This window comes from Bradyrhizobium sp. BRP19 (genome assembly GCF_020194195.1).
GTDB classification, from domain to species: Bacteria; Pseudomonadota; Alphaproteobacteria; order Rhizobiales; family Xanthobacteraceae; genus Bradyrhizobium; species Bradyrhizobium yuanmingense.
In genome coordinates this window covers 792835-847816 of the sequence record NZ_JADYVZ010000001.1, presented here as the reverse complement: position 1 = coordinate 847816, position 54982 = coordinate 792835, and the positions used below count along the sequence as shown (strand labels likewise).

Sequence of the window (54982 nt, the reverse complement as noted above, 5' to 3'; positions counted from 1 at the left end):
CGCGGTTGACGTAGGCAAGATAATCATCGGCGACCTTGCGCAGGCGGCGGCTGAGCTCGGCCGAGACGCTGATCCTGTCCAGCCTGGTGTTCTCGTGCACGATGGCGAGAATGGCGTTGATGTGGTGCGTGAACAGCTCGGCCGGCACCTTTTCCAGGTCAGGCGCGTGCTCGATGACGCGGCACAGGCTTTCGGCGATGCCTGCGGCTGAAGGAAAGCCGAATGTCGCCGCATCCCCCTTGATGTCATGCGCGGCGTGAAACAGCTCGTCGCGCAGTTTCTTCGTGAAGCCGTCGTTCTGCACGGCCGTCCAGGCGGCGGACAGTCGCTGGGCCTCGATCGCCATCCAGTCCTTGAACTCGCCGGAGAGGCTCGCGAGCGCCTGCTCGGCGCGGGCGACCGGGTCGTCGAGGTCTTTTTCTTCGACGCGGCGCAGGACCTTGCGCAGCGGATTGGGCTGCGTGATGACCTGGTGCGTGGCGAAGGCCTTGACCTCGACGTCCTTTGCGCTGTTCTTCGCCATGATGCCTGCCTCGTCTGAAGCGGTTGCGCTAGATGGTGGAGCGGGCCTTGTCGAGCAGCGAGGGCTGCTGCAGCACCTCGTGCTTTTCGCCGACGCGGCGCTCCGGGCCCATATAGGCGGAGTTGGTGTTGCGGCGCCGGTCGGGGCCGAAATAGGTCTTGGTCTTGATGAAGGGGCGGGGATTGGCGACGACGTTGAGGATACGCTGATAGAGCCCCTTGGCCGAGATCGGCTTTGCCAGAAATTCGGTGACGCCGGCATCGCGCGCGACCGTGACGCGACGTTTCTCCGAATGTCCGGTCAGCATGATGATCGGTGCGTAGGGATTGCCCTTGGATTCCGGCTGCCGGATCATCTGCGCGAGCTCGAGCCCGTCGAAGATCGGCATGGCCCAGTCGGTGATGACGATGTCGGGCACGTAATGGCTGTACATTTCGAGCGCCGTGGCGCCGTCCTCGGCCTCATAGACCTCGCGCGCGCCGAACGAATGCAGCAGCGTCCGCAGGATGCGGCGCATGTGCGGATTGTCGTCGCAGACGAGGAAGCGCAGCTTGTTGAAGTCGATACGGAACATGACGCCCGGGCCAAAAGCGGGTCAACCTTCGTTAACCATATCGTGCCGGGAGTTAACGAAGGGTTGCGGCCAGGGTTGGGGCGGCAGGACACTCAGTAGCCGAACTGCTCCCGCAGGATGCGCTCTTCCAGGCTGTGGCCAGGGTCGAACAGCATCCGCATCGAGATGCTCTTGTCCGAAAGCACTTCGACGCGCCGGACCCTGCGCACCTCCTCGTGGTCGGCGACCGCTGCGACGGGGCGCTTGTCGTCTTCCAGCACCTCGATCACGACATAGGCGGTATTGGGCAGGAGGGCGCCGCGCCAGCGCCGCGGCCGGAAGGCGCTGATTGGCGTCAGCGCCAGCAGGGCGGCGTTGATTGGGAGGATGGGTCCTTGGGCGGAGAGGTTATAGGCCGTCGAGCCTGCTGGCGTCGCGACGATAATGCCATCGGCGATCAGCTCCGGCATGCGTTCGCGCTCGTCGATAAGTATCCGCAAGCGCGCCGCCTGGGAGGTCTGGCGGAACAGGTAGACCTCGTTGATGGCGTGGTGCAGGTGAACGCGGTCGTTGACGTCGGTCGCGCGCATCAAGAGCGGATTGATCTCGGATTCATGCGCCGTCTCGAGCCGTTGGCGCAGATCGTGCGTCGAGTACTCGTTCATCAGGAAGCCGACCGTGCCGCGGTGCATGCCGTAGATCGGCTTTCCCGTACGCATATGGTGGTGCAGCGTCTGCAGCATCAGCCCATCGCCGCCGAGTGCGACGACCACGTCGGCCTCATCGGGATCGCAATTGCCATAGTCCCTGGTCAACTGGCCAAAGGCGGCTTGCGCCTCGTTGCTCGGGCTGGCGACGAAGGCGATCCGGTCGTATCGCGCAGGCTTGGTCATGGCTTCTCGGCAGGGCCGCTGGGTCGAGGAAGGTTCCGCGGGCTCGTCTATACGAGGTAGGCCCGTATTGTCGAGGATGACCGCCCACCAAAGCTAATGGGGACGGTCCAACCGGACTTAAGCACAGAACCGGGCAATTTGAACCCGGCCGGCCGCTTCAGGGCCCGCACCGCCAATGATTCCCCAAACCGTCGTAATTTGGCGCTACCTTTCTGACTCCCCGGCGGTCACGGCCGGACACGGAGGATGATCATGGTCACGACTTTGCCGGCGCTCCGCCGCGCGGGCCTGGTGTTGGCGGTGTCGGCTTTCGCGTTCGTCGGCCTTGCACACGCAGATGATGCGCCGCAGCCGCGCTCCGAGGCGGCCGCGCCGGCCGGACAGAAGGGGGGCCGCGGCGGTGGCGCACAAGGCGCGCCGCAGACGTCGTCGTCCGCGGCCGAGCCGCACCGTCTGCCGCCGGATTCGACCACGAAGCAGACGCTCGATCTGCCCGGCCGGACCCTCAACTTCACGGCCACCGCCGGGTCGATCCGCGTGTTCGATGGCAAAGGCGAGCCGTTGGCCGACATCGCCTATACGTCCTACCAGCTCGACGGTGCCGAGCGCGCCACGCGTCCGGTGACGTTCCTGTTCAACGGCGGGCCCGGTGCGTCCTCGGCCTGGCTTCAGTTCGGCGCGGCCGGGCCGTGGCGGTTGCCGCTCGATGGCGAGGCCCTGTCGCCGTCGGCCTCGCCCGAGGTGAAGCCGAACGCGGAGACCTGGCTCGACTTCACCGATCTCGTCTTCATCGACCCCGTCAGCACCGGCTACAGCCGCTTCGTGGCGAGCGGCGAGGATGCCCGCAAATCGTTCTACTCCGTCGATGGCGACGCCAACTCGATCGCGCTCGTGATCCGCCGCTGGCTCGAAAAGCACGAGCGGCTGACTTCGCCGAAATACGTCGCCGGCGAAAGCTATGGCGGCATTCGCGGCCCCAAGGTCTTGCGCCAGTTGCAGCTCCAGCAGGGCGTCGGCGTCAGGGGCTTGATCCTGGTCTCGCCGCTCTTGGATTTCCGCGAGTTCACCGGCACGAGCCTCCTGCAATATGTCGCGACGCTGCCGAGCTACGTGGCAGTGGCGCGCGAAGCCAAACGTCCGGTCAAGCGCGCCGACCTCGCCGACGTCGAGGCTTACGCGCGCGGCGAATTCCTGACCGATCTCGTCAGGGGCGAGGCGGACAAGGAGGCAACGACGCGTCTGGCCGACAAGGTCGCCGAACTCACCGGCATCGACCAGGCGGTGAGCCGCCGCCTCGCCGGCCGCTTCGACGTCGGTGAATTCCGCCGCGAATTCGACCGCAAGAACGGCAAGGTGACCGGACGCTACGATGCCTCGGTGCGCGGCTTCGATCCCTATCCGGATTCGAGCAGCTCGCGCTTCGGCGATCCCTCCGGCGATCCGCTCCAGGCACCGCTGACGAGCGCCGCGGTCGACGTGCTCTCGCGCAAGCTCAACTGGCGGCCCGGCGGCTCATATGAAGTCCTGAACGGCGCCGTCGAAGGTCAATGGGATTTCGGCCGCGGCATCAACCCGCCGCAATCGGTTTCCGAGCTGCGCCAGATCCTCTCCACCGATGCGAAGCTGAACGTGCTGGTCACGCACGGCCTGTTCGATCTCGCCACGCCCTATTTCGCAACGAGGCGGGTGCTCGACCAGCTGCCGGCCTTCGTGACGCAGCGCGTGAAGTTCGTGGTCTATCCCGGCGGCCACATGTTCTATTCGCGCGACGGATCGCGGCAGGCGTTCCGAAGCGAGGTCGAGGCGCTCATTCGGGAGTAGGCCGGCGCTTGCGCGGCGGATACCGGCGCGCGATCTCGCGTGCGACGACTTTTTTTGGCTTCACGTTCGCGCCGGCAATCCAGATGTCGCTGACCTTGCCGCGCTTGTCACGGACCCGGCGCACCGGCTCGCCGTGGCTGGAATAGCCGGCAGCCCAGGCGAGCTTGCCGGTGTCGCGGCCGGTCACTTCGATTTCGGCGGCATCCATGAACGGGTTGTTGAACTGCGGGTTGGCGACGAGCACGCGGTTGCCGGCGGGGACGAGATCGGTCGCGCCCCAGATCGTCCACCAGCGCCCGGTCCAGTCGCGCACGCGCCGGTCGGGGGCGCCGCGGGTCTGGAAGACGCGCAGGATCTGCATCGCGCCGTCCATCCAGAACGGCGCCGCGCCGTCGATCGAGTTGCTGAGGATGCTGATTGCAAGCTCGCAAGCGGGAATGGAGCAGGTCCGCGAGATATAGCCCTGGAAGCCGCCGCCATGGCCGAACCAGTCCCAGCCATCGGTCTTGCCGGCATTGACGCCCAAGCCGTAATAGGCCTCGAAGCTCTGCGGGATGCGCCAATGGTTTCGCGTCATCTCGCGGCGGCTGGCGACCGACAGCACGCTCTTCTTCGCGTTGGGCGCCAGCTGCGCGAAGAAGCGGGCGGTGTCGGCGGCGGTGGCGACGAAGCCTGCGGCAGATGCCATTGCATGGGCGGGATTGTCGCCCGGGATCACGCAACGCTCGCCAAAGGGCACCCTGCGCGTGTGGCCGCGCGCGAACGCTGCGCCCTTGGGAAACGGTGCGTCAGGCTCCGTCTCGCGCAGGCCGGCGGGCGCAATGATCTCGCGCTTGATCCAGACGGAGTAGGGCTCCTTCGCAACAGCTTCGATCACGAGGCCGAGCAGGCCAAAGCCGTGATTGGAATATTTGAAGCGTGTGCCGGGGTCGATCGCGGTCGGCAGCTTCAATTCTGCAAGCAGCTCCTTGGCATCGAGATAGGGGCGGCTGTCGATGAACTGGCCGGAATCGGCGCCGTCGCGCGTCAGCCCCGCGCTGTGCGATAGCACTTGCGCGATCGTGGTCTCGGCGACGCGCGGATCGAGGCCGCCGACATATCGGCCGACATGGTCGTCGAGCCGGAGCTTGCCCCGCTCGCGCAGCTTCATGATGCCGGCCGAGGTGAAGCTCTTGGAGTGCGAGGCGATGCGGAAGCGATGGCGCGGGGTGAGCTTCTCGCCGGTGTCGAGATTGGCGAGGCCGAACGCATGCTCGGCGACGACCTCGCCGCGATGGGCGAAAGCCACGATGACGCCCGGCTGCTGGATCGTCGTCAGCTGGTATTCGATCCAGGAGCCGATGTAGTCGATCGCGGATCGCAGCCACGTGTCCATTGCGCTACCGGTTTGCGAGGGAGGTCGGTGCGAAAGGCTAGCCGAGAAAGCAGAACGGGCACAACCTGAAAGGTTGTGCCCGTTTGCGTCGTTCGGAGATGCGATGTCTCCAGTCTATGCCTTCAGTAGACGAGCGTCGCGCCGGTCGGCTTGTCGAGCGCTTCGGCCAGCGAGCGATATTCCGAGCTGCCGGTGCCGGCGAGCGAGGCGATCTTGTCGAGGTGGTATTGCGCCTGCTCGCGGTTGCCCTGCTCGAGCTGCCAGAGGCCGTAATATTGCCAGGTGCGGACGTGGTTCGGATCGTCCTTCAGCGCCAGCTCATAATAGGCCTTCGACGACTGGTAGTCGCCGAGCTTGCGATAGGAGTAGCCGATCAGGTTGGCGACGTCCGCGACGTCGTTGCGCTTGAGCGACTTCAGCTGGTCGATCGCGCCCCTGTAATCGTGCTTGTCGTAGATCGCGGCGTAGGCGGTGCGGTAGGCCGCGAGGAATTTGGGGTCGCTGACGGAAGAGCTCTTCTTCTTGCCCTTCTTGGTCGAGGTGTCTGATTTCGGCGGCGACGAAGGGTCGTCGCCGGCGGCGGCATACGCGCTGGACAGCACCGGCGCGGCCGCCAGTGTCATAGCGACGAGTCCCGGCACAACGAGCATTGAGAGTTTGCGCATCTAAGTTCTCCGGTATGGAACGTGGCGATCCTACACGATTGCCCGAAGACCGGAACACCTCTCGGGCAAAAACATTCCCGCGTCGCACGATCTATTCGCCCCGGCCGTGGATGACAAACGTGTCATCGAGATGAACGGAAGCCTGCAAGGGGCTTCAGATTGGGTTCAGTGCACCCCGCTTATGTTCCTTCCCACGATCGATGGGGCGAGAGGGCGCCGCCTGATGATCCTTCCAAGAGGAGACCGCCATGTTGAAGACCATTTCTGCAGCCTTGCTCGCAACCTCCGTGATCGCAGCCCCGGCGTTCGCCGCCGAGGCCGGCAAGACCACCACAGCCGCGCCGGTGATCAAGGCCGACCAGAGCCAGACCAAGGCGGCGACCACTGCCGCAAAACCGGAAGCCGGCGTCAAGGCCGACGCCAAGACCGACGCCAAGACGGACGTGAAGACGACGGACGCGAAGGCTTCCGATGTCAAGACGGACGCCAAGGTGGATGGCAAGTCGAAGGCAATGGACGCCAATGCCGCGGTCACCACCGACCAGCACAAGAGCGTGAGCAAGCATCGCCATCACGACAAGCAGGTCACGGCCAAGGAGTCGCAGAAGGCGCAGCCGGATGTGACCAAGCCCGCGACGTCTGATAAGCGCAACTGACGACTGATCGCGCGCGGCGGCATCCCTGGCATTGCCCGCCGCCGCGCGCGGACGTCAGGCCTGGCCCGTTGCCACGCCTCGGGCGGAAGCCCGAGATTTCGGCGGCTGGCCGGTGCGCTGTTTGCGCGCTGCAAGCGAATTCCCTTCATCCCGGCTTGGGGCTAGAACGTCTCCTGATCTGTTCGAGCGGAGAGCGGGGCCTGTGGGGCGATTGGCGAGATGTGCGGTGATCCTGGCGTTGCCGCTGGCGCTTGCGGCATGTTTCGGCAGCGACAGTGACCGTCCGACTTTCATGGGCGGGACCCAGGCCGGCGGGCCGCAGCCGTTTCCCGACAATTTCCGGAACGACACGGTGGCGTTGATGCGGGCCTATCTCAACAATCCGGTCGGCGTGCGCAATGCCGCCATGGCCGAGCCGGTACAGCGCGAGGTCGGCGGCCGGCAGTTCTATGTGAGCTGCCTGCACTTCACCCCGCGCGAGACGGATGGGAGCTACAAGGGCATGCGCGAGCGGGCCGTGATCTTCGTCAACGGCCGGGCGGACCGCGTGGTCGACCAGACCAGCGATCTCTGCGCCGGTGCGGTTTACGCACCGTTTCCGGAACTGGAAAAGATGACGCGGTAGCGCAAAGGCAGCCTTCATCGCCCGGTGTTAGACAGAAGGAGCCGGAGCCGCGGGATCACATTTCGGCGAGCTTTGAACGAGGTGGTTTCGACTTGCGACAAATCGTGGCGGCGGCCTTGCGCAGCCGAGTTGACGGAACAAATTCGTGTTGTTGCCAGGCCGTCACAGTCACGAACGATCAACGTTCCGGCATTGCCGCGAAGCAACCCAATTCACGCCACGTTGTTTCCCGAGTGTCGTAATGAAAGAACGGGGATGATCATGAAGTCGATCTTGCTGGGTGCAGCAGCTCTGCTGGCGCTGGTTGCGCCGGCCGCAGCGGCCGACATGCAGCCGCGCGCCTACACCAAGGCTCCGGCCACGCCGCCGCAGGTTATCTATAACTGGACCGGTTTCTATATCGGCGGCCATCTCGGCGGCGCGTTTGCCGGCGACAACAGCTTCCAGTCGAGCGATGCGCGTTTTCTGGGCGGCGTGCAGGGCGGCTTCGACTACCAGTTCGCGCCCAACTGGGTGGTGGGTATCGAGGCCCAGTATTCCTGGCTGCCGACCAACAACAATGGCGCCATCTTCCCGCTGGGCACGCAGGTGACATCCAACACCGACCAGATCGGGTCGGTGACTGGTCGCATCGGTTACACCTGGGGACCGACGCTGCTTTACGCCAAGGGCGGTTATGCCTGGCGGAATAACGGCCTTGGCGTGAACATCGCCGGGGTGCCGCAGGCCTTCACCACCACCGGCAACAACAAGGACGGCTATACGGTTGGCGCCGGCCTCGAATACATGTTCGCGCCGAACTGGTCGGCCAAGGCCGAGTATCAATATTACAATTTCGGCAGCACCACCTTCACCTCCGGCCCGGCTGACATCGTTGGCGTTCGTGGCCGGGAGGACGAGCATACCGTCAAGGCCGGGGTGAACTATCGCTTCGGCTGGGGCGGCCCGGCCGCCTCGCGATACTGACGGTCAGCGCCGATCCAAGATCTGAAGATCCAAGACCTGAAGATCCAAACCACCTTCACCTCCGGCCCGGCTGACATCGTTGGCGTTCGTGGCCGGGAGGACGAGCATACCGTCAAGGCCGGGGTGAACTATCGCTTCGGCTGCGGCGGCCCGGCCGCCTCGCGATACTGACGGTCAGCGCCGATCCAAGATCTGAAGATCCAAGACCTGAAGATCCAACACCTGAACATCCAAGTCCTGACAAAGGCCGGCTCCGCCGGCCTTTCGTCTGCCGGCCTCCCGCCTCCGGCGCCTGTTTCTTTGCATTCCGTGAACCATTTGGCGCGTCATTTGCTTGCAAACGATGCTGGCGCGCCTTCTCACGCGCGTCATGGGGCTGGCGTAAAGCAAAAATAATTTTTGCGGTTTACGGAACTCGCGCTCCGGGACGCGTTATATGACAATTACCGGGCAGGTGGGACGACGGACATGCGTATCTTGGTGTCGGCAGTGGTGCTCTCGTTCTTCGGCTGCCTGCCGTGCTCTGCACAGACAATCCTCAGATCCGAGCCTCTGATGTTGGCACCTTACGAGGTCGCCTTCGTGAAGGACGCTTCATGTCCGTCGGGCAAGGTCATGAAGGTCACCGGCGCCATCCGCGGGCTGCACCGCCGCAAGGCCTGCGTAACGATGCCGGGCGAGCAGGCCTCGCTTGTGGCGGCCACCCCCTGAGCTTTCGCTCCGGCTCCGTGCCGGAGCTCAGGAATTCAGCTCAAGCTCCATTCTGGACTGCCGATCGGCCTCCGCCTTGTTCTTGGCGGGGTCCTCGCCTTGAGCCGCCTGGCACGGTTCGATCTTGTAATCATTGTCGAGCACCCGGCGCGGTCCCGGCCGCTCGTCGTCCGCCGTCACGTCCACGACGAGACCACTCCGCTCGGCGAGCTTCCAGACGTCGGCCTCGCTCGGATAGGACTTGCTGATTTGGGCGTCATTGCAGAAGAGGGCGTAGGGCATGCATCCCGACTCCAGGAATGCCCGTTAACGAGCTTACGGGGGGAGGGTTCCGGCCACCCGCCCGATCACGCGCCCGTGATCGTTGTGGACGGCCCTTGAGTCCTTAACGAGTCCTGAATCCCGGAAAAAAGAATCCCTGGGACTCTTCGGCCGGAATCAGCGGATGTTTTCGGCCATGACGAGCGACCTGAACACATCCTGCGGGCACATGCTCCTGCCGCTCACGCTGGCGCTGTTCGGCGCCTGCGCGGCCAATCTCTGGCTGGTCTGGTCGTGGTTGTAGGGTCCTGGCTGTAGGTCCCTGGCCGGGCCTTATTTTTCGGCCGGCGGACCTGAGGCGTCGCGGATGGCTGCACGCAATTTGGTCAGGGTCGCCGCACAATATTCCTCACGTTCGCGCTCGAAGCGCTCCTGGTGCTTGCGGAAATTGGCGATGCGGGCCTGCATCTCGGCACGGAATTCGCCGCTCGTCCGCGTCGGCAGAGGCGCGGGCCGCGGCGGAAGGGGGGCTTGCGGCGGTTCGATCTCGACGGTGACCGCCTCCACGGTGACGATCTCCATCGCGACGGCCGGGCCAGATGCGGGCGCCTCCGGCTGAAGGACATCATCCTTCCTGCCGGTCACCGATTGGACGAAAGCCAGCGTCTGCGCGATCAGTGCGTCGCGCTCCCTGATCCATTTCATGATCCACCTCAGCCGCGCGTATTCCAGCAAAGCGGCTGCTTCGAATCAAGGCTGTTTGCAAGGGTTGCATATTTTTCCCGGTAGCCCGACACTGGGCAGATGGATGCATCGAAAGAAAGACCGAACGAGGCGGAGGGCCTGAGGCTCATCCGCGCGTTCCTGACGCTGCCGCCCGACAAGCGGGCGGAGGTGATCGCGTTTGTCGAGGAATTGGCGCGTGTCCACGGCCGGCCCGAGGAGGGCGCCAAGGCCTCGCCGAGGTGAGCAAGGCCTCGCCGGGGTAAGCAAGGCCTGGCCGAGGTGAGCGCTACCGCTCGCGCGGATTGACGTTGGGCTCGAACGGCGCGCCGACCACCCGAACCGGGATCTGAGCTGGCGTGCGCGGAGTGGGGTCGATCACGGCTCTATCGGCGACCAGCTTATCGGGCGTCCGTACAGGCGCCGGCTCGAACAGCGCCAACGTCCCGGCCACGGCGCTACAGCACAGCGTCACCGTCGCCAGCAGAATCATGTTTCGGTTTTCTTCCCGGATCCGCATGCGCTGACAACGGCTGGCGCCGGAGCCGGTTCCGGGCCGGCGATTTTCGATGCGAAAACGGGGGGCTTTAGATCGCGCCTAGTGCGACAGCACCAAGCCGAGCGCGAGCACGAACAGCATGGCCGTCGCGACGACGGCCGTAAGCGCGCCGGCGACGATCTTGGCCTTCTCTTTGGGAGTGGTGGAGCGCATGGTCTCGACGAGACGAATGACGTGCGTAGGTTCGCTGCCAGGGAATTTCGAACAGTTCGGCCGGATTGTATAGTGTACCCGCGCCGCAAAAGGCTCGCCCAATGACCGTCGGTCGTCCTCCCGTGCTTGCGCACGAACGCTTCGTTGCCGACCGTGACAATTTCTCAGGGCTGGATCTCGCCGCGCGGTTCGCGCGGATCGAGCGGACCAACCTCTGGGGCGCGGCCACTTCGGTGTCCGGCCTCGGCTCGGAGGATGTCGCCACAGCCGCAATCCAGGAGGCGCTGCCTGCATTGCTGCAACGGCTCGGCGCGCGCTCGCTGCTCGATGCGCCCTGCGGCGATGCAGGTTGGATCGGCCGGCTCGAGCTCGATATCGATTACACCGGCATCGACATCGTACCGGCGCTGATCGAGGCAAACCGCTGACGTGTCGCAGCCGACGGTTCGTCCGGTCGGTTTTTCGTCGCTGACATCACGCGCGATGCGCTGCCGCAGGCCGACGTCATTCTCTGCCGGGATTGCCTGGTGCATCTGAGCTTTGCGAACATCTATCGCGCGCTCGCGCAATTTCGGATGAGCGGCGCGCGCTTCCTGCTCGTCACGACCTTTCCGGAGTGGGACGACAATCACGATTGCGAGGATGGCGACTGGCGCGCGCTCAACATGGAGAAAGCGCCGTTCGGCTGGCCGGCACCGCAGGCACTGATCGACGAGCGTTGCGAGGAGGGCGGTGGCGGCTGGCGCGACAAGAGCCTCGGGCTCTGGCGGCTGGATGAGCTGCCGGAGAATAGCTTCGCGTCAGAAGCTGGTGCCGGCTGAGGGGATTGAACCCCCGACCTTCGGTTTACAAAACCGCTGCTCTACCGCTGAGCTAAGCCGGCGATGCCTCAAGAGGCAGGGCAGAGCTCGGCTCGCGCCGGGCCCCGTCTACCCGTGCGCGCCGCAATACCAGACTTGATCGGAAAGTGCCAGAACCGGGAGGTCGTCGTCGCAGGACGTGAATCGGGCGGCCGCGCGGGCCGCCCGATGTGTCGCGTTCGGCTCAAGCCGGCTTACTGGCAGAGCTGCCGGCGGCCGTCTGCGCCCTTGAAGTAAGTGCCGGGCGTACAGACGAAACCGTTGCGCTGGGCATAGGTGCGCCTGTCCCAGCTACGATTGTCCCAGCCACGGTCCCACGAATTGTCGTAGGCGTAGGAATTGTCCCAACCTCGGAATGGGGCGGTGGCAATCGCACCGGCGGTGCCGATCGCGGCGCCGGCGACGCCGGCCGCCGTCCCGACAGCGCCCGCCGCAACGTCGGTCGGCCAGAAGCCGGTGGGGCTCCTGTTCCAGTCGTTATTCCAGTCGCGGTTGGCCTGACGATAGGCCGCGCGGCGGTGGCGGTAGCCGCTCTCGGTGGTGGCCTGTCCCGGTCCGAAGGTCTGGCAATTGGCGTTCGGGAATTGCGCCGAGCAGCGGCCCTGATTGGTGACGACGGTCTGCGCCATGGCAGAGCCTGCCAGCATGGTCGCTGCGATCGCCGTGGCCCCGAGAAGCTTGATGGTCATGGTTGTTCGCTCCCATTTTATGGACAGGAGCTAAACGCTGACGGCGCAGGACGTTCCGATGCAACCTTGGGATTTTTCGGATGCGAGCCGTCAAACCGATGTGAGCAGTACGCTGTTCCAGCCGCGCGGTTCCGCGCCGTTAACGCTTCACTAGCTCGCCGTGCAATATTTGAGCGGCGCGCAATCCTTGCACGTTAGGCTTACCGGAATTTGGTGAGCAGGCCTTAACTCTCTCTGCGTCGCGATCGGATAGGTTGCGCCCGGATAACCGGGGTCTCCTCATGCGTGCCGTGGCGCTCGCCGCCTTTCTGATCGGACTGCCTGCAACCGCGTTTGCAGCCGGCTTCGAGATCGTCGTTCCCGGCCGTCCCGGCGTGCCTGTCATCATCAACAACATCGATGCGTCCTATGCCGTCGTCGAGGGCACCTGGGGCCTCGGCAAGGGCCAGCAGGTGCAGCCCACGATCTATGGCGGACGCTATATCGCCGAGCGGCAGCCCGACAACGTCGGCCATTATTACCCGACGCTGGGCCTGCGGCCAGGCTACGGCCGGCTCGAGGTCGAGCCGCCGGCGAACCGCAAATTGCCCAAGCCCGCCGAGAGCTACCACCAGAGCTGGGGTGCCTCGTCCGCGCCGCTGCCGGCGCAGATGGATCCGCCCGTCGATCCGCCGCCGGTGATCTACGCGCCCGAGATCAACGACCGTCCTCGGCCCCCGCGGCCGCGGCCGCGCACAGAGATACCCGGCAGGCCGCCGGGGTGAGAAACGTGAAAACCAAAAACGGAAATCAACAGGAGAGAGTAATGCGTCAAATGATTTCGGGACTGGTCGCGGCAACTGCCGTGATGTTCGCCGCCACCGTGCCGGCCGCGGCCTGCGGCTTCAGCACATGCGCGCCGGTGGCGCCGGTCTATGCCGGCTGCAACACCGGATGCGGCGGATATGGTTATGGCTACGGCTACGGCTACGGCGCCTATGAGCGTCTCGCCGAGCCGACCACGCAGTATTATTACGTCAACCAGGGTCCGACCTATACCGGTCCGGGCGCCTTCGCGCCGTACCCGACCTATCGCGAGGACGCGGTCGTCGCGCCCGCCAATTACGGCTATGGCTATGGCTATCGTGCCGCTGCGGTCGCGCCGCCGGCCGCTTATCCCTATCGCCGCCCGTACTTCCGTCCCTATCGCTACGGCTACGGCCCGCGCTACGGCTATCTGCCGCGCGTTCAGTACGGCCATGCTCACCGCCACGGCCACGCCCACCGCCACGCGCCGCATTATTATGGCGGTCACCGCGTGCTGCGCCGCTACTACTGATCTCTGATCGGTTGAGATTTGCGAAGCGCCCGTTCGCGTGATGCGGACGGGCGTTTTGCTTTCTCTTCAAAACAACCCCATGCACAGTAGCCGGGAACAGTGAAATCAAGGACTTGAAGCGCAATGTGCCCGAGATGAGCGAGCATCGCTCATTAGCTCATTGTTCGAACCCAAAATTTCGGAAAAACAGAGACTTCGATTGATCCGTCGGGCAAAACAGGCGTAGTCTAGCATCGTCCGGATATGCGCGGCGCCTAAAGCGCTAGCGCTTCATCAGCCCCAGCCGGCTCGCGCCGACATAGAGCGAGAGTACGGCCGCATTCGAGACGTTGAGGCTCTTGATCTCGCCGGGCATGTCGAGCCGCGCCACGACGCTGCAGGTCTCGCGCGTCAATTGCCGCAAGCCTTTGCCTTCGGCGCCGAGCACCAGCGCGAGCGGCTCGCGCAGTGTGACGTTCGAGAGGTCCTCGGTACCTTCGCTGTCGAGACCGACGGTCTGGAAGCCGCGCTCGTTCAACGCCGTTAAGGCGCGGGCGAGATTTTGCACCGTGACGACAGGCACAAGCTCCAGCGCGCCGGAGGCGGCCTTGGCGAGCACGCCCGTCGCCTCGGGGCTGTGACGCGCGGTGGTCACGATCGCCTTCACCGCGAAGGCCGCTGCAGAGCGCAGAATGGCGCCGACATTGTGCGGATCGGTGATCTGGTCGAGCACCAGCACCATGCCTTCCTGCTTGAGCGTCTCGATGTCCGGCGAGGGCAGGGGATCGGCCTCGGCGAGCAGGCCCTGATGCACGGCGTCGGGCGAGAGCAGGCGGTCGATCTCCTGGGGACGGACGATCTCGGGCGCGATGCGGGTCGCGATGTTTTCGTCCGCCAGCCGCCGCGCGGCGTTCTCGGTTAGCGTCAGCTTGCGGATCCGCCGCTGCGGGTTGGCGAGGGCCATGGTGACGGTGTGCCAGCCATAGAGAATGACGGGCCCGTCGGGGTGCGAATCGCGTTCGCGCCAAGCCGGCCGGCCGGTCGATTTCCCTGGTTTGTTGAAGGGCTTAGCCCCCCTGCGGGGGCCCCTCGGGGCGAATTTTTTGTCCTTCATGGGCTCGCTTGTGTCACGGGGACCCCAATATGGCAATTTGAGTGGCTTCGAGGGCGATTTTAGCTGCTTGCCTCGGTTGACTTTGCCCCACCGCTTCGCCCATAAACGCGCCCGGTCGCGCCCCGATACGGGTTGCCGCGGCCTTCACGTTCCATGGCCGTCTTCGGTCCGCCGGCAAGGTCCGGCCCGATTGTGCTGCCGTCGAGCGGGGGAGTGTCCCGAGTGGCAAAGGGAGCTGACTGTAAATCAGCCGCCTCATGGCTTCGCAGGTTCGAGTCCTGCCTCCCCCACCAGCCTTCGCTCGCTTCGCGAGCTACGGCTAGGCGAGCCAGCATAAGTGTTCGTGGCGCGAAGTGAGCGAAGGCTGTCGCGCCGTAGCCGCAGGGCGTAGGCGGACCGAGACGGTCTCGAAAGCACGCTTACCCCATCATCTCCCGCACCATCGGCACCACCTTCCGCCCGTAGAGCTCGATGCTCCGCATCAGCTTCTCGTGCGGCAAGGGCCCCGCCGAGTACTTCAACTGAAACCGCGAAATGCCGAGCGCCTTTGCGGTCTTCGCGATCTTGCGCGCCACCGTTTCCGGCGCGCCGACATAGAGCGAGCCGTGCTCGGCCTCATGGACGAACTCGTCGCGTCCCATCGGGGGCCAGCCGCGCTCCTTGCCGATGCGGTCGCGCATCGCCTTGTAATCGGGCCACAGCTCCTCGCGCGCCTGCGCGTCGGTCTCGGCGACGTAGCCCGGCGAATGCACGCCGATCGGCTGGGCCGGGCGACCGAACTCCCTGAAGGCGCGATGATAGAGCTCGACATAGGGCGCAAAGCGCGCGGGATCGCCGCCGATGATCGCCAGCATCAAGGGCAGATCGTAATGCGCGGCGCGCACCACCGATTGCGGACTGCCGCCGACGCCGATCCAGGTTTTCAGCTTGCCGTTCTCGACCGGCGGATAGACCAGCTGATCTTTCAGCGGCGGACGCAGCTTGCCTTGCCAGGTGACCGGCTGCTGCGACAAGAGCGCGGCGAACAGATCGAGCTTCTCCTCGAACAGCTCCTCATATTTGCGCAGGTCGAAGCCGAACAGCGGGAAGGATTCGGTGAACGAGCCGCGGCCGAGATTCACCTCGGCGCGTCCGTTCGAGACCGCATCCAGCGTGGCAAAGCGCTGGAACACGCGGATGGGATCGTCCGAAGACAGCACCGTCACGGCCGAGCCGAGATGGATGCGCCTGGTGCGCGATGCGATCGCCGCGAGCACGGTCTCCGGCGAGGAGATCGCGAAATCGGCGCGGTGATGCTCGCCGAGACCGATGAAATCGAGACCGAGCTCGTCCGCCAGCACCGCTTCGTCGACCACGTTGCGGATCACCTGCGCATGCGGAATCATGTCGCCGGACGCATCTCTTGTGACGTCGCCAAAGGTATCCAGTCCGAATTCGAGCGGTGGGGTCATCGATCAGGTCTCTGTGGGAGGATCGGCCACATCTAAGGGACCGCAGCCCGGTCACAAGCGCACGTGCGGAAATGCTCGGTTTCCGTTTGTGGATCTTATCGCCCGATGCGCAACACCATCTTGCCGAGCGCAGCGCGCGTCTGCATCGTCTTGAATGCCGCGCGGAAATCCTCGAAGGCGAAGACTTGGCCGACCACGGGCTTCAACTGGCCATCGGCAAGCCAGTCCGTCAATTGTGACATCAGGCGCTTCTGCACATCGGGCTCGCGCGTTGGAATCTGCGCGAGATCGACACCGAGCAAGGCGCCGCCTTTCAGAAGCGGCAGATTGAACGGCAGCGCGGGAATGGCGCCGGCGGCAAAGCCGACCACGAGATGGCGTCCGCGCCAGGCGATGGATCGAAATGCCTGCACCGAGATTTCGCCGCCAACGGGATCGAAGATCACGTCCGCGCCACGTCCTGCCGTCAACTCCTTGAGCGTGTCGCGCCAGCCGGCCTGCGTATAGTCGATCACCGCATCGGCGCCATGCGCCTGCGCAAACTCGCGCTTCTCTGGTGTTGATGCAGCCGCGATGACGCGAGCGCCGAGCAGCTTTCCAATCTGGACGGCCGCAATCCCAGTGCCGCCGGCGGCACCCAGCACGAGAAGCTGCTCGCCTGCGGCCAGCGAAGCGCGCGCGCCCAGCGCATAAAGGGCCGTCAGGTAATTGGCGCGAAATGAGGCGGCGACCTCGGCTGCGACGCCATCCGGCAGGGGATGGACCGCTTCAGGCCTGACGACGATCTCCTCGGCAAGCGCGCCCGAGCGCGTCATCCCCATCACGCGCATGCCGGGCTGGTAGCCGCCCGGTGCGCCGGGCGCGTCCGTCACCACACCCGCGAATTCCGTGCCGGGAATGAAGGGCAGGGGGTCCTTGGTCTGGTAGCGTCCCTCGATCTTCAGGCCGTCGACGAAGCCAATCCCGGCAGCTTCCACCCGGATGCGCAGCTGTCCCGCCTCCATGGACGGAGGCGGTACGTCCTTCAGCTCGATCTGATCGATGGGGGCGTATTGCTCGACGACAACGGCTTTCATGTCGGACCTCTGTTGTTCCAGTTATCCTGACAGGTCTCGACACTAGCCTCTTGTGTCTACCGCCACATCCCGCGCATCCTTGCCCCGATGTCGATCTTCGGCCCCTGCGCCGCGGTGCGCGCGGCACCGCTTGCTGCCTTCGGCCAGGCGGTGCGCTCGAACAGGTAGACCAATTGCTCCGGGATGAACCGGGTGCGCGAGGCGTAGACGTGGCGGTCGCCCCTGGCGGCCTGACCGTGCACGAAGAAGCGCTGCGGCACGACGAGATGCAGATCGTCCTTGGCGCGCGTCATCGCGACATAGAGCAGGCGGCGCTCCTCCTCGATCTCGGCGCTGGTGCCGGCGCCGAGATCGGACGGCATGCAGCCGTCGACGACGTTGAGCACGAACACCGATTTCCACTCCTGGCCCTTGGCGGAGTGGATGGTGGAGAGGATCAGGTAGTCCTCGTCGCGCAGGGGTGGCCCTGATTTGTCGCTGGTCGCATCCGGCGGATCGAGCGTGAGCTCGGTCAGGAATTTCTCGCGAGAGGCATAGCCGCTCGCGATCTGCTCGAGTTGCATCAGATCGGCGCGGCGCGTCTCGGCATCCTCGTGCATGCGGTCGAGATGCGGCTCGTACCAGAGCCGCACCCGTTCGAGATCGACGGGCCATTCCGAATAGCGCAAGTTTTCGACCGTGCGGACGAAACAGGTCCAGTCCTCGCCGGTGCGCGCCGGCCCCGGCAGCCGGCCGAGCGCGGCAAGCGGGTCGGTGCTCTCCGCCATCTGGTCCAGCACGCGCTGTGCGGTCGCAGGCCCGATACCCGGCAGCAGGTGCAGGATGCGAAAGCCGGCGACGCGGTCGCGCGGATTCTCGGCGAAGCGCAACACGGCCAGCACGTCCTTGACATGCGCGGCATCCAGGAATTTCAGGCCGCCGAACTTGACGAAGGGGATGTTGCGGCGGGTCAGCTCGATCTCCAGCGGACCCGAATGCGAGGAGGTGCGGAACAGCACCGCCTGGTGCTTGAGCAGCGCGCCTTGCTCGCGGTTCGCCAGCACCGCCTCGACGATGTAGCGCGCCTGGTCGGCCTCGTCGTGCACGGTGACGAGCTGCGGCTTTTGACCTGAGGTGCGGTCGGTCCAGAGGTTCTTGGTGAAGCGCTCGCGGGCGAGGCCGATCACGCCGTTTGCCGCCGACAGCACCGCCTGCGTCGAGCGGTAATTGCGGTCGAGCGTGATCATCTCCGCGCGCGGCGAGAAGCTCTGCGGAAAGTCCAGGATGTTGCGCACGGTGGCGGCGCGAAACGAATAGATCGACTGCGCGTCGTCGCCGACCACGGTGAGGCCGCGGCCGTCGGGCTTGAGCGCCAAGAGGATCGAGGATTGCAGACGGTTGGTGTCCTGATATTCGTCGACCAGCACGTGGTCGAAGCGGCCGCCGATCTCCAGAGCGATCAGCGCATCGCCCATCATCTGCGACCAATACAGCAGCAGATCGTCGTAATCGAGCACGTGCTGGGCCTGCTTGGCCTCGACATAGGCGGCGAACAGACCCTTCAGCTCGGCGGCCCAGCCCGCGCACCAGGGAAAATGCTGGGCGAGCACCTTCTCGATCTCCATCTCGGCATTGACGCAGCGGGAATAGATCGACAGGCAGGTGCCCTTGGCCGGAAAGCGGCTCTCGGTCTTCGACAGGCCGCGCTCGTGCCGGACCAGGTTCATCAGGTCGGCAGAATCCTCGCGGTCATGGATGGTGAAGGCGGGATCGACGCCGATCCGCTCGGCATATTCGCGCAGGAGCCGCGCGCCGATGCCGTGGAAGGTGCCGGCCCAGGTCAGCGCATCGCGCATGATTGCGGCGTTGTTCTCGCCCAGCACCTTGCGCGCGATGCGCTCGACCCTTCCGGCCATTTCCGCCGCGGCGCGGCGGGAGAACGTCATCAGCAGGATGCGGCGGGGATCGGCGCCTGCGACGATCAGATGCGCGACGCGGTGGGCGAGCGTGTTGGTCTTGCCGGAGCCGGCACCGGCGATGACGAGCAGGGGGCCGCCCACGGTTGCGCCGTCGGCCACGCCATGCTCGACGGCGCGGCGCTGCTCCGCATTGAGCGTGTCCAGATATGTCGCCACGAATCGCCCCGGTGAAAGGATGAGACTCGGCGATCCCGGCGCGAATCGCAATGCGGCTGGACGGAACTGGAATTAGGATTTAGGGGGATGACGGCCCTTTGGTTCCAGCACCCCATGGCGAGATGACCGAGCTCAAGCCCGAACAATTCGAGATGCGGCGGCTGGAGTCGCTCAGCAACACCATTTTCGGCGTCGCCATGACGCTGCTGGCCTACGACCTGCCGAAGGCGGCAGTGTTCAGTGGCGCACCCGACTGGAACGATCTCGCGCGGGTGTATTCCGGCAAGCTTGCCGGCTTCGCGCTCAGCTTCATCATCGCCGGGGTGTTCTGGATCAGCCATCACCGCCGGCTGGCACGTCAGCCCGTCGGCAGCCGCGGCATGGTGGTCCTCAACCTTTTCTTCCTGCTCTCGATCGTGCTGCTGCCGGTCACCAATGGGCTCTACACCAACTACGCCATGAGCAGCGCGGTGGCGGTGCTCTACGGCCTGCACCTGACCACGATCGGCGGCCTCAATGCCTTGCTGTGGTGGACCATCCTGCGCGGCTGGGGCCGCGAGATCATGGCTTCGCTGTTTCCGGTCGCCGTGTTCATCCCGGGCACCATCGTTGCGGCGTTTGCGCCGCATATCGCGCCCTACATCTGGTGTTTTGCCTTTGGCGGCCTCCTGATCCAGCGCTTCTATGTCGCGCCGAACCCATCGGCCGGCACGTAAAGCTTGACCGGGCGGATCTCGTACACCGCCGTCGGATTGACCGCGCGCAGCTTCCGCGCCGCTTCGATCGCCTCCTCCTCGGTGGCGCATTGCATCAAGTGGAAGCCGAGAAGCTGCTCCTTGGTCTCGGCAAACGGCCCGTCCAGCACCATTCCCGCGCCGGGGCCGCGCAAGGTCCGGGCCTTGCGGGTCTCATCCAGCCGGGCCGCCGGACCAAACTGCCCGCTGGCCCGCAGCGGCGCCTGAACCTCGATGACCTTGGCGACGACCGCGGCGTCCTGCTCCGCCGTCCAGGACAGGACCTCGTCTTCCACGTGATAGGCCAGGATGGCGTACAGCATCGTCACCTCGTTCTTTTCTGCTTTTGTTTCTGCGCAAGTCCTGAGGACGTGGCACGGCGGCCCGTGCCGACACTTCCGAAGCAAAATATTGCGTGGCCCGCAAGCGGCGAAACCGTCCTGAAACCCGATTGCGTCCTCGCCCATGTGAACGCCGCCGGAACTGGTCGCGACTGATGGACCATAAACAACAAGTTCTTTGCTGGAGGCGGCAATGTCGGGTCATACCATCAAGATCATCTGCGACGCGCGGCTGGCAGGGCAGTCGGAGCCGGCCGATCTGCACGACCAGGCCGGCCATCACCGCTATTACGGCAGCTCGGCTGAGAACGGCGGTGAGCGGATCGTCGAGAGCCGGCGCGGCAAACGGCGGCGCGCGTTCAACTTCTTCGGCTTCTGAAGCCTTGCGGCGAGGCGGGCGTTCGAGATGGACGTTCCGCAGATATCGATCGCGGCGATGCCGTTCCTGCTCGCGCTGATGAGCCGGACCTCCAAGGCCATCGTCCCGTGCCTTCTGACCAGAGGTTATGTTTGAGCATGATCTTTTCGGAAAACCGCTACACACTTTTCCGGATCATGCTCTGGTCACGGTGCTGCTCGGCGAGGAGCCGAACCGCGCGGTCGTGGCCTGGTGCGTCGGCATGCTGATCGCCGCCGTCGCGCTGCGCGAGCGGCTTCGCGCTGGCTGACGCAGCATTCGTCATTGCCCGCTCAAGACCGGCTTGACCAGGGCCTCGCGCAGCGAGGCCAGCTTGCCGCTCGCCTGCATCTGGGCGATGACCTTGCCGACCTCAGGCACCAGATCGCGATGACGTTCATGCAGGTAGTGGTTGCAGGCGATGCGCGCCAGCCGGATCGTGTCCTGCGCCAACGCAGGGTCAGTGGCGAGCAGCGACAGGCAGGCGACGGCTAGCCGCCAAAGTTGGCGCCTGCACACCCGGTCGCAACGATCATTGCGCGCTCGTCCCGCGAGCCATACCGGACTTTCACCGATGACATTTTAGCACGAGCAGTGATAATTTGCCCAGCAGTGCCGCTGCGGGGACGGAAGACGTGACTTGCCGACTTCGAGCTCGCGGGCCAACGGGACGTCGCTTGCATCGGGTGACGAGACGGGCGCGTCTCAGCCCATGGATTGCTCGAGACTGCAACCGCTCGACCGCAGCAGCGAGCCGCCATTTCGGGAACATGGTGCATGGCCAACGCAGCTGACGAGGACGCCAAGCGCAGCCACGCCATCGCGCCGACGGCGGCGAAGCCTGGTCTGACCGACATCGAGACGCTTGCGGCCATCGCCGAGTACGTCAGCAAATACAGCCTGACCCGGCCCCCACCGCCGTTACGCCTGGAGCGCCGGCCGCCCTCCGATGCCGACGAGCTGGACAAGGTGATCGAGGCTTTCAACGCGATGTGCGCGAACCTCCAGCAGGCCTATGGCGAGCTGCGCGAGGCCAATGCCAATCTCGAGCGCGATTTAACCATCCGCCGGCGCGCCGAAGCGGAGGCGCGGGCGAGCGAAGAGCGTTTCCGCGACTATGCCGAAACCGCGTCCGACTGGTTCTGGGAAACCGGGCCGGACCACTGCTTCACCTATCTCTCTGACCGGGTGATTGCCTTCGGAATGGATCCCAAAGTGCGGATCGGCACGCGTCGCATCGATACTGCGCTCGATCGGGATACCGAGGCCGAGAAATGGCGCGCGCATCTGGCGACGCTGGACCGTCACGAGCCGTTCCGCAAATTCGAGTATCGCGGACGCGACACGCGCGGGCGGATGCATCATTTCAGCGTCAACGGCAAGCCGGTTTTCGACGACGATGGACGCTTCCTCGGCTACCGCGGCTCCGCGACCGACCTCACCGCGCAGCACGAGATCGAGGAGCGGCTGCGTCAGTCCCAGAAGATGGACGCGATCGGCCAGCTCACCGGCGGCGTGGCGCACGATTTCAACAACGTGCTCACGGTCATCACCGGCACGATCGAGATCATCCAGGAGGGGCTTGCGGACAAGCCCGAGCTGGCCGCGATCGCGCAATTGATCGATGATGCGGCCGCGCGCGGAGCGGAGATCACCTCGCAACTCCTGACCTTCGCGCGCCGCCAGCCGCTGGAGCCGCGCGAGATCGACGTCAACGCGCTCGTGGTCGAGACCGCGAAGCTGCTGAGGCCGATGCTCGGCGAGCAAATCGAGATCGAGACGCGGCTCGCCGACGAGGCCTGGTCCGCGATGGTGGATCCGTCGCAGCTGTCCTCCGCGATCGTCAACCTCGCCGTCAATGCGCGCGACGCGATGCCGGGCGGCGGCAAGCTCACCCTCGAAACCGCGAACCGCGAGCTCGACGGCACGGGGACCGCTGGCGAGGGCGTGCGCGGCGCCTTCGTGATGGTTGCAGTCGGCGACACCGGTCACGGCATTCCGGCCGATATCCGCGAGCGTGTTTTCGAGCCGTTCTTCACCACCAAGGGGGTCGGCCGCGGCACCGGTCTGGGGCTGAGCATGGTCTACGGCTTTGCCCGCCAGAGCGGCGGCACTGTTGCGATCGAAAGCGAGGAGGGGCGCGGCACCGTGATGCGGCTGTTCCTGCCGCGGGCAAAGGGCGAGGCGGTGGCCAGGACGGCGCCGGTTCAAGCGCCCGCCACGGCGCGCGGGCGGGAGACGATACTCGTGGTGGAGGACGATCCGCTGGTCCAGGGCTATGTCATCGCGCAACTCGGCGGCCTCGGCTACCGCACGCTCGCTGCGAGCGACGGCGCGTCCGCGCTGACGCTGGTCGACCAAGGTGCCCGATTCGATCTGCTGTTCACGGACATCATCATGCCCGGCGGCATGAACGGGCATGAATTGGCCGAAGCCGTCAGGCTCCGCCGGCCGGGCGTGAGGGTGCTCTACACCTCCGGCTATACCGACAACACCATCGTCCACGACGGACATCTCGATCCCGGCGTGGCGCTGCTGTTCAAGCCATACCGCAAGGCGGAGCTGTCGCAGAAGATTCGCGAGGTGCTTGCCGGCGAGCCGCCCGCCTGAGCCGCGGCGACAGACGAAAAAGGCGCGGCGGGGAAGCCCCGTCGCGCCCGATTTCTTGCTCGCTGGTCCAGGGCTGAGAGCGCCCCGATGCCAAGCCCTACTCGAAGCTTAGCGGGCGATCCCAGCGAGGTGACAGCGCTTGAGATAAGACACTGGATCACCTCCTTTCGTTGGTTTCGGAAGTCTTCAATATAGGCGGCGATCCCGCCGCTGTTAAGGGGCGGCGGGTCCGCAGGAACCCGGGTGGTTCGCAAGGCCGCCGAAGACGCCGGAAAGCGACCTCCTGGGCAGTTGAGACCGCAGCCCGGCCGTGTTAGGGAGCCCGTAACGCGGGTGTAGCTCAATGGTAGAGCAGCAGCCTTCCAAGCTGAATACGAGGGTTCGATTCCCTTCACCCGCTCCAGAACCTGTTGGACGCGATATCCCAGCAGGGCATTTCCTAGATAGCCGCCCGTGGCTTGACGGCCGATCAGCTATTCCTCGTCCCGTCGCTCGCGTTCCTTCCGTGCGCGATCGAGCGCGCCGCCTTGAGGCTGTCCGCTGACCTTCACGCCGGGGAGATGATCGACCTTGTTCTTGTCGGCCTCGTCGCCGCGCTGAAGTTCGCGATCAATGATGTCGCGTGATCCTTCGGCCGGTTCCTGTCGAATGGGCTCTTGCTCTCGATGCTCATGAATGATCCTGCTTGACCGCGTTGATTGCTAGGGCAAACCCAGCTCTGCGCTATCGTTCCTGTCCAAAGCAGCCGCTTCGTGCAGGCTCTATCCCCTGTGGTTATCGATTTCGGCGGCGACCTGTCCGTAGTTCAGCAGCGCAACCAGGGTCGTTCCGCCGATAATATTGCCGAGTAGCGTGGGTATGAAGAAGTCGGAGGCATATTGGCTGAACGAGGCCAGGCCGCTCTGCACCAGAAAGGCGCACTCGATCGAACCCGCGACGATGTGCAAGAACTGGCCGAGTGCGACCACATAGGTCATCACTACGATGATGTGTGCGCGCGAGCCTTTGGCAGCCGGAAGAAGCCAGGCCATCGAGGCGATCAGCCAGCCGGCGAAGATGGCCCTGACGAAGGTGCTCGAGAACGTCCCCTCGATCGTCGGCCGGCTGAGATCGATGAAGGCGTCCACGATGCGAGGTTCGAAGATGCTGGTGCGAGCGAGCACGGAGGCGGCCGCCCAGGTCCCTGCGATATTCGAGGCGAGAACCAGGATCCAGAGCTTGAGCACGCTTGCCAAGGTGCCGAGATCCCTGTTGTGCAACAGCGGCAGGATCGGTGTCAGCGTGTTCTCGGTAAAGAGCTGTTGTCGTCCCAGCACGACGACCAGGAAGCCGACGGTGTAGCCGAGCGGAGCAACCAGGCGGCGGGTCGCCTCATCCGAGATCAGCGCATGCAACTCGCCCTGAACGATTAGCGACAGGCTTATCGAAAGGCCGGCAGCAAAACCGGACAGCACGATGGCCCACCATCGCCGCTCCAGCTCCTGCTCGCCTTCGGCGCGGATCGTCTCATGGATCAGCGCGGCGCTTGGCCTGCTCTGGGATTCGATCTGCCTGGTCTGGCGCCGCGACACGCCGTCGAGCTTGGATGCTGGGTTGAATGAGGCGCCGTCGCCAGACTGATCCACGCTGCGGTCTCCGAAAGGCTGATCCAGTCAAGACTTCCGGATGTCCCATTCAGTTCCCCTTGCGCGGTGCAGCCTCGCTCCAGGCGCGGTGCAGCACGCGGAGGAACCTTCGTCATGAGCAGGAGTTCGCCGTGGGGGCAAGGGTGAAAGTCACGAGGCCAACCGTGCAAGACGACGTGCGCGTGCGTTCCACCGCGCAGATCGCGGGTCATCCGATTCATCCGATGCTGGTGCCGATCCCGATCACGTGTTTCGTCGGGGCGCTGCTGACCGACATCGCCTATGTCGCCAGTGCCGAGATCATGTGGGCGAATTTTTCGGCCTGGCTGCTGCTCGCCGGAATCGTCTTCGGCGTGCTGGCGGCGATCGTGGGCCTGATCGACTTCCTCGGCAATCGGCTGGTGCGGGCGCAGGCGCCGGCCTGGCCGCATCTGATCGGCAATGTCGTGGTGCTGATCCTTTCGATGGTCAATCTGATGATCCACATGCGCGATGGCTGGACTTCGGTGTGGCCGAGCGGGCTCGCCTTGTCCGCGCTCACAGTGCTGATCCTGCCGATCACGGGGTGGCTCGGCTGGGCTCTTGTCTATCGCCACGGCGTGGGAGTTGCACGATGATATCTGCGATGATCCGCGCGCTGTTGTGCGCGTCGGTGCTGGGTCTGGCCGGCTGCAATGACGGCAGCGGCGATCCCAAGGCGCAGGTCGGCGCCAATCCCGCACTTCCCGAAATCCAGCAATATCTGCTGCCGCCGGTCCACATTGCCCGCATCGTCGGCTGGAAGAAGGACGAGACGCCGACGGTCGCGCAGGGCCTGCAGGCCAAGGCCTTCGCCACCGGCCTGCAGCACCCGCGCTCGCTCTACGTTCTCCCCAATGGCGACGTGCTGGTGGTGGAATCCAAGGCGCCGAAAGGCGGCCCGATCAAGCGGCCCAAGGAGGTCGTGATGGGCTTCATCGGGTCCTGGGCGACCTCCGGCGGCGACAGCGGCGCGAGCAACCGCATCACGCTGCTGCGCGACAGCAACGGGGACGGCGTGCCGGAGACGCAAAGCGTCTTCCTCGACCATCTCAACTCGCCGTTCGGCGTCGCGCTGGTCGGCAACGATCTCTATGTCGCCAACACCGACGCCATCGTCAGATATCCCTACACCGAAGGGGACACGAAGATCACCGCGCCGGGCACGGTGCTGACGCCGCTGCCGGGCGGTCCGATCAACCATCACTGGACCAAGAGCCTGGTCGCCAGCCCCGACGGCTCGAAGCTCTACGCCGGCGTCGGCTCCAACAGCAACGCCGCCGAGAGGGGCATGGAGGCCGAGCACAATCGCGCCGCCATCCTCGAGGTCGATCGCGCCAGCGGCCGCTGGCGCGTGTTCGCAAGCGGCCTGCGCAATCCCAACGGCCTCAGCTTCGAGCCGCAGACCGGTGCACTCTGGGCGGTGGTCAACGAGCGCGACGAGCTCGGTCCTGATCTCGTGCCCGATTACATGACCTCGGTGAAGGACGGCGGCTTCTACGGCTGGCCCTACAGCTATTTCGGCCAGCACGTCGATCCCCGCGTCAAGCCGGAGCGGCCGGATCTCGTCGCCAGGGCGATCGTGCCTGACTACGCGCTGAGCTCGCATGTCGCCCCGCTCGGGCTCGCCTTCAACACCGGCACCAGCCTGCCGGCCGCCTATCGCGGCGGCGCCTTCGTTGGCGAGCACGGCAGCTGGAACAGGCAGGTGCTGAGCGGCTACAAGGTCGTGTTCGTGCCGTTCACGGACGGCAAGCCGAGCGGCCCGCCGCAGGACGTCGTCACCGGGTTCCTCAACAGCGACAATAAGGCGCGCGGCCGCCCCGTTGGTGTTGCCATCGACAAGACCGGCGCGCTTCTGGTGGCGGACGACAGCGGCAACACGGTCTGGCGAGTGAGCGCGACCCATCCGCAGCTGACGCAACGTTAAGCGCGCAGGCGCGTTGTCGTGCAGACCTTTTTTCTGAAATCTAGAGCCAGGAGTTTGGACAATGGGCCTTGCGCAATATGCCATCGTGCCGGTGCGGGACGAATGGGGCGTGCTGCACGACGGCGACGTCAAGAACACCTACGCCACCAAGGAAGCCGCGTTCGAGTCCGCAGTCGCCGCCGCATCCCTCGCGCTGCGTGAGGGACATGAAGTTCAGGTCAGCGTGCCCGGCCGCGAGGCGGGAGGCAACGCGCTCGGCGTCCGGGACAACGCTTGAGAAGGAAGACGCGATGACCAAGCCCCGTGAGCCCAACGGCGTCGAGCCATCCCGCTCCGAGGACGACATCCAGCGCGACCAGCTCGGCCCGCGCGGCGTGCCGGGCGCGCCCGATCCGGCCAAGATGACGCCGCAGCGCGAGAAGAAGACGCCGAAGCACGTGGATCCCGGCCACACCGCGTGAGGGGGCTCCGCTGCGGCCAACCAACCAGACGATCAATCGCCCGCGGCGGGCGGCACTCCTCCGTCATTTCCGTAGCGGCCTTTGAATCGAGGTAGTCGCCTCATCGAGGTAGTCGCCTCGAGGTCATCGCGCGCGCCGCCGCCAGCCGCACGGCTACAGCAGGCCGGGCGACCGCACTTCCGACCTGATTCGGACGAAAAGGCCCTGTCGCTGCGATCGACGAATGTTGCGGCGACAGGGTTTCACTTGTAGCAAGACTGGCCGAACGTTATGCGCGCGAGCGCGAAGATCATGAGGTCGCTGGATGAACCCCGCTGTCATTGCCGTCGCCATCACCGGCTCCGTTCCGCGCAAGAAGGACAATCCGGCGGTGCCTATCCTGCCCTCGGAGCAGATCGAATCGACGCACCAGGCCTTCGAGGCGGGCGCCACGCTTGCGCATATCCACGTCCGCAACGACGACGAGACGCCGTCCTCCGATCCGGAGCGTTTTGCCCAGGTGCAGGAGGGGATCAAAAAGCATTGTCCTGATATGATCGTCCAGTTCTCGACCGGCGGGCGTGGCCGCGATCCCTCGGCGCGCGGATCGGCGCTCTACCTCAAGCCCGACATGGCCTCGCTCTCCACGGGATCGGTGAACTTTCCGACCATCGTCTACGAGAACAGCGCCGCGCTGGTCGAGACGCTCGCCACTAGCATGAAGACGAACGGCATCCGGCCGGAAATCGAGATCTTCGATCTGTCGCATCTGCATGGCGCCCGCCGCCTGATCGATGCGGGCCTCATCGACGCGCGTCCGCACGTGCAGTTCGTCATGGGCGTTAAGAACGCCATGCCGGCGGACGAGCATGTGCTCGACATTCTCCTGGGCGAGCTCAGGCGGCTGATCCCGAAGGCAACCTGGACCGCAGCCGGAATCGGCCGCCATCAGGCCGAGGTCATGGGGTGGGCGCTCGCCCGAGGGGCGGACGCGGTCCGCACCGGGCTCGAGGACAATATCCGCATCGACAAGACGCGCCTTGCTGCCAGCAACGCCGAGCTCGTGACCTTGGCCTGCGAGGCGGTCGCGCGCCACGGCCGGCGCGTTGCGACCGCGACTGAGGCGCGATCGCTGCTCGCCATGGCAGGGTAGGGCGACTTCCTCGTCCTCACATGCTCCCGGCTGCCGCCTGCCATTCGGCGGCCGGCGTTCCCGTGCGCCGTTTCTCCGAGTAGACAGGTGCTACAGGCGCAATCTGCGCCTGCCGGGCAGGCGACGTTTGGAATGCAGTTCTTGAAATATGACGGCAGGCTCATCGGGGTCCTGCTGATGCTCGCCACCACGCAGCTGGTCGGATGGGGCACGATCGGGCTTCCCGCCATCGTCGGGCGCGATCTCGCCGCCGATCTCGGCATGAGCCTGCCGGCGGTGTTCGCCGGCACGTCCGTTCTCTACGTCTCGATGGGGCTGTGCGGTCCGTTGCTCGCCAAGTCGTTTGCGCGGCATGGCGCGCGGACGGTGATGATGGTCGGCACGATCGTCACGGCGCCAGGCTTCGTGCTGCTGTCGCTGGCGCGCGAGCCGATGCTCTATTTCGCCGCGTGGATCGTCCTCGGCATCTCCGGCAGCGCCACGCTGTCGACCGGCGCCTATATCATGCTGAACGAGATCGCGGGGCGGCAGGCCAAGAACGCGATCGGCGCGCTGATGCTGGTGACGGGCCTGTCCAGCAGCATCTTCTGGCCGACGACCTCGTTCCTGAGCGGTCACCTCGGCTGGCGGGGGACGTGCCTGGTCTACGCCGCGATGATGCTCCTCGTCAGCCTCCCGCTCTATGCGTTCGGCGCGCCGCGCCGAAAGATCGCACAGGACGAGGGCACCGCGCCGGCGAAGCGGTCGCCGCCGCCGGCGATTGCACGGAGCACGTTCGGCCTCGTCGTCGCCGCGATCACGCTGAACGCCTTCGTCAATTTCGGCGTCAGTGCGATCCTGATCGAGCTGTTGCGGGCGGAGGGGCTGGCGCCGGCTCAGGCGCTGGTATTCGGCTCGATGCTGGGCGTGATCCAGGTCAGCGCCCGCGGGCTGGATTTTCTCGGCGGCGGACGATGGGACGGCATCACGACCGGGCTCGTCGCGGGCAGCGCACTGCCGGTCGCCATGCTGCTGCTGATGTCGAGCGAGGGCGCCACGTGGGCGGTCGCGGTCTTCATCCTGCTCTATGGCGCCGGCAGCGGCGCAATGGCGGTGGCGCGGGCGACCATCCCGCTGGTGTTCTATGACCAGGCCGAGTTCGCCAAGGCGATGTCGATGATCTCGCTGCCGCTCAACCTCGCCTCCGCGATCTCACCGCCGCTGCTCGCGGGCCTGCTGACGGAGTTCGGCAGCCGTGCTGCGCTCGGTCTCACGCTGGTGTTCTCCTGCGCGACGGTGCTGATCCTCGTTCTGCTCGCTCGCCGCCGGCCGCGACAGCCGGCGGTCGTGACCTGAGCCGATCACGCAATATTCGCGGCGCGGAAAGTTTGCGGACGGCGATCACCTCCGGCCCGGCAGGAGATAGCCGTATGCCGTCAGTGCAGTGCTCAGCGTGCGAAAATGGTGGTATCGGCAGAGAGCGCAGCCTCGCGATCCCGCCGCCGCGCCAAGGTTAGTTCCTCGGAGGAAATCGACATGTCGGCCCTGCCGCTCTCAGGCATCAAGATCCTTGACCTCACCCGCGTGCTGGCCGGGCCGCTGTCGGCCCAGATGCTGGGCGATCTCGGCGCGGAGGTGATCAAGATCGAGCGGCCGGGCACCGGCGACGACGCGCGCGCTTTCGGTCCGCCTTACCTGGCCGACCCGGAGGGCAAGGCCAACAACAACAATTCGTTCTACCTCTGTGCCAACCGCAACAAGAAGTCGGTCACCGTCAACATCGCCAAGCCCGAAGGGCAGGCGATCGTCCGCGAGCTTGCCAAGGACGCCGACGTCTTCATGGAGAACTACAAGGTCGGCGATCTCAAGCGCTACGGTCTCGACTACGAGACCATCAAGGCGATCAATCCCCGCATCATCTATTGCTCGGTGACCGGCTTCGGCCAGACCGGACCTTACGCGCCGCGCGCCGGCTACGACGCCATCCTGCAGGCGATGGGCGGCCTGATGAGCGTCACCGGCCATATCGACGGCGAGCCCGGCGAGGGCCCGATGAAGGTCGGCCCCTCGATCGTCGACTACATGACCGGCATGAACGCCTCGATCGGCATTCTCTCGGCGCTCTACCATCGTGATGCCAATGGCGGGCAGGGACAGCACATCGACGTCTGCCTGTTCGATACCGTGATCGCATCGCTGTCGCACTGGCTCCAAATTTACCTTGTCAACGGCAAGACGCCGCCGCGCCGCGGCACCTGGGGCAATGGCGGCATGCCCGCCGGCGTGTTCCGCTGCGCCGACGGCGAGCTGATGCTGGTGGTCGGCAATGACGGCCAGTTTCAGCGCACCTGCGCCGTGCTCGGCGAGCCCGAGCTCGCGAACGATCCGCGCTTCGTCAAGAACAACGACCGCGTCGTGCACGGCAAGGAGATCATGGCGATCTTCGCCGGCCTGTTCCTGAAGCAAAAGGTAGCCTACTGGCTGGAGAAGCTGGAGGAGGCGGGGGTGCCCTCAGGGCCGATCAACAATTTCGAGCAGGTGTTCTCCGACCCGCACGTCCAGTCGCGCGGCATGCGCGTGAAGGTCAACCATCCCTTCGAGCCCGATCTGTCGCTGGTCCGCAACGCGCTGACGCTCTCGGAGACCCCGATCAAGGACTACCGCGCCCCGCCGCTTCTGGGCGAGCACACCCAGGAGGTCCTCGGCGGCAAGCTCGGCTATGATGCCGGCAAGATCGAGCAGCTGAAGCAGCAGGGGATTATCTGACGCTCTGTTCCGCGCCTGGGGCCAAGAGGCCGGGATTCATGCGCAGCGCGACTATATTGTGACAGCCGTGGACGCGCGCGCCATGCCGGGACTTGCGTGAAGCTTGCCCGCAATCCCCAAGTAATCCCGGTCCGTAGTCGCACAGGCTTCCGCTTTGCCTCCGACTCTGATTCGATCTCTCCACTTGAGTTCGGGGAGGGAAGTGAATGTCCTACACGATCGGGTTCCAGGCCAAGGACCAGAAAGCCATTCTGGCGACCGAGGCGGCCACCGCCAATCAGGCCGTCGCCATCATTGCCGCGCTGCGGCAGAGCGCCGACGAGATCAAGTTCATCCGCTCGCCGCAGGAAGGCGAAATGGGCATCGAGATGCTGCTGCTGCTCGCCAAGGAAGAGGCCGAGGAGATGCCGCAGCGGGCGTAGTCCCGCCCACCAATCATTCCTCGACCAGATCGACTGCATCGCCTGTTGTGAGGTGAATGGCGCTGACTTCACCTCTCCCCGCTTGCGGGGAGAGGTCGGATCGCCTCGGCGATGCGAAAGCATCGTCCGGTGCGATCCGGGTGAGGGGGTACAGGTCTCCCCGAAGACCGCACGTGTGGAGAGAGGCCCCTCACCCCAACCCCTCTCAGCGCGAGCAAAGCTCGTCGCGGCCCCGTAAGAACGGGGCGAGGGAGCGCACCGCGAATGCAGCTTCCAGCTCCGTACCGTCAACGCCCATCCGCGCTAACGCGCCGCCACCTTTGAAGAGACCTTCGGCTCCATCCGTCCCGCCGTCAGCGCCATCGTCGCCACGCTGACGACGCGCGTGACCACATCCTCGACGTCGTCGAGGCCGCATTTGCCCTCCGAAAGCTTGGTCAGCCGCTCGCTCTCACGGATGGTGTGATGCGCCATGGCGAGCGCGAAGTTGAGGCCCCAATAGATATCGACGTCACTGCGGTCGGGCAGGGACCGCCGCATCGCGCCGACGAATTTGCGCAAATGGTCGATCTCGCGGTTCTTGATGCGCCGGATCGGCGGCACGGATTCGATCGAGGCCCGGATCATGAAGCGCGCGGCGGTCGAGCGCTGTTTCTCCGGCCCCAGGCAGCCGCGCAAGGTCGGCCCGACCAACGCGCGCAGGATGACCTCGATCGGCGCGCGGCCGCCGCCTTGCTCCTCCGCCGCCTTCAACTCGTGCAGGCGCTCGCGGTTGGTGGCGATCGACCGCGTGACAAACAGTTCCGCGATCAGCTCGTCCTTTGAGCCGAAATGATAGTTCACCGCGGCGAGGTTGACGCCCGCCTCCGCGACGATGTCGCGCAGCGTCACGTCGCCGAAGCCGCGATCGGCATAGAGCCGCTCGGCGGCGGCGAGAATGGCAGACCTCGTATGATCGCTGGCCATGGATGCCCTCGGGGAGGGGAGTTGCAATTCAAACAGTTGTATGAAACTATCGTTTGAAGGTCGGGAAAAGTCAATCCGCAATCGGGACTCGTTCGCAACTGCAGCCGGGTTTCGACAGGTCCGCAAGGACGCGCATTCGCGCTTGCGGGCCGCGCAAAGCGGGAGGACAGTCCGGCGCAAAAGGACCAGTGAGAGAGAGGAGCGTCGCATGGACTTCGATATGTCGCCCAAGCAAAAGGAATGGCTCGACCGCGTGCGGTCCTTCATGGCCAAGCACGTGCGCCCGGCGGTGCCGATCTACGATCAGCAGGACAAGAGCGGCGACCGCTGGAAGGTGATCCCTGTTCTCGAGGACCTCAAGAAGAAGGCGAAGGCCGAAGGCCTCTGGAACATGTTCATGCCGCCGTCCGAGCATGAGGACGATGAATTCCGCGGCGCGGGACTGACCAATCTCGAATACGCGCTTTTGTCGGAAGAAATGGGCCGCATCACCTGGGCCTCGGAAGTGTTCAATTGTTCCGCGCCCGACACCGGCAACATGGAAGTGTTCATCCGCTACGGCACCAAGGAGCAGAAGCGGAAATGGCTGCGGCCGCTGATGGACGGTGAGATCCGCTCCGCCTTCCTGATGACGGAGCCGGCGGTGGCCTCGTCCGACGCCACCAACATCGAGACCCGCATCGAGCGCGACGGCGACCATTACGTCATCAACGGCCGCAAGTGGTGGTCGTCCGGCGTCGGCGATCCCCGCTGCAAGATCGCGATCCTGATGGGCAAGACCGATTTCAAGGCCGCCAAGCACCAGCAGCAGTCGCAGATCCTGGTTCCGCTCGACACGCCCGGCATCAAGGTCGAGAAGATGCTGCCGGTGTTCGGCTTCGACGACGCCCCGCACGGCCATGCCCAGGTGCTGCTCGAGAACGTGCGCGTGCCGAAGGAGAACATCCTGCTCGGCGAAGGCCGCGGCTTCGAGATCGCGCAGGGCCGCCTCGGCCCGGGCCGTATCCATCACTGCATGCGAACCATCGGCAAGGCCGAGGAGGCGCTGGAGAAAATGGTGAAGCGGCTTGCCTCGCGCACCGCGTTCGGCAAGAAAATCGTCGAGCACAGCGTGTGGGAGCAGCGCATCGGCGAGGCCCGCACCAACATCGAGATGACGCGTCTTCTGTGTCTCAAGGCGGCCGACATGATGGACAAGGTCGGCAACAAGACCGCGCAGGCCGAGATCGCCATGATCAAGGTCGCTGCGCCCAACATGGCGCTGAAGATCATCGACGAGGCGATCCAGGCGTTCGGCGGCGGCGGTGTGTCGGACGAAGCCGGCCTTGCCAAGGACTATGCGCACATCCGCACGCTCCGCCTCGCCGACGGCCCGGACGAGGTGCACAATCGCGCCATTGCCAGGCTCGAACTTCGGAAGTATGCAAACTCTCCCAATCACTAAGCGGGGGAGCCCTGCGGCGCTCCCGACTTGAAGAAACGACGGGACATGATCCAATTGCGGTAACCGCTTGACGCAAGTGCGTTAGCGGTTACCGATTAGGATCATGTTCGGACTGAAGAGGGAGCGTGACCGTGGCTGACGGCGTCAGGAAAGACGAGGAGTTTTCGGGCACCAAGCCGGTCGAGGAGCGGCATCGCTTCGACGAGATGCGGCTCGAGGCCTGGATGCGCGAGCACGTCGAAGGCTTCGAAGGCCCGCTTGTGGTGCTGCAGTTCAAGGGCGGGCAGTCCAACCCGACCTATCGCCTCAACACACCGAACCGCTCCTACGTGATGCGCCGCAAGCCATTCGGCAAGCTGCTGCCCTCGGCGCATGCAGTCGACCGCGAGTATCGCGTCATCGCCGCGCTTGGAAAGCAGGGCTTTCCGGTCGCGCGCGCCTATGCGCTGTGCCAGGACGACGGCGTCATCGGAGCTGCCTTCTACATCATGTCGATGGAGGAGGGGCGCGTGTTCTGGGATCCGACGCTGCCGAGCCAGGAGCCGGAAGCGCGGCGCAAGATCTTCACCAGCAAGATCGAGACGCTGGCCAAGCTGCATATGTTCGACCCTGTTACCATCGGGCTCGGCGACTTCGGCAAGCCTGGCAACTACTTTGCCCGCCAGATCGATCGCTGGACCAAGCAATATCGGGCCTCCGAGACCCAGCACATTCCCGAATTCGAGAAGGTCGCCGAATGGCTGCCGAAAACGGTGCCCGAGCAGGCGCGCGTCTCCATCGTCCATGGCGACTATCGCCTCGACAACATGATTTTCCACGCGACGGAACCGCGCGTGCAGGCGGTGCTGGACTGGGAGTTGTCGACGCTCGGCGATCCCATGGCCGACTTCACCTATCTCTTGATGCAATGGATCATGCCGGGCCTGGAGGGCGCCGACCTCAAGGCGCTCAACATCCCCAGCCTTGAAGAGGCCGCGCAGATCTATTGCAACGTCACAGAGATGACGGTGCCCGATCTCAACTGGTACTTCGCATACAATTTGTTCCGTCTCGCCGGCATCACCCAAGGCATCGCCGGCCGCGTCCGCGACGGCACCGCCGCTAACGCCAAGGCGCTCGAATCCGCCAAGCGCACCGTGCCGCTGTCGAAGGCGTCGTGGGAGTATGCGCAGAAGGCCGGCGCGGTGTAGGAAGAACAAAGGCGCGGCTGATGGCCGCGCCCTTTTTTGTTTTGGTAAGGCGCTGCTCCACACGCGCCGTCATTGCGAGCGCAGCGAAGCAATCCAGATTCTTTCCGCGGTGGCCCCCTGGATTGCTTCGCTGCGCTCGCAATGACGAGGAGGCGGAATCCAAGACTCGCAATTCACACCGCGCAAGTGCCTTTCGCAGCGACCGAGTCCTTGTATCCCTTTGCCCAATCCGCCCCGGGAGACCCGCGCATGATCGACCAAACTACCCTCATCACCTACGTCCTCATCGTGCTCGGTTTCGTCTTCATCCCGGGACCAGCGACGCTGCTCACGATGGCGCGGGCGGCAAGCTCGGGAACGAAGGTCGGCATCGCCACGGGTGCGGGAATCGCCGCTGGAGACCTGGTACATACGGGGATGGCGATTGTCGGACTCTCGGCGATCATCGCCACCTCGGCGCTGCTGTTCAGCATCGTCAAATATGCGGGCGCCGCGTTCCTGATCTATCTTGGCATTCGGGCGATGCTGGACAAGACATCGATCGAGTTGAACGGCAGTGCCCCCACGATCGGCGCAGGTCGCGCATTCCGCCAGGCCGTGCTGACCGAGGTGCTCAATCCCAAGACCGCACTGTTCTTCCTGGCGTTCCTGCCGCAATTCGTGAAGCCGGAGCACGGCGCGCCCGCACTTCAGCTTGCCATTCTCGGTGTCGTCTTCGTGCTGCTCGGTCTGCTCAGCACCATCGTGTTTGCTGTCGGCGCCGGCCGTCTGGGCAACCTACTGCGCCGCCATCCGGCGGTGGTGAAGTGGCAGGGCAAGGTGGTCGGGACGATCTACTGTGCCGTCGGTTTGCGGCTGGCGCTGCAGGAACGCTGACGCGCGCGATGAGCCCGTAGCCACAATGAGTGCGACGATATCCGGATAGGTGATTCCCAGACGCTCCGTCATTGCGAGCGAAGCGAAGCAATCCAGAAATCCTTCCGCGGTCGCAGTCTGGATTGCTTCGTCGCTTTGCTCCTCGCAATGACGAGCTACCCCTTCGCACAATGCGCGATCAGCCGCTCCACGAACCCCGCGCATTTCTCCAGCTCCGCCATCTCCACGAACTCATCGGGCGTATGCGCTTGTGCGATCGAGCCCGGGCCGATCACCACGGAGGGAATGTCGGCGATGTCGGCGAACAAGCTCGCCTCGGTGCCGAACGCGACCTTGGCGTGGTCGTTGCGTCCTGCGAGGCTCTTGGCCAGCGTGACGATGGCGGCGTCGGCGGCGGTGTCGAGCGCGGGATAGTCGAGGATCTCCTCGAAATCGATGCCGCAATCGGGATGTCTCGCCTTCATCGCCGGCTCAATCTCGGCCTTGGCCCAGGCGACGATCGCATCGGTCACCTCCTTGGACTCGGTGATCCCGATGCCGCGGCATTCGAAATCCACGGTGCAGGTATCAGGCACGATGTTCAGCGCTGCGCCGCCGTGCACGATGCTGGTGAGCAGCGTCGAATGCGGGACGTCGTAGAGGCTGTCCGTCAACCGCACGGCCGCCAGCGCCACTGCGCGGCGGCGGATCTCGACGATCAGCTCGGCGGCATATTCGATCGCATTGACGCCGTCGGGCGCGATCGAGGAATGACGTGCAAGCCCGTGGAATGTGGCGCGCACGCCGTGCTTGCCCTTGTGGCCGATGATGACCTGCATCTGGGTGGGCTCGCCGATGAATGCGCCGAGCGGCCGGACCCTCTTCTTCGCGACCTCGTGCAGCATCGGCCGCACGCCGACGCAGCCGATCTCCTCGTCATAGGAGATCGCCAGATGAATCGGCGTCTTGAGTCTCGCCTCCACCATCTCCGGCACCATGGCGAGGCACACCGCCACATAGCCCTTCATGTCCGTGGTGCCGCGGCCGTACAGCTTGCCGTCACGCTCCACCAGCTTGAACGGATCATGGCTCCAGTCCTGGCCCACGACAGGCACCACATCGGTATGGCCCGACAGCACGAAGCCCGGCCGATCCTCCGGTCCGATCGTGACCCAGAGCGAAGCCTTCTCGCCGGTCTCGTCGACGATGCGCTCGCCCTTGATCCCGAACGCGGCGAGATAGCTCTCGATATGGGCTATCAGGGGCAGGTTGGTGCGGTCGCTGACGGTGTCGAACGAGACGAGGTCGGCGAGGAGTTTTCGGATACGGTCGGGTCTTGAGCTTGGCATTGTCATGTTCTGTTGGAGAGCAGGAAGGCTGAAGCGCCTGCAGGAACCATACCAACGTGACGGCCGGTCGGGCAAATCAACACCGCAGCCGTCATTCCGGGGCGATGCGCAGCATCGAGCTATGGTGCGCAATTGCGCACCTGAGAATCCATCGGGCCGCATCACCCGCTGCGAAATGGATTCCGGGCTCGCGACTTCGTCGCGCCCCGGAATGACGAGGGGAGGTCTACGAAACCTTGCGTTGCCCGACGGGCGCTTTACCGAAATTTGGAAATCGCGTATGTGTCGCGCAACCCGGCCCAAGGAAGAGGGGCCGTATCGCGATCGTCACGAACGCGGGCCGGGCGGCGGTGGACGCGGGTCACACCGGCGCGAAAAGCTTCGCAGGGCGGAGAGCCGTGAGCGAAGACCTCGCGCCAAAGACGGGTGCGGTTCGCGTACGGCAAAATCGTGTGGTCCTGGGCGCCCGGGGTCTGTGCGCCAAGTCTTGTGGTGATGTGAGCGGCCCAACCGGGCCACGCGTCAGCCATCCGCAAGGCGACGGGGGCAATAGTGCATCGCTCCCCGGGGAGAGCACGACATAAGCCGTAAAGCCACTGCGCGGGGAGGGCCGGATGTTTGGCTGCACCTGTATGCCGCTGTGCAAATTCTTCGTTGCCACCTTTCGCACAGTGGACCGTGGGTGCCCGGCCGGCGTCCGGTCTTCCCTGCGCCCTTTTCATATGAGGGCGAAGCCAAAAGGCAAAGCTCGGGCGAGATGCGCCGCGAGGATGCGCAGGTGTGTCCGCAAAATGAGATGCCCGTCGCAGAACAGCGCCGGCGCCACTTGCTCCGTCATTGCGAGCGCAGCGAAGCAATCCAGAGTCTCTCCGCGGATGCAGTCCTGGATTGCATCGCTGCGCTCGCAATGACGAGGGTGGGACACTGTGCACCAAACGACCGATCGTGCCCCGGACGCAACGCAGCGCCTCCCTGGCGATGCGAAGCATCGTCCGGTTCGGCGGTGCGCTGCAAAGCTGCGGCCATGTCACAGCGAGCCGTGCAACTAAACCGGCTTGCCCGTATACGGCATCGACGCCGTCAAGCCGCCGTCGACCGGGAACGCCTGGCCGTTCACATACGAAGCCTCGTCGCTCGCCAGGAACAGTCCCATCGCCGCGAGCTCGTGCGGCTGTCCCGGCCGCTTGAGCGGGTTGAGCTGGCCGATCTTGTCTTGGGTGCCGCGCTCCTTGGCGCGGTCGAAGATCGGCTTGGTCATGCCTGTTTCGATCAGGCCGGGGCAGACCGCATTGATGCGCACGCCGGTGCCGGTGAGCGAATACGCCGTGGTCTGCACCAGGCTGATCACGCCGGCCTTGCTCGCGGCATAGGGATGCCCGCTCGCGCCGGCCTTGAGGCCGGCGACAGAGGCGGTCAGCACGATCGCGCCGGACTGCTGCTTGACCATGTGCGGCATGGCGTACTTCACCGCGAGGAACGGCCCGATCAGGTTGACGCGCAGGATTTCCTGCCAATGCTCGACGGTCTGCTCGGCGAGCGGAACGAGTCCGCCGGAGACGCCGGCATTGGCCCAGATCACGTCGAGCCGGCCGTGCGTTTTCACCGCCTTGTCGATCACAGCGATGACGTCTTGTTCGGAGCCGGCATCCGCAACCATCGCTTCCGCGACGCCGCCGGCCTTCTTGATCTCCTCGACCGTCTCCTTCACCGCCTCGGTGCGATCGACCGCGATCAGTTTGCCGCCCTCCTTGGTGAACAGCAGCGCAGCCGCGCGACCGATGCCGCTGCCGGCGCCGGTGATGATGACGGATTTGCCTTGCAGGCGGCCCATGCGTTTTCTCCCTTTTGTTCGCGCACGATGCTTGCCGCGCGACGGAATTTCAAACAAGATTTCAAACGGCAAAGTGTCTTGAGACGCGTTCACTACTCACGTACAGCGACAATAGACGGGATGGAAGGGTTTCGATGGCAGGTGCAGACAAGCCGAACGTGGTCATCACGCGGTGGTGGTGGGTCCGTCACGCGCCGGTGCGCAACGACGGCGGCAACATCTACGGGCAGAGCGACATCGCCTGCGATACCAGCGATACCTACGTGTTCAACGCTGTTGCCAAGGTGCTGCCACGCCAGGCGGTCTGGTATTCGAGCAATCTGATGCGCACCCATCAAACTGCCGAGGCGATCTGGGCTGCGGGTTTTCCAAGGCCGGCAGCGCTGAAATGGGAGGCGGATCTCGCCGAGCAGAACCTGGGCCGCTGGCAGGGCATGAACCGCGCCCAATTCATTGCCAGCCGCCCCGTCGGTGCGAGCTGGTTCGCCGACATCAACGAGCCCGCGCCCGGCGGTGAAAGCTTCATGGACCTGTACAACCGCACGCGCCGCACCATCGAGCGGATCAACGCCGAGGCGGCCGGGAAGGACATCATCGCAGTCGCGCATGGCGGCACTATCAGGGCGGCAGTGGGGTTCGCGCTCGGCGGGCAGCCGGAACGCGGGCTGTCGTTCGACATCGACAATTGCTCGGTGACGCGGCTGGATTATTTTGCGAGTCCCGATCGCACGGTCTGGCGGCTGCCGATGGTCAATCAGCAGCCTTGGATCGCCGATCCAGCGCACGCGGCGATGCATCAGCCGGCGGGACCGGAAGTCAAGAAGCTGGCCTGATACTGAATACGAAAATCAAATCTGGGAGAGAAACATGACCTTGTTCGACATGAAGGGGAAAGTCGCCGTCATCACGGGCTCGACGCGCGGCATCGGGCTTGCGATCGCCGAGCGCATGGCCGAGCACGGCGCCAAGGTGGTGATCTCCTCGCGCAAGGCCGACGTGTGCGAGCAGGTGGCGAAAGGCATCAACGACAGATTCGGCAAGGGCACCGCGGTCGCGGTCGCCGCCAACATCTCCTCGAAAGAGAATCTGCAAAACCTCGTCGACGAGAGCAACCGCGCCTTCGGCAAGATCGACGTGCTGGTCTGCAACGCGGCGTCGAATCCGTATTACGGCCCGCTCGCCGGCATCTCCGACGATCAGTTCAGGAAGATCCTCGACAACAACATCGTCGCCAACAATTGGCTGATCTCGATGGTGGTGCCGCAGATGATCGAGCGCAAGGACGGATCGATCATCATCGTCTCCTCGATCGGCGGCCTCAAGGGCTCGACCATCCTCGGCGCTTACGCCATCTCGAAAGCCGCCGACATGCAGCTCGCGCGCAACCTCGCCTGCGAATACGGCCAGCACAACATTCGCGTGAACTGCATCGCGCCGGGCCTGATCAAGACCGATTTTGCCAAGGCGCTGTGGGACAATCCGGAGAACCTGAAAGCCTCGACCTCGCGCTCGCCGCTCTTGCGCATCGGCATCCCCGACGAGATCGCCGGCGCGGCGGTGTTCCTGGGCTCGAAGGCCGGCGACTTCATGACCGGCCAGACCATGGTGATCGACGGCGGCGCGACGATCAGTTGAGGTGCGAGATCAGGTCGAGGTGTAGCCGCGAAGAACAGTGCGCTCCCTCTCCCGTTTGCGGGAGAGAGTATATCCGCAGAGAGACTCCCAACGAGGAGAAAGCCCTCACCCGGCGCTATGCGCCGACCTCTCCCGCAAGCGGGAGAGGTTGCACCGAGCTCGCCGCCCGATCATTCGATTCAACCAGCGGTCACTCCACCGCCGCGTAAACCAGATCCCGCACCAAGGTCCGCGTGTAGTCGCGCTGTCCCGGCCCCTGGCTCATGAACACTGCGAACAGATCCTCCTTCGGATCGATCCAGAAGAACGTGCCGGCAATGCCGCTCCAGAAATACTGGCCGACGCTGCCTGGGAAGGGCGCGATGCCTGCCTCGCGGCGCACGGCAAAGCCGAGGCCGAAGCCGTGGCCGGGCGAGAGCAGGGTGCCATTGACCGCAACACCGGGAGCGAGGTGATCGGAGGCCATCAGCTCCAGGGTCTTGCGGCCGATGATCCGGTTGCCGTCGAGCGTGCCGCCGTTGCGCAGCATGAGGCAGAAGCGGGCGTAATCCATCGTGGTCGAGACCAGGCCGCCGCCGCCGGACTCCATCACGGGCTGCTCGAGCATGTTGAACAGGGCGACCTTGTCGCCGGTCCACGGGTCGGCCGCGAAAGGCTCGGCAAGGCGGCCGGCATTGGCCTGGCTTGTCGAGAAGCCGGTTTCGGCCATCTGGAGCGGCGCAAGCACGCGCTCGGTGAGGAACGCGCCGAGCGATTTGCCGCTGACGACTTCGATGATGCGGCCAAGGATGTCGGTGGAGCGGCTGTAGTTGAACTCCGCGCCGGGCTGGCAGACCAGCGGGAAGCTCGCCACCAGCGCGGCATGTTCGGCGTTGGTGATCTTTCGGCTGCGGACGCGGGACTCCTGGTAGAGCTTGTGCACGGGGCCGTCGCCCTGGTGCTCGTAAGTGAGGCCGGAGGTGTGGCGGAGCAGGTCCTGCACGGTCATGGGCCGCGCCGGCGGTACCAGCTCCAACCGGCCGTCGTTGACGACGCCGACCTGCTGGCTCGCGAACTCCGGGATGAACTTTGCGACGGCATCGCTGAGCAGGAGCTGTCCGTCCTCGACCAGCGCCATGATGCCAACCGAAACGATCGGCTTGGTCATCGAGAAGATGCGGAAGATCGAATCGCGCGCCATCGGCGCCGCGCCTGCCGGGCTCTGCTTGCCGAGCGCCTCGAACCAGCCGATTTGGCCGCGTCGCGCCACCAGCACCGTGACCCCGGGAACGGTTCCCTTGTCGATCTCGCGCTTGAAGGCGTCCGACATGGCCTGGAGCCGTGGCCGCGACAGCCCGAGCGTCTCTGGGCGCGCTTCCGGCAAAGCTGGGGTGTGGGGCGCGTTTGCGGCCTGCGGGGCGGCAGTGGCGGTCGCTGTAGCGGTCATGGGCACTCCCGATTGTTTTTCGTTATGGCCGATGGACTGTGGCCCAGAACCCCCGGCACAAACAAGCGAAGCCGGCGCGGTTCACCCTTGCAAACCGGCCACTCTCTGTGCTTGAAAGCGCCCCTGATCCGCGGCGACGCGGGTTCGTAGGAGTGTAGCTCAATTGGTAGAGCACCGGTCTCCAAAACCGGGGGTCGCAGGTTCGAGCCCTGCCACTCCTGCCAGCCAAATCAATCACTTAGACTAGATTGCGGCGGGAGGGCGTCCCGCGCGCGCCCGTGCTCTCGCAGCCGCTGTGCTGGAGGTGCCGTGTCGTGGTCCGGCGAGGCCTAGCGCGCCGGGGTCCGTTCCGCGTCGGCGGGAATCTGCCTGAGGTTGACGTTCCGGATGGGAACGCGGCGCAGCAGGGAAAGGATGGTCCCGCCGAGCTCGAGATAGGTGCGCAGCCGCAGCGCGCGCGACGAGCCCTTCAGCTGCGCGTTCAGGCTCACCGGAACCTGGACGTAGGTGAGGCCGAGCTGGAGCAGGGAGATCAGCGCACAGATCTGGTAGCCGTAGCCGTCGGCCTTGACCGCGATCTGGCGCAGCCATTTCACGGGATAGACGATCATGCTGTGATAGTCGGACAGCCAGAAGCCGAACAGGCAGTTCAGGATGAACCGCAACGAATGCGACTGCAGCGAGCGGTTGACGGAGCGGTCCGACTGGTTGTCGCGATAGGTGATGACGAGGTCGGCGGCGCCCGCCGCTTTGAACATCCGGGCAACACCCTCGTTCTGGAAGGCGTGATCGCCGGGGATGAGCGTGATGGCATCGAATTTCGCGCGCGACAGCGCATATTCGAAGCCGGCACCGACACCCCGCGGTTCGGCATTGTGATGCACGATGATGCGCGGCTCGCCGGCTGCGAACTCGTCCATGATCGCGCCGGTGGCATCGGTGCTGCCGTCGTCGATCAGGAAGATCTCGAAATCGTCGAGCAGGTCGCGGGCGAGCGGCAGCACGCCGTCGATCGTGTCGGCGATCTTGTCCTGCTCGTTCAGTGCAGGAATGACGATCGTAAGCCTTTTTGCCGCCCTGGAAGGTGTCATTGTATGCGCCCGTTGGCGGGGCCACTCTGTCCCGGTGACCCCATGCAAGTCTAGGTCATCTGAACCGGGCGAACAATGCGGCTCGCCGGTATGCCCACAAGACCGGCGCGAAACCTATGATGTGTGTGTTCCGCGCAACTAGTCGGAAAAATCATAGAGGCTGGTGTCGCCAATGCCGAAGGCGCGGCGCAGCCGTCCGACGTGGCCTGCCATATTCCGGCCCGCCGCCGTCGCCGCGAAGTGCGAATCGGACCGTTCCACCAGGCCGCCATCGACCAAGTTCCCAATTCGTCCGCGGAACAGATCTGGAACCTGCCCGTCAGCGATCTCCGATAGCGGTGCCCTGCGATCGGGGCGATCGACGAGGCTGAGCAGGATGCCCAGCGAAACCGATTTATACACGGCGCCAAAGGCGAACACGTAAGCCATGACGCAAAATCCGAAAATCGATGCGGCGTCCCAGTACTGAAGCTGCGGGACGAAGAGAATTCCGAGCATCACCCCGAAACCGTGCGAGACAACCGTGGCAATCGCCAGCAGGGTCACGGGTCCGAGCGGCCAAGCGCGTGCGCGGGCCATGAATTGCAGGGCAGGCGCCAGCAGGGCGAACACGGCGACGGCGGCAAGTCCGACAGCAAAGGACATCGACTCACCCAAGGCCTGTCGACAGACGAACGAGCTTGACGAGATGCGCTACCGCAACCCCCTTGGAGGTGGGGGCAAGCCGGCCGTCCGCCGTGATGACCATCCCGGCCCCGATCAGGAGCTTCAGGCGATTGTGCGTGAAGGTGCCGAGATCTCCACCTTGCATGTAGGCTGTCGCCCATTGCTCCAGGGTGAGAGGATGTCCAGCCTGAACGAGTGCGGTGAGCAGCGTCAGCGTGAAGCCCCAGGCCAGCAGGCTGAACAGGATGTAGCAGAGCATCATTGCGGTCCCGAGCAGGAAGAGACCGCCAAGCACATCGCCGACGTGGCGCTGACCTGGAAGGGCGATACAGGCGACGGCGTAAAGGATGACGACGCTGATGCAGCCCAGCCGGAAGCGACGGCCGGCTCCGCCGGTGGCGGCGATGCGCGCGTAAAGCAGCAACAACAGTGGAAAGGCGAGGCTGACACCAATCGCAGCAGCTTGCGCCGGGCCCGGTAGCAGGTTCATTGCGGAAAATCGTCCCGGACGCCTCTCAGGCCAGTCAGAGCGAAAGTCTATAGGGGGTCGTATTTTTCAGGTCAAGGCAGCCCGGCGCCTTTGACTGGCGATTGTCACGCGGACTCGCGTGTGTCGCGATGGAAACGGCTGGCTGCGCAAACTTCCGCATCATGCGATGCCGTCAGCCCGCCGCTTGTAGACCATCTCCGCCAGTGAGATGTCGGTCACCGAGTCCGCGCCGGAGGCCAGGGGGGGGCGTCCCTCGGCGATATCGGAAACGAAGGCGTCGGCCTGGCGCCGAAATGCCCAGCTCTTTTCACCCGTCAGATGCGTGCTTTGACCATCGTGCTCGACGATGACCTCCGCCTCTTGCTCGGCAAAGGGCGGGGGCAGTTTCAAGGTCACCGCCCCGCGCTCGAAATCGATCGTCAGACCCTCGCGCCAGGCTCCCTCGGACCCGTTCACGAGATCCAGCGTACAAGCGATGCCGTCGAAGTCGAGGGTAATGCGCGCGGCTCCCGAAGTTTCGACGGAGCTGTCGGCGACCGTTGGCGATGATCCGAGCAGGTAGCGCGTCAGATTGATGATATGGCTGAAGACGTTCAGAAAGTTGTCGTAGCCGGCCCGCATCGTGCTCGGCATCCAGTCGGGACCGTCCTTCCAGAGTTCGATCCCGTCCGGCCGTGTTTCGCCGGTCATCACGAAATTGTCGCGCGACCGGCCGGTGTCGCCGCCGAAGCACCAGCCCTTGGCGCGGACCACGCGTCCGAGCGATCGGTCGTTGCGCAAGCGCGTCAGCACATCGAGCGCGCGCGCCACACCGGCATCGTGACGCTTCATGTAGCCGACGCTGTAGACGAGGTTTCGCTGCCGCGCCGCTTCGACCAGCAACGTCGCCTGAGCCGTCGTATAGGCCATCGGTTTCTCCGACAGCACGTGGCGGCCGCTGTTCAACGCGTCCAGCACGATCGGACCGGTGGCTCGCCGCTTTGTCACGACCACGACAGCGGACACCGCAGCGTCCGCGAGCAACTCCCGATGCGTGCCGTAGACCTGCGAGATGCCGAACTTCTGCGCTGCGGCGCCAGCGAGATCCGGCCGGAGATCGGCGATGGCGACGACGCGGCAGGCGGGATTGGCGACGAAATTGGCGAGGTGGCACATCTGGCCGACCATCCCCGTTCCGATGATGCCAATGCCTGGCCTCACTGGCTATGATCCCTTGAAGCGCTTCCGGATGACGAGGAAATGCGCCGGCTGTCCCCAGGTGTTGATGAATGCCGGATCTGTCTGGGTCAGGGCCGTGACCGCAGGCGCATCGCGTCGCCCAATCGCGGCGAAGATGCGGTGGAAACTGTCGAGCGTCGCAACGATGGTTTCGATGTCGGAAGCATCGTCCGCGAGAATGTCCGTCGTTCGGATAGCCTCGCGTAAGGACGCAAGGCTTGCGGTCACGCGCGGCAGGCTCTCGCCGAAGGGGGCGTCGATCATCGCGTCGACGTCGAGAACCAGCGTCTCGATCGATGCCGAAATCGCCGCCACGGCATCGGCCTTGCCGACCAGGTAGAGCTTGCGTCCGCCGAGGAAGCTGAGGCGGCTGCGGTGGAGATGGCGCGCCGCACGCCGCAGCTTCTCGTCGGCGGAGAGAACCTTCTTGTGCCAGTAGACGTCCAGGCTGTCGCGATAGGCTGGCCACGCCGAATGGATGTCGAATCCCTGCTCATGCGCTGCCGTGCACAAGGCGGCTGCGTCGAGGAAGTACCGATGCCGGACGAACGGGTTCTCGAGCACGTCCATCAGCCAGGATTCGAAGCTGCGGGTGTGCGGAATGCTGTTCCATTTCGCGTCGAAAAGCGTCTTCGCGGTTTCGAGTGCGGGACGGCCCGACAAAGCCTTGCCGGCGGCATGGATTGCCTTGAGCGCGAGCTCGAAGAAGCCGCCATAGCGCTCGTAATAGGACACGACGGCGAAACCGTCCGGATTGAGCAGCCGATGGAAGACGCCGAGCCAATTTTCGGTCGGCTGCACGGTGTAAATGAAACCTTCGGCATCGATGATGTCGTAGCGGCGCTCGCTGCGAAATCCTTCGACATCGGCCAACGCGAGTTCGCGCAGGCGCTCGCTCAGGCCAAAATGCGCGAAATAGGTCTCAATTTTCGGATGCGCATGCCGGTTCGGTTCGGCGAGCGCCATGTTCGCGCCCCAGCCGGCAAACACCAGCGCATTCTCACCGGAATCTGGACCGAATTCGAGCACCTCCGCATCGCGGAACAGCCGCGGCGGCAGCACGAGCTTGTCTGAAAACAGCTCGCGCCGCTGGCTGGCATATGCATCGAGTTCGGCGGCCGATTTGAAATTCCCGAACGTCGGTAGGACGTCCTGACGTTCGTAGTAATTGAAGAGCTTCTCGTCAGCCATGCCGCGTCCCTAACCCAAGGCCGCCTCGAGCCGGTCGAGCTCGCTCCAGATGTCGGAGGGCGCGAAAATCGAAACGATGTGCAGCGGCCGCTTCACGTTCTCGCGCAGCCGGCTGCTGACCTTGGCTTCGTTTTCCTGGTTCACGGCGAGAAGGCAGACGAGCGGCTCCGACTTGCCGGCGAGCTCGTCCGGCGAACGGATCGGTATGCCGGTGCCGGGCAGGAACAGCCCCTGGCGCTCCTTCTGGTCGTCGACGGAGAGATCGACGAGCTCCGCCAGCTCATGCGCGTTGGTGAAGGTGCAGGCGCGGCAGCCCGCGCCGTAGATGGCAATCTCGGCGCCGTTCGCACGGGCCTTAGCGAGGATCGGCCGCAGGCGCGCGCCGTACTCCCTTGCGCGCTGGCCGAATTTCTCGCCGACGCCGGAGGGCGCAGGCGGCGGCGTCACGTCGCGGGTTGCACGACGGGCGGCGATCGCGAGGCTGCCGCCGCTGAAATTGTATTTCTTCACCGAGACGGCCTCGAAGCCGTGGCGGACCAAGAGCGCGAGTAGCGTCGGCTCGGTGAAGTAGCTGACGTGCTCCTCCCACAGCACGGAGAGGTCGCCCGCCGTCGAACCGGGATCAAAGTCGGGCACGTCGATGAACAGCAGTCCGTCGTCGCTGAGCGCGATCTTCACGCAGTCGAAGAAGTTCTCGAAATCGACGATGTGCTCCAGCACCTGGCGCGAGACCACAAGATCGAACTTGCCGGACTGGGCGACCGCGTCGTGACACAGGGCCGGGCTGATCATGTCGGAATAGACCTTGATGCCGCGTTCGCGGGCAATCTTGCCCGACACGGGGTTGGGCTCCACACCGACCAAGACCTTCGCGCCGCGTTCGCGCAACTTATCCATGAACAGGCCGTCGTTGCATCCAATCTCGAACACGGATTGGTGCTTCGAGAATTTCGCGATGGTGTCGAGCTCGTCGACCTGGTGCGGCTCCGGCTTCCAGCTGCTGAAATTGTAGTTGAACTGGCGATAGAGGATGTCTGGATCAATCGGCTTGACGATCTGCGGCAGGCCGCAGTCGCCGCAGGCGAGGACCTCGAACGGATACCGCTCCTCCTGCTCGTTCCGGCTGCGCCGAAGTCGATGCGCGATTGGCATTTGCCCGAGGTCGATGACCGGTCGCAGGTTGGTCGAATGGCAGAGGCGGCAATGATCGGTCACTGATTATTCTCGCATTTGAGCAGGTCTGACGAGGCGACCTTCAATGGAAACCGGCGTGGCCGGCAACGAGACGCTCCCGGATACATCATAACCGGGTTACGCGGGGCATTCCTCCGGCCTGTGCGTTCTCGGCCAAAGCAGGTAGCAGCCGTGGATAGGTCTTGCAAGACGTGCCGCCGTCCCTCAATTGGAGGTGGATGCGGCCGGCCATGTACGCGCGCGACGGCTGCGAGCACGGTCGACGTCAAGGCCGCCGCCGCTCGTAGAGTGTCAAATTACCCCGGGTCTCCACGGCCACGAAATCCCGCTTGATCCGCTTCATGACCTCTTGAACATGGTGGTACTCCGGCCTGCGCTCAACCATGCTGTCGTAGAACAGCCGGTCCGCCGGGTTCATCGAGCGATCCAGGAACCGCGCGTCAAAGGACACCAGGAACGGCATGAAATAGGCCATCGGCGCCCGATGGGCCTGGGCCAGATAGGCCCAATCCCTGAGGGCGATGACCAGAACCCTCTCGTCTGGCCTGGTTTTATCCTGGATGAACTTCGCATCGGCCTCGGTGATCTGATCCAGGTCCTCCTGCCACGTGACCGCCGGGCTCGAGACGAACGGCCACCGCAGAAGGCTGGGATAAGTTGCATACGATCTCAGGCCGTAGAGGTGGGGATTGTTCTTGTCCTGGACGAACAGCAGCGCAAGAACGGTCGCAGCGGCCGTTATGGCGCCGGCGGTTCTTCGGAACGACGGTTGCCACCCCGTTGAAAACTGGCGGATCCACCAGGCCGAGACCATCACCAGCGGCAACGCGTTCTGGTGCCAGACAGCGTCCAGCGTCCGGTTGACCCATTTGATCATCAGCGCCATGCCAATCATCGACAGCGTCAGCAGAATCCCGGTCACGAACCGGTCATGCCAAGAATCGGAGGGCCGTGACAGCCGGATCGCGGCCCAGCCCACAGTGATGCATCCGACGATCTGGAGCGGCAGATTGTAGATGATGCCCCAGCCCAAGTCCCATTTGATGGGCGTGCTTCCCCACCCGGTCCCGTAGAGTACGAGCGGGCGAAAGCATTCGATCAGAAACTCCAGGGAGAAGGCTCTCGTGCCGAACAGCACCAGGCACATTAGGATTGCGGCACCTATCGATGTGACTGCGAACACGAGGGCATTGCGATAGTTCGGAAACCCTCCGGCGATCGCCGCGACGAAGGTACCCGTCACAAGGAAGAACAGCCCGATCTCGGTCTGCCAGAGCAGCGAGACGGCGCACATGATGGCCGATAGGATTAGCCATGTCAGGCGCCCGGGAGCGGTGCAGTGCAGGCTGATCGCGAGCGCAAAGACGATCAAGAGCGGAAATCGCGTCGGGTAGGCAGATGGCGAGTAGAACTGGCCGGTCGTAGAGAAAGCCAGCACGGCGAGCGCCGTGATGACGGCGATCGCGGCAAGCTTCGAGCGGATCAAGTAATACAGAAGAAAGTAGGCCTGGACGTAGGTCGCGAGCGTGACCGCGATGTTCAATCCGACCGCTCGCATCGCCGCCGATTTCCAGTCATCTCCCATGATGAGATGAAAGAACCAGCCGAGCGCAGGGCCGTAATGCGAATGGAAGTCCAATCCGGGAACGAGCCCGGGGGCGTAGCCATAAAGCGCGGGGCCGATGAAGTAACTTACCTTGTGCGCTTCGTCCCTCACGGCCGCGGTCAGGCCTTCGAGGTCGGAGGGGATCAGCAGCAGAGCGAGGAATATGATCGCGAGCAGATCGCCGGCCCCCACGCTGAACCGGGTGTCGGTCGAGGGTTTTGCAGCAGGAAGGTAATTGTTGGCGTCTCGATTGAGCGCGACGGTGATAGCGGCGACCGCCAGCAGGGCGATCGCGATCCCGGGGCTCCTCCAATCGTTGGCAGCGCCGAGGGCAAGATAGACGAAGCTCGCCGTGATGGCGCTCAGTGCGAGCGAGCCCGATGATCGATACGTCGCGTACAATGCCGCTGCTGCCGCAATCGGCCCGGACAGGAAGAACGAGCCGTAGAACGCCTTCTTGCAGAAATCGCAATTCCTGTCTGCCAAGGCCATGTCGAAGCCTTCGACGAAATTTGATTGAAATGACGGAAGGTGATTTTTCACCAGCAGCAGCACCACGTAGGCGACGGCGCATCCCAGCAGGGCGACCACAACAGCTCTGGCGGCGATCGAGAATTCCCTTGTGTACTCCACTAGGAGGTCTCGAGGCTAGCTACGATCGAAGTCGGGGAGGAGGCTGCGTCGAACACAGCGGAAAATCTAACTTTCTCTGAAATCACGTCCAGTCCCCAATTGCCTGAACTTCCCGTTGCGAGGCGCTTCTACCACCACAGCGTTCCCTGAACAATCCCGCGAAGCCCGTGGTTGCCTCCGGCATGGCAATGTTTGTGTCTGGATGACGGGCGCTGGAACCCTCCATGGCTGACGCATGCTCTAGCGAACTCCAGAGGCAGCACCTTCACATGCCGGGGCCGGCAGCGCCAGCAACCAGGCTGCGCCTCGGACGCCAGGCCGATTGCAAGGCGGCCGATACTCGGCTCTCGCCACAGGGGCCGGCTCTCCATCCTTCAACTGCATCAGTTCACCGCGGCCCTCCGTGGCCGAGGAGTTATTTCCGAGGGTCGCCGTCAGAAGCTCGATGAATCCAATGTCGTCGGGTCGTGGAATTCCCGGGGCGGCGCGATAGCGCCAGGTCTCGCGACGGGGTGGGCAAGGAAAGGTCTCGAGGTAGGAAACCGGGCAGTTGCCGTTCACAACGAAATGAGGATCAGTAAAATCCCCGCAGTAGTCCGTGTAGATAAACGACCGCTCCCGATTTTCATCCCGCAGGATCGTCTGTGCCACGTTCATGTCATTGCCGCCGAGGCATCGTGAGCGGAACGAGAAGACGTGCGAGTTCTCGAACTGGAGCTTAACGACCTTTGGCTCGGGGTCCGCGAGCAAGGCTGCTCGGACTTGCCGCAGCATGTCGCTGCTGAGCAACCCGTCGTAGAGCAGCCATTTGGAATCGTGAGCCGACGACAAGGCGAAGATCGCGACCAAGCCCCCCGCGACGGCTGCGCGGACGCGCGATCCCGGAATCGCCTGCACAACGGTCGCCATCAGGATCAAGACGCCGAACTGCGAGGGAAAGAGTAGCCTGGACTCGCCCCGCGTCACGTCGCCATAAATTCCGGTAAGAGCGTAGGGCAGCGCGCCGATGAGGGCAATCGCGGCTCCCAGCACCAGCAGCGGAAGCATCGCATTCGTGGTCGAGCGGCCGTTCAGCAGCCAGGGCGTCCACAATGCTGTCGATGAGAACCGGGCAAAGACGGCGATCGTGGCCAATGTCACTGCCGCGGAAACAGGAAGCCCCAGCAGCGCAACCCCGTGAGAATATGCGTAGCTCAGGCCGCTCGGGAAGGCCATGAGGTGCGCATAGAGCGCATTGGCTATGATCGAGAAATCGTTCGCGAAACTGTATTGTCCGGCGTAGTGGCCGCTCTTCCCCAGAATTGTCAGTCGCAGAACGATCATGGCTGCAACGGCCAGCCAGAACGGTACAAGACGCGCGAGTTTCTGCCTCCACCGCTCGGGACCAGACCAGGCGAGCACGACGCGAACCGGTTCGAGGGCGATCAGAGTCTCGAGCGACAACGCGAATAACAGACAAAAAGGTGCGCTCCATCGAAGCGCCCGCACCTTCGAATAGGACAGCTCGTAGGACAGCAGATAGAAGAGCAGGAAGAAGTCGTAGACCGCGTTGAGTGTCAGGCGAATTGCATAGAACGGGCTGAGCAGGAACAGAGCCGTGACAAGACCGGCGATCCGTCTGGTATAGGATGATCGCGACAGGACGGAGTGAAGCAACACGCCGTTGACCAGATGGCAGGCTAGTCCCGCGAGCCGCGCAGAGACATCGGGAGTATCGTTCAAAAGCGCCACAAACAGCGTCATCGGGATTGCGAAGCCGGCGTGTGCCGACTCCCACAGCACGCGAGCGACGCCAGCGGCACCTTGAGTCCAATAGATGTAGTACACAGTCCAATCGTCGCCGAAGACCTCACGCGCGAACAGCGCGGGCACGGCCGTAACAAAGGCGAGAACCAGAGCGACGTAGACGTATCCAATGCCCGCCCGCTCCCGTTGTCGGAGAGCCGCAGCTTTCGGATCTACATTCGTGCGAGCATCGTCGAAACCGACGGGGGTGACCATGGTCCTAGGCTTTGCCTCGTTTGTTCAGATGCTCCGCGGCGAGCCTACCAATTCTTGTGACGTAGTCCTGCACCGCGGCAGCGTCGCTGCCATCAGGCGCCCAGTCGGGAAATGCCGTGCGCGAAGGATCGAACGGGCCGGCGGTGGTTTCGTGAAATACCAGCCATTCCGAGGTGATCAGGATCGAGTGGAAGACCTGTTCCGGCATGCGATAATAGCAGCGCTTGCCCCGACCGTAGGGCGCCATCTCGAGCACCTCGCGAATGCCGCCGTCGTCCTCGAAGATCACGACCTGCGCGGTCCCCTCGATCACGTGGAACGATTCAGGTTTGCCAAGGTGCTTGTGCGGCCGGACATAGGCCTCGCGATGATGCACGATCAGCATCTCGTGCAGTCCCGATGAGGGATCGGGATGCGTGCACAGCCGGCTGCGCAGGCGCGGGTTGCCGGCAGCGATGCGCTTCAGCTCCGCGATCGTGGCGTCATCCGCGGTGACGATGGCGTCGTCCGAATAGTACACTTCCGGGTTTTGCGCGCGCAACGAGGTCGGCCGGTGCAGGCCTGCCTCATTCGAAGAAGATGAACCCATGGTCGCCCCGATACCCGCATTTGTCGTAGATCCAGGCCCATGTTTGCGGGCCGTGGAAGCTCAGGCAGGTGAGCTGCCAGTAAAGCAGATTGACCTTCTCGCGCTCGTTGCGGAAGGATTCGACCATCAAATATTTCGAGGTGCCGCGTCCGACGCGCTCGATCTCGGGCACCGCGCGGAACACGTCCTCGAGCGGAAGGTTGTGCAGCACGCCGAGCGAGACGACGAGGTCGAAGCTGTGGTCGGGGTAGGGGAGCTCGACGGCGCTGCCGACCTTCAAATGCGGCCGCACCTCCTCCTTGGCGTTGGCGATGCCATACTCGGAGATGTCGATGCCGGCGATCCTGAGATCGGGGACGAGCTGGGTGAACTCGTAGAGCAGGTAGCCCTTGCCGCAGCCGACGTCGAGTACGCTCATGCCCGGTTTGATGCCGTAGCGATCGATCAGGGTCTGGGCGAGCGGGCGCCACCGTCCGTCATAGCGATAGCCGCCGTAGCCGTAGCGCCGGTCGCCGTCCCAATAGTCGCGTCCCCATTGCCGCGCCACAGTGGCGGATTCCGCCTTGTCGTGCTCGACCACGCGCTGGACGTAGTCCCGCCTCGTCGATGCGTGCATCGGCTGGAGCAGGTTGATCTCGGTCATGGGGGCCAACCGGTCCGCGGCATCATCACAGGATAGTCGCGAACTTGTTGACGAGCAGGATGTCCTCGACGGCTTGGATGTCCTTCTGCGACGCCAGCGTGATCTCCTCGACCGCTGCATGGAGATCGCAGCCCTCGCGCAGCACGCGGTCGTAGATCTGCCGCCGCCGTGCTTTGTCGGGCGGCAGCATGAAAATGCTGTAGAGGATCAGCCCGCGCAGCTGCGGCAGCTCGTCCAGAATGTCTTCCAGCACCATGTAGCTGCCGGGCATGGTGTGCTCGGCGGCGCTCAACAGATAGTGCAGGTTCTTGCGCCGCGCATAGTCGCGGATCACGATGTTCTGGACGTGCTGCGGGGTGCGGCTGCCGTTCAGCGGCCTGGCGCCGATATAGCCGCGATGGCCGGCTCGCTCAGCCATGGAAGCCTCCCGGCAGCTTGTACTGCATCCCGACCCGGGTTGCGGGGCGCAGCAGGATCGGCTCGAAGAACTCGCCGAAGCGCTTGTCCGCGTAGGGCGACATGATGCTCTTGAAGCGGCAGTTCATGCTCCAGCGCGTGCCGGCTTCCTCGTTGACGCGATTGCCGTGCATCAGGGTCTGGTTGAACAGCATGACGTGACCGTAGGGAATCTCGATGAAGGTCGCGTGCGGCTTGATGGTCTTGTAGAGCTCTTCGGCGCTGCGCATGGCCGCCATCCGGTCCTGCATCTCGCCGTTCAGGGACGGCGGCAGCAGATACATCGACTTGGTGCGGTGGACATCGACCAGGGGCACCCACACCACGACCTCGAACGGCGAGTCGCCCGACCAGACGTCGGAATGGGTGGCGAGCAGCGAGGAGCTGTCGCCGGGAAGCTGGATGCTGAGATTGACGCGGCGCTGCATGCAGAGCTCGTTGCCGACGATGGTCTCGATCGTCGAGCGCGCCAGGCGGAAATAGGTCGGCCGGAACCAGGGCTCGGCGTTGAGGCCGTTGAAGACGTGCAGCCGCAGGCCGTTGAGATCATCCACGCTCACCCGCGTGTGGATGGTGTCGAGCATCGCGTAGGGATCGTTGCTGTGCGGCAGCTTCAGATAGTCCGCCGCGAGCTCGGCAGCACGGCGCTGGATCCGGTCGAGCCCGGCGCGATCGTCGGCCGGGGTGGTGACGAAGCCATCGTCGATGAAACGCTGCGCCAGCGCCTGCTCGTCGGCGTGCAGGAAGTCCGTGTCCGTCATGCAAAATACTCCCGGGCGGTCGCGCAAATATAGCTGAGGTCGGCGGCCGACAGGAACTGGTTGATGGGAAGCGTGAGGATCTGGTCCGCCTGCCGTTCCGTCACCGGGAACGCGCCGCGGCCATGGCCGAGATGCGCTGCTGCCGGCTGCAGGTGGATCGGAACCGGATAATGGATCGCGGTCTCGATGCCTTTGTCGGCAAGATATTTCTGGAAGTCGTTGCGACGCTCGGTCTGCACCACGAAAG

At 64.5% G+C, this 54982-nt stretch carries 56 protein-coding genes, 4 tRNA genes and 4 pseudogenes (2 of these 64 running past the window's edge); 30 read left to right on the top strand and 34 right to left on the bottom strand.

Annotation, left to right across the window (positions count from 1 at the left end; all coding sequences use genetic code 11):
- The 3 genes from I6F36_RS04140 to I6F36_RS04130 form a co-directional block, all read right to left on the bottom strand.
- Positions 1 to 523, bottom strand: the 5' portion of a protein-coding gene (locus I6F36_RS04140; RefSeq protein ID WP_225132634.1) for an Hpt domain-containing protein. 56 nt of this gene lie to the left of the window's left edge; only the first 523 of its 579 coding nucleotides appear in the window; its start codon is at positions 521 to 523; its stop codon lies off the left edge, out of view.
- A gap of 28 nt (positions 524 to 551) precedes the next feature.
- Positions 552 to 1097, bottom strand: a complete 546-nt coding sequence (locus tag I6F36_RS04135; protein WP_011088265.1) for a response regulator — start codon at positions 1095 to 1097, stop codon at positions 552 to 554.
- Positions 1098 to 1189: 92 nt separating this feature from the next.
- Positions 1190 to 1969, bottom strand: coding sequence for an NAD kinase (locus I6F36_RS04130; RefSeq protein ID WP_036010536.1), 780 nt, complete (start codon positions 1967 to 1969; stop codon positions 1190 to 1192).
- Between the two features lie 252 nt (positions 1970 to 2221).
- On the opposite strand from I6F36_RS04130, the gene I6F36_RS04125 reads away from it, so the two are divergent.
- The gene (locus tag I6F36_RS04125) at positions 2222 to 3790 is read left to right on the top strand and encodes a S10 family peptidase (RefSeq protein ID WP_225171040.1); all 1569 of its coding nucleotides are present in this window, start codon (positions 2222 to 2224) and stop codon (positions 3788 to 3790) included.
- On the opposite strand, the gene I6F36_RS04120 is transcribed toward I6F36_RS04125, so the two are convergent.
- Positions 3777 to 5165 carry a serine hydrolase gene (locus tag I6F36_RS04120; protein ID WP_225132632.1) on the bottom strand — a complete coding sequence of 463 codons (1389 nt, stop codon included), beginning with the start codon at positions 5163 to 5165 and terminating at the stop codon, positions 3777 to 3779. The genes I6F36_RS04125 and I6F36_RS04120 overlap by 14 nt on opposite strands.
- Positions 5166 to 5287: 122 nt before the next feature.
- On the bottom strand, positions 5288 to 5830 hold the full coding sequence (locus tag I6F36_RS04115) for a lipopolysaccharide assembly protein LapB (protein WP_036010542.1): 543 nt from the start codon (positions 5828 to 5830) through the stop codon (positions 5288 to 5290).
- A 248-nt stretch (positions 5831 to 6078) separates the two neighbouring features.
- Between I6F36_RS04115 and I6F36_RS04110 the strand changes: the two genes are divergently transcribed.
- The 4 genes from I6F36_RS04110 to I6F36_RS39835 all read left to right on the top strand — a co-directional run bounded on the left by I6F36_RS04110 (position 6079) and on the right by I6F36_RS39835 (position 8788).
- Positions 6079 to 6486 (top strand): His-rich protein BRANT, encoded by a 408-nt coding sequence (locus I6F36_RS04110; RefSeq protein WP_109143320.1) that lies wholly within the window; start codon positions 6079 to 6081, stop codon positions 6484 to 6486.
- Between the two features lie 229 nt (positions 6487 to 6715).
- Positions 6716 to 7111, top strand: coding sequence for a hypothetical protein (locus tag I6F36_RS04105; protein ID WP_036010577.1), 396 nt, complete (start codon positions 6716 to 6718; stop codon positions 7109 to 7111).
- 261 nt (positions 7112 to 7372) lie between these two features.
- Positions 7373 to 8077, top strand: coding sequence for an outer membrane protein (locus I6F36_RS04100; protein WP_225132631.1), 705 nt, complete (start codon positions 7373 to 7375; stop codon positions 8075 to 8077).
- Between the two features lie 468 nt (positions 8078 to 8545).
- Complete coding sequence (locus I6F36_RS39835) at positions 8546 to 8788, top strand: DUF6719 family protein (RefSeq protein ID WP_036010549.1); 243 nt, start codon at positions 8546 to 8548, stop codon at positions 8786 to 8788.
- Between the two features lie 27 nt (positions 8789 to 8815).
- Here the strand turns inward: I6F36_RS39835 and I6F36_RS04090 are convergent, their stop codons facing one another.
- Together I6F36_RS04090 and I6F36_RS04085 are read right to left on the bottom strand one after the other, a co-directional pair.
- Positions 8816 to 9070: a hypothetical protein gene (locus I6F36_RS04090; protein WP_036010552.1), complete on the bottom strand. Its 255-nt coding sequence runs from the start codon at positions 9068 to 9070 to the stop codon at positions 8816 to 8818.
- Between the two features lie 312 nt (positions 9071 to 9382).
- Positions 9383 to 9754 carry a hypothetical protein gene (locus tag I6F36_RS04085; RefSeq protein WP_128264674.1) on the bottom strand — a complete coding sequence of 124 codons (372 nt, stop codon included), beginning with the start codon at positions 9752 to 9754 and terminating at the stop codon, positions 9383 to 9385.
- A gap of 99 nt (positions 9755 to 9853) precedes the next feature.
- Here I6F36_RS04085 and I6F36_RS04080 point away from each other — a divergent pair, with 99 nt between their 5' ends.
- Entirely contained in the window at positions 9854 to 10018 is a 165-nt protein-coding gene (locus I6F36_RS04080) for a hypothetical protein (protein WP_167361680.1), read from the top strand.
- Between the two features lie 43 nt (positions 10019 to 10061).
- Here I6F36_RS04080 and I6F36_RS04075 read toward each other — a convergent pair whose 3' ends face one another.
- Positions 10062 to 10265, bottom strand: a complete 204-nt coding sequence (locus I6F36_RS04075; RefSeq protein ID WP_225132630.1) for a hypothetical protein — start codon at positions 10263 to 10265, stop codon at positions 10062 to 10064.
- Positions 10266 to 10585: 320 nt separating this feature from the next.
- Here I6F36_RS04075 and I6F36_RS04070 point away from each other — a divergent pair.
- Positions 10586 to 11305: pseudogene (locus tag I6F36_RS04070) on the top strand (class I SAM-dependent methyltransferase).
- Here I6F36_RS04070 and I6F36_RS04065 read toward each other — a convergent pair.
- Positions 11293 to 11367, bottom strand: a tRNA-Thr gene (locus tag I6F36_RS04065). The pseudogene I6F36_RS04070 and the gene I6F36_RS04065 overlap by 13 nt on opposite strands.
- 171 nt (positions 11368 to 11538) lie before the next feature.
- The gene (locus I6F36_RS04060) at positions 11539 to 12033 is read right to left on the bottom strand and encodes a hypothetical protein (RefSeq protein WP_225132628.1); all 495 of its coding nucleotides are present in this window, start codon (positions 12031 to 12033) and stop codon (positions 11539 to 11541) included.
- Positions 12034 to 12314: 281 nt separating this feature from the next.
- On the opposite strand from I6F36_RS04060, the gene I6F36_RS04055 reads away from it, so the two are divergent.
- A complete protein-coding gene (locus tag I6F36_RS04055; protein WP_109143325.1) occupies positions 12315 to 12797 on the top strand; it encodes a hypothetical protein in 483 nt (160 codons plus the stop codon).
- 41 nt (positions 12798 to 12838) lie between these two features.
- A complete protein-coding gene (locus tag I6F36_RS04050; RefSeq protein WP_225132627.1) occupies positions 12839 to 13351 on the top strand; it encodes a hypothetical protein in 513 nt (170 codons plus the stop codon).
- 262 nt (positions 13352 to 13613) lie between these two features.
- Here the strand turns inward: I6F36_RS04050 and rlmB are convergent, their stop codons facing one another.
- Positions 13614 to 14444, bottom strand: a complete 831-nt coding sequence (gene rlmB / locus I6F36_RS04045) for a 23S rRNA (guanosine(2251)-2'-O)-methyltransferase RlmB (protein ID WP_036010853.1) — start codon at positions 14442 to 14444, stop codon at positions 13614 to 13616.
- Positions 14445 to 14651: 207 nt separating this feature from the next.
- Here rlmB and I6F36_RS04040 point away from each other — a divergent pair.
- Positions 14652 to 14737 (top strand) — tRNA-Tyr (locus I6F36_RS04040).
- A 126-nt stretch (positions 14738 to 14863) separates the two neighbouring features.
- Here I6F36_RS04040 and I6F36_RS04035 read toward each other — a convergent pair.
- The 3 genes from I6F36_RS04035 to I6F36_RS04025 all read right to left on the bottom strand — a co-directional run bounded on the left by I6F36_RS04035 (position 14864) and on the right by I6F36_RS04025 (position 19085).
- On the bottom strand, positions 14864 to 15895 hold the full coding sequence (locus I6F36_RS04035; RefSeq protein ID WP_225132626.1) for an LLM class flavin-dependent oxidoreductase: 1032 nt from the start codon (positions 15893 to 15895) through the stop codon (positions 14864 to 14866).
- A 95-nt stretch (positions 15896 to 15990) separates the two neighbouring features.
- Complete coding sequence (locus I6F36_RS04030) at positions 15991 to 16971, bottom strand: NADPH:quinone oxidoreductase family protein (RefSeq protein WP_225132625.1); 981 nt, start codon at positions 16969 to 16971, stop codon at positions 15991 to 15993.
- 56 nt (positions 16972 to 17027) lie between these two features.
- On the bottom strand, positions 17028 to 19085 hold the full coding sequence (locus I6F36_RS04025; RefSeq protein WP_225132624.1) for an ATP-dependent helicase: 2058 nt from the start codon (positions 19083 to 19085) through the stop codon (positions 17028 to 17030).
- 122 nt (positions 19086 to 19207) lie between these two features.
- Between I6F36_RS04025 and I6F36_RS04020 the strand changes: the two genes are divergently transcribed.
- The gene (locus I6F36_RS04020) at positions 19208 to 19801 is read left to right on the top strand and encodes a TMEM175 family protein (protein ID WP_036010860.1); all 594 of its coding nucleotides are present in this window, start codon (positions 19208 to 19210) and stop codon (positions 19799 to 19801) included.
- Here I6F36_RS04020 and I6F36_RS04015 read toward each other — a convergent pair.
- Positions 19768 to 20142 carry a YciI family protein gene (locus I6F36_RS04015; RefSeq protein ID WP_036010863.1) on the bottom strand — a complete coding sequence of 125 codons (375 nt, stop codon included), beginning with the start codon at positions 20140 to 20142 and terminating at the stop codon, positions 19768 to 19770. The genes I6F36_RS04020 and I6F36_RS04015 overlap by 34 nt on opposite strands.
- Before the next feature lie 211 nt (positions 20143 to 20353).
- Here I6F36_RS04015 and I6F36_RS04010 point away from each other — a divergent pair, with 211 nt between their 5' ends.
- Positions 20354 to 20539: a hypothetical protein gene (locus I6F36_RS04010; RefSeq protein ID WP_225132623.1), complete on the top strand. Its 186-nt coding sequence runs from the start codon at positions 20354 to 20356 to the stop codon at positions 20537 to 20539.
- Positions 20540 to 20566: 27 nt separating this feature from the next.
- A pseudogene (locus I6F36_RS04005) lies at positions 20567 to 20828 on the top strand (hypothetical protein).
- An 11-nt stretch (positions 20829 to 20839) separates the two neighbouring features.
- On the opposite strand, the pseudogene I6F36_RS04000 reads toward I6F36_RS04005, so the two are convergent.
- Positions 20840 to 20968: pseudogene (locus tag I6F36_RS04000) on the bottom strand (ABC transporter substrate-binding protein); the annotation flags it as partial.
- Between the two features lie 453 nt (positions 20969 to 21421).
- Here I6F36_RS04000 and I6F36_RS03995 point away from each other — a divergent pair.
- The 3 genes and pseudogenes from I6F36_RS03995 to I6F36_RS03985 form a co-directional block, all read left to right on the top strand.
- Positions 21422 to 23167 (top strand): annotated as a pseudogene (locus I6F36_RS03995) (ATP-binding protein); the annotation flags it as partial.
- A 329-nt stretch (positions 23168 to 23496) separates the two neighbouring features.
- Positions 23497 to 23570, top strand: a tRNA-Gly gene (locus tag I6F36_RS03990).
- Positions 23571 to 23625: 55 nt separating this feature from the next.
- On the top strand, positions 23626 to 23793 hold the full coding sequence (locus I6F36_RS03985) for a hypothetical protein (RefSeq protein ID WP_225171039.1): 168 nt from the start codon (positions 23626 to 23628) through the stop codon (positions 23791 to 23793).
- A 135-nt stretch (positions 23794 to 23928) separates the two neighbouring features.
- On the opposite strand, the gene I6F36_RS03980 is transcribed toward I6F36_RS03985, so the two are convergent.
- A complete protein-coding gene (locus I6F36_RS03980) occupies positions 23929 to 24792 on the bottom strand; it encodes a formate/nitrite transporter family protein (RefSeq protein WP_036010870.1) in 864 nt (287 codons plus the stop codon).
- A gap of 164 nt (positions 24793 to 24956) precedes the next feature.
- Between I6F36_RS03980 and I6F36_RS03975 the strand changes: the two genes are divergently transcribed.
- The 8 genes from I6F36_RS03975 (at position 24957) to I6F36_RS03940 (ending at position 31500) form a co-directional block, all read left to right on the top strand.
- Positions 24957 to 25409 (top strand): DUF2231 domain-containing protein, encoded by a 453-nt coding sequence (locus I6F36_RS03975; protein WP_225132621.1) that lies wholly within the window; start codon positions 24957 to 24959, stop codon positions 25407 to 25409.
- Positions 25406 to 26740: a sorbosone dehydrogenase family protein gene (locus tag I6F36_RS03970; RefSeq protein ID WP_225132620.1), complete on the top strand. Its 1335-nt coding sequence runs from the start codon at positions 25406 to 25408 to the stop codon at positions 26738 to 26740. The genes I6F36_RS03975 and I6F36_RS03970 overlap by 4 nt, the downstream gene beginning before the upstream one ends.
- 61 nt (positions 26741 to 26801) lie before the next feature.
- Positions 26802 to 27017, top strand: coding sequence for a hypothetical protein (locus I6F36_RS03965; RefSeq protein WP_036010879.1), 216 nt, complete (start codon positions 26802 to 26804; stop codon positions 27015 to 27017).
- A gap of 13 nt (positions 27018 to 27030) precedes the next feature.
- Positions 27031 to 27201, top strand: coding sequence for a hypothetical protein (locus I6F36_RS03960; RefSeq protein ID WP_167361681.1), 171 nt, complete (start codon positions 27031 to 27033; stop codon positions 27199 to 27201).
- Between the two features lie 304 nt (positions 27202 to 27505).
- Positions 27506 to 28333, top strand: coding sequence for a 3-keto-5-aminohexanoate cleavage protein (locus I6F36_RS03955; RefSeq protein ID WP_036027676.1), 828 nt, complete (start codon positions 27506 to 27508; stop codon positions 28331 to 28333).
- Between the two features lie 132 nt (positions 28334 to 28465).
- Positions 28466 to 29668 carry an MFS transporter gene (locus tag I6F36_RS03950; protein WP_225132619.1) on the top strand — a complete coding sequence of 401 codons (1203 nt, stop codon included), beginning with the start codon at positions 28466 to 28468 and terminating at the stop codon, positions 29666 to 29668.
- 180 nt (positions 29669 to 29848) lie between these two features.
- Entirely contained in the window at positions 29849 to 31078 is a 1230-nt protein-coding gene (locus I6F36_RS03945) for a CaiB/BaiF CoA-transferase family protein (protein WP_036010886.1), read from the top strand.
- 206 nt (positions 31079 to 31284) lie between these two features.
- Positions 31285 to 31500 carry a hypothetical protein gene (locus tag I6F36_RS03940; RefSeq protein WP_036010888.1) on the top strand — a complete coding sequence of 72 codons (216 nt, stop codon included), beginning with the start codon at positions 31285 to 31287 and terminating at the stop codon, positions 31498 to 31500.
- Between the two features lie 303 nt (positions 31501 to 31803).
- On the opposite strand, the gene I6F36_RS03935 is transcribed toward I6F36_RS03940, so the two are convergent.
- The gene (locus tag I6F36_RS03935; protein ID WP_225132618.1) at positions 31804 to 32466 is read right to left on the bottom strand and encodes a TetR/AcrR family transcriptional regulator; all 663 of its coding nucleotides are present in this window, start codon (positions 32464 to 32466) and stop codon (positions 31804 to 31806) included.
- A gap of 208 nt (positions 32467 to 32674) precedes the next feature.
- Here I6F36_RS03935 and I6F36_RS03930 point away from each other — a divergent pair, with 208 nt between their 5' ends.
- The 3 genes from I6F36_RS03930 (at position 32675) to I6F36_RS03920 (ending at position 35976) form a co-directional block, all read left to right on the top strand.
- On the top strand, positions 32675 to 33910 hold the full coding sequence (locus I6F36_RS03930) for an acyl-CoA dehydrogenase family protein (protein ID WP_036027669.1): 1236 nt from the start codon (positions 32675 to 32677) through the stop codon (positions 33908 to 33910).
- A gap of 131 nt (positions 33911 to 34041) precedes the next feature.
- Positions 34042 to 35100, top strand: a complete 1059-nt coding sequence (locus I6F36_RS03925; protein ID WP_225132792.1) for a phosphotransferase family protein — start codon at positions 34042 to 34044, stop codon at positions 35098 to 35100.
- A gap of 249 nt (positions 35101 to 35349) precedes the next feature.
- Positions 35350 to 35976, top strand: coding sequence for a LysE family translocator (locus I6F36_RS03920; protein ID WP_225132617.1), 627 nt, complete (start codon positions 35350 to 35352; stop codon positions 35974 to 35976).
- Between the two features lie 155 nt (positions 35977 to 36131).
- Here I6F36_RS03920 and argE read toward each other — a convergent pair whose 3' ends face one another.
- A complete protein-coding gene (gene argE / locus I6F36_RS03915) occupies positions 36132 to 37304 on the bottom strand; it encodes an acetylornithine deacetylase (RefSeq protein WP_225132616.1) in 1173 nt (390 codons plus the stop codon).
- Positions 37305 to 38349: 1045 nt separating this feature from the next.
- Positions 38350 to 39135 carry an SDR family NAD(P)-dependent oxidoreductase gene (locus tag I6F36_RS03910; protein WP_109143341.1) on the bottom strand — a complete coding sequence of 262 codons (786 nt, stop codon included), beginning with the start codon at positions 39133 to 39135 and terminating at the stop codon, positions 38350 to 38352.
- Positions 39136 to 39269: 134 nt separating this feature from the next.
- Here I6F36_RS03910 and I6F36_RS03905 point away from each other — a divergent pair, with 134 nt between their 5' ends.
- Positions 39270 to 39968, top strand: a complete 699-nt coding sequence (locus tag I6F36_RS03905; protein ID WP_057029612.1) for a histidine phosphatase family protein — start codon at positions 39270 to 39272, stop codon at positions 39966 to 39968.
- Positions 39969 to 40002: 34 nt separating this feature from the next.
- The gene (locus I6F36_RS03900; RefSeq protein ID WP_036010906.1) at positions 40003 to 40770 is read left to right on the top strand and encodes an SDR family NAD(P)-dependent oxidoreductase; all 768 of its coding nucleotides are present in this window, start codon (positions 40003 to 40005) and stop codon (positions 40768 to 40770) included.
- A gap of 190 nt (positions 40771 to 40960) precedes the next feature.
- Here I6F36_RS03900 and I6F36_RS03895 read toward each other — a convergent pair whose 3' ends face one another.
- Entirely contained in the window at positions 40961 to 42196 is a 1236-nt protein-coding gene (locus I6F36_RS03895; RefSeq protein ID WP_225132615.1) for a serine hydrolase, read from the bottom strand.
- Positions 42197 to 42344: 148 nt separating this feature from the next.
- On the opposite strand from I6F36_RS03895, the gene I6F36_RS03890 reads away from it, so the two are divergent.
- Positions 42345 to 42420, top strand: a tRNA-Trp gene (locus I6F36_RS03890).
- Between the two features lie 105 nt (positions 42421 to 42525).
- Here I6F36_RS03890 and I6F36_RS03885 read toward each other — a convergent pair.
- The 13 genes from I6F36_RS03885 to I6F36_RS03825 all read right to left on the bottom strand — a co-directional run.
- Entirely contained in the window at positions 42526 to 43287 is a 762-nt protein-coding gene (locus tag I6F36_RS03885; protein WP_225132614.1) for a glycosyltransferase family 2 protein, read from the bottom strand.
- A gap of 138 nt (positions 43288 to 43425) precedes the next feature.
- Entirely contained in the window at positions 43426 to 43932 is a 507-nt protein-coding gene (locus I6F36_RS03880; RefSeq protein ID WP_225132613.1) for a hypothetical protein, read from the bottom strand.
- A gap of 4 nt (positions 43933 to 43936) precedes the next feature.
- The gene (locus tag I6F36_RS03875) at positions 43937 to 44443 is read right to left on the bottom strand and encodes a hypothetical protein (protein WP_225113242.1); all 507 of its coding nucleotides are present in this window, start codon (positions 44441 to 44443) and stop codon (positions 43937 to 43939) included.
- A gap of 159 nt (positions 44444 to 44602) precedes the next feature.
- Positions 44603 to 45643 carry a Gfo/Idh/MocA family protein gene (locus tag I6F36_RS03870; RefSeq protein WP_225132612.1) on the bottom strand — a complete coding sequence of 347 codons (1041 nt, stop codon included), beginning with the start codon at positions 45641 to 45643 and terminating at the stop codon, positions 44603 to 44605.
- 3 nt (positions 45644 to 45646) lie between these two features.
- On the bottom strand, positions 45647 to 46852 hold the full coding sequence (locus I6F36_RS03865; protein ID WP_225171038.1) for a class I SAM-dependent methyltransferase: 1206 nt from the start codon (positions 46850 to 46852) through the stop codon (positions 45647 to 45649).
- Between the two features lie 9 nt (positions 46853 to 46861).
- Positions 46862 to 48067, bottom strand: coding sequence for a class I SAM-dependent methyltransferase (locus I6F36_RS39830; RefSeq protein WP_036010928.1), 1206 nt, complete (start codon positions 48065 to 48067; stop codon positions 46862 to 46864).
- 244 nt (positions 48068 to 48311) lie between these two features.
- Entirely contained in the window at positions 48312 to 50210 is a 1899-nt protein-coding gene (locus tag I6F36_RS03855; protein WP_225171037.1) for a hypothetical protein, read from the bottom strand.
- Between the two features lie 315 nt (positions 50211 to 50525).
- Positions 50526 to 52286, bottom strand: coding sequence for a hypothetical protein (locus I6F36_RS03850; RefSeq protein WP_225132609.1), 1761 nt, complete (start codon positions 52284 to 52286; stop codon positions 50526 to 50528).
- Positions 52287 to 52290: 4 nt separating this feature from the next.
- Entirely contained in the window at positions 52291 to 52875 is a 585-nt protein-coding gene (locus tag I6F36_RS03845) for a WbuC family cupin fold metalloprotein (RefSeq protein ID WP_225132608.1), read from the bottom strand.
- Positions 52853 to 53518: a class I SAM-dependent methyltransferase gene (locus I6F36_RS03840; RefSeq protein ID WP_225132607.1), complete on the bottom strand. Its 666-nt coding sequence runs from the start codon at positions 53516 to 53518 to the stop codon at positions 52853 to 52855. Before I6F36_RS03840 ends, I6F36_RS03845 begins: the two co-directional genes overlap by 23 nt.
- Before the next feature lie 25 nt (positions 53519 to 53543).
- Positions 53544 to 53936: an LIC12192 family sporadic carbohydrate cluster protein gene (locus I6F36_RS03835; RefSeq protein WP_225132606.1), complete on the bottom strand. Its 393-nt coding sequence runs from the start codon at positions 53934 to 53936 to the stop codon at positions 53544 to 53546.
- Entirely contained in the window at positions 53929 to 54735 is an 807-nt protein-coding gene (locus I6F36_RS03830) for a sporadic carbohydrate cluster 2OG-Fe(II) oxygenase (protein WP_225132605.1), read from the bottom strand. The genes I6F36_RS03835 and I6F36_RS03830 overlap by 8 nt, the downstream gene beginning before the upstream one ends.
- Positions 54732 to 54982, bottom strand: the 3' end of a protein-coding gene (locus I6F36_RS03825) for a DegT/DnrJ/EryC1/StrS aminotransferase family protein (protein WP_225132604.1). 868 nt of this gene lie beyond the right edge of the window; only the last 251 of its 1119 coding nucleotides appear in the window; its start codon lies off the right edge, out of view; the stop codon is at positions 54732 to 54734. The genes I6F36_RS03830 and I6F36_RS03825 overlap by 4 nt, the downstream gene beginning before the upstream one ends.

Coding starts and splice junctions, on each gene's coding strand:
- I6F36_RS04110 (WP_109143320.1), top strand. CDS start 6,079: ATGTTGAAGACCATTTCTGCAGCCTTGCTCGCAACCTCCGTGATCGCA.
- rlmB (WP_036010853.1), bottom strand. CDS start 14,444: ATGAAGGACAAAAAATTCGCCCCGAGGGGCCCCCGCAGGGGGGCTAAG.
- I6F36_RS03930 (WP_036027669.1), top strand. CDS start 32,675: ATGGACTTCGATATGTCGCCCAAGCAAAAGGAATGGCTCGACCGCGTG.
- I6F36_RS03900 (WP_036010906.1), top strand. CDS start 40,003: ATGACCTTGTTCGACATGAAGGGGAAAGTCGCCGTCATCACGGGCTCG.
- I6F36_RS04075 (WP_225132630.1), bottom strand. CDS start 10,265: ATGATTCTGCTGGCGACGGTGACGCTGTGCTGTAGCGCCGTGGCCGGG.
- I6F36_RS03895 (WP_225132615.1), bottom strand. CDS start 42,196: ATGACCGCTACAGCGACCGCCACTGCCGCCCCGCAGGCCGCAAACGCG.
- I6F36_RS03905 (WP_057029612.1), top strand. CDS start 39,270: ATGGCAGGTGCAGACAAGCCGAACGTGGTCATCACGCGGTGGTGGTGG.
- I6F36_RS03840 (WP_225132607.1), bottom strand. CDS start 53,518: ATGACCGAGATCAACCTGCTCCAGCCGATGCACGCATCGACGAGGCGG.
- I6F36_RS04135 (WP_011088265.1), bottom strand. CDS start 1,097: ATGTTCCGTATCGACTTCAACAAGCTGCGCTTCCTCGTCTGCGACGAC.
- I6F36_RS03935 (WP_225132618.1), bottom strand. CDS start 32,466: ATGGCCAGCGATCATACGAGGTCTGCCATTCTCGCCGCCGCCGAGCGG.
- I6F36_RS04120 (WP_225132632.1), bottom strand. CDS start 5,165: ATGGACACGTGGCTGCGATCCGCGATCGACTACATCGGCTCCTGGATC.
- I6F36_RS04055 (WP_109143325.1), top strand. CDS start 12,315: ATGCGTGCCGTGGCGCTCGCCGCCTTTCTGATCGGACTGCCTGCAACC.
- I6F36_RS04010 (WP_225132623.1), top strand. CDS start 20,354: ATGTCGGGTCATACCATCAAGATCATCTGCGACGCGCGGCTGGCAGGG.
- I6F36_RS04060 (WP_225132628.1), bottom strand. CDS start 12,033: ATGACCATCAAGCTTCTCGGGGCCACGGCGATCGCAGCGACCATGCTG.
- I6F36_RS03940 (WP_036010888.1), top strand. CDS start 31,285: ATGTCCTACACGATCGGGTTCCAGGCCAAGGACCAGAAAGCCATTCTG.
- I6F36_RS03875 (WP_225113242.1), bottom strand. CDS start 44,443: ATGAACCTGCTACCGGGCCCGGCGCAAGCTGCTGCGATTGGTGTCAGC.
- I6F36_RS03830 (WP_225132605.1), bottom strand. CDS start 54,735: ATGACGGACACGGACTTCCTGCACGCCGACGAGCAGGCGCTGGCGCAG.
- I6F36_RS04035 (WP_225132626.1), bottom strand. CDS start 15,895: ATGACCCCACCGCTCGAATTCGGACTGGATACCTTTGGCGACGTCACA.
- I6F36_RS04080 (WP_167361680.1), top strand. CDS start 9,854: ATGGATGCATCGAAAGAAAGACCGAACGAGGCGGAGGGCCTGAGGCTC.
- I6F36_RS04125 (WP_225171040.1), top strand. CDS start 2,222: ATGGTCACGACTTTGCCGGCGCTCCGCCGCGCGGGCCTGGTGTTGGCG.
- I6F36_RS03945 (WP_036010886.1), top strand. CDS start 29,849: ATGTCGGCCCTGCCGCTCTCAGGCATCAAGATCCTTGACCTCACCCGC.
- I6F36_RS04130 (WP_036010536.1), bottom strand. CDS start 1,969: ATGACCAAGCCTGCGCGATACGACCGGATCGCCTTCGTCGCCAGCCCG.
- argE (WP_225132616.1), bottom strand. CDS start 37,304: ATGCCAAGCTCAAGACCCGACCGTATCCGAAAACTCCTCGCCGACCTC.
- I6F36_RS04090 (WP_036010552.1), bottom strand. CDS start 9,070: ATGCCCTACGCCCTCTTCTGCAATGACGCCCAAATCAGCAAGTCCTAT.
- I6F36_RS03910 (WP_109143341.1), bottom strand. CDS start 39,135: ATGGGCCGCCTGCAAGGCAAATCCGTCATCATCACCGGCGCCGGCAGC.
- I6F36_RS03970 (WP_225132620.1), top strand. CDS start 25,406: ATGATATCTGCGATGATCCGCGCGCTGTTGTGCGCGTCGGTGCTGGGT.
- I6F36_RS03880 (WP_225132613.1), bottom strand. CDS start 43,932: ATGTCCTTTGCTGTCGGACTTGCCGCCGTCGCCGTGTTCGCCCTGCTG.
- I6F36_RS03885 (WP_225132614.1), bottom strand. CDS start 43,287: ATGACACCTTCCAGGGCGGCAAAAAGGCTTACGATCGTCATTCCTGCA.
- I6F36_RS03835 (WP_225132606.1), bottom strand. CDS start 53,936: ATGGCTGAGCGAGCCGGCCATCGCGGCTATATCGGCGCCAGGCCGCTG.
- I6F36_RS04015 (WP_036010863.1), bottom strand. CDS start 20,142: ATGCTGTACGCCATCCTGGCCTATCACGTGGAAGACGAGGTCCTGTCC.
- I6F36_RS03845 (WP_225132608.1), bottom strand. CDS start 52,875: ATGGGTTCATCTTCTTCGAATGAGGCAGGCCTGCACCGGCCGACCTCG.
- I6F36_RS04050 (WP_225132627.1), top strand. CDS start 12,839: ATGCGTCAAATGATTTCGGGACTGGTCGCGGCAACTGCCGTGATGTTC.
- I6F36_RS03965 (WP_036010879.1), top strand. CDS start 26,802: ATGGGCCTTGCGCAATATGCCATCGTGCCGGTGCGGGACGAATGGGGC.
- I6F36_RS03950 (WP_225132619.1), top strand. CDS start 28,466: ATGCAGTTCTTGAAATATGACGGCAGGCTCATCGGGGTCCTGCTGATG.
- I6F36_RS04115 (WP_036010542.1), bottom strand. CDS start 5,830: ATGCGCAAACTCTCAATGCTCGTTGTGCCGGGACTCGTCGCTATGACA.
- I6F36_RS03920 (WP_225132617.1), top strand. CDS start 35,350: ATGATCGACCAAACTACCCTCATCACCTACGTCCTCATCGTGCTCGGT.
- I6F36_RS03850 (WP_225132609.1), bottom strand. CDS start 52,286: ATGGTCACCCCCGTCGGTTTCGACGATGCTCGCACGAATGTAGATCCG.
- I6F36_RS39835 (WP_036010549.1), top strand. CDS start 8,546: ATGCGTATCTTGGTGTCGGCAGTGGTGCTCTCGTTCTTCGGCTGCCTG.
- I6F36_RS04030 (WP_225132625.1), bottom strand. CDS start 16,971: ATGAAAGCCGTTGTCGTCGAGCAATACGCCCCCATCGATCAGATCGAG.
- I6F36_RS04085 (WP_128264674.1), bottom strand. CDS start 9,754: ATGAAATGGATCAGGGAGCGCGACGCACTGATCGCGCAGACGCTGGCT.
- I6F36_RS03955 (WP_036027676.1), top strand. CDS start 27,506: ATGAACCCCGCTGTCATTGCCGTCGCCATCACCGGCTCCGTTCCGCGC.
- I6F36_RS04100 (WP_225132631.1), top strand. CDS start 7,373: ATGAAGTCGATCTTGCTGGGTGCAGCAGCTCTGCTGGCGCTGGTTGCG.
- I6F36_RS03960 (WP_167361681.1), top strand. CDS start 27,031: ATGACCAAGCCCCGTGAGCCCAACGGCGTCGAGCCATCCCGCTCCGAG.
- I6F36_RS04020 (WP_036010860.1), top strand. CDS start 19,208: ATGACCGAGCTCAAGCCCGAACAATTCGAGATGCGGCGGCTGGAGTCG.
- I6F36_RS03865 (WP_225171038.1), bottom strand. CDS start 46,852: ATGGCTGACGAGAAGCTCTTCAATTACTACGAACGTCAGGACGTCCTA.